Source organism: Rhizobium sp. BK312 (assembly GCF_014193605.1).
Taxonomy (GTDB): domain Bacteria; phylum Pseudomonadota; class Alphaproteobacteria; order Rhizobiales; family Rhizobiaceae; genus Rhizobium.
In genome coordinates this window covers 115,343-173,013 of record NZ_JACHZP010000010.1, presented here as the reverse complement: position 1 = coordinate 173,013, position 57,671 = coordinate 115,343, and the positions used below count along the sequence as shown (strand labels likewise).

45 protein-coding genes, 1 tRNA gene and 1 pseudogene (2 of these 47 running past the window's edge) are annotated in these 57,671 nt (G+C 58.3%); 29 read left to right on the top strand and 18 right to left on the bottom strand.

The features are described from left to right. The 3 genes from FHT85_RS25510 to FHT85_RS25500 form a co-directional block, all read left to right on the top strand. Positions 1-1,621, top strand: partial view of a molecular chaperone HscC gene (locus FHT85_RS25510; RefSeq protein ID WP_112410506.1) — the 3' portion only. It extends 62 nt beyond the left edge of the window; only the last 1,621 of its 1,683 coding nucleotides appear in the window; the start codon falls outside the window, past its left edge; it ends in the stop codon at positions 1,619-1,621. A 4-nt stretch (positions 1,622-1,625) separates the two neighbouring features. Continuing rightward, positions 1,626-4,466, top strand: a complete 2,841-nt coding sequence (locus tag FHT85_RS25505) for a hypothetical protein (protein ID WP_112410505.1) — start codon at positions 1,626-1,628, stop codon at positions 4,464-4,466. A 146-nt stretch (positions 4,467-4,612) separates the two neighbouring features. Next, entirely contained in the window at positions 4,613-6,100 is a 1,488-nt protein-coding gene (locus tag FHT85_RS25500; protein WP_162709627.1) for a tetratricopeptide repeat protein, read from the top strand. A 286-nt stretch (positions 6,101-6,386) separates the two neighbouring features. On the opposite strand, the gene FHT85_RS25495 is transcribed toward FHT85_RS25500, so the two are convergent. From FHT85_RS25495 to FHT85_RS25465, 7 genes are all read right to left on the bottom strand, one after another. Further along, a complete protein-coding gene (locus FHT85_RS25495) occupies positions 6,387-8,162 on the bottom strand; it encodes a rhomboid family intramembrane serine protease (protein ID WP_246780092.1) in 1,776 nt (591 codons plus the stop codon). A 170-nt stretch (positions 8,163-8,332) separates the two neighbouring features. Beyond that, positions 8,333-9,175 (bottom strand): trypsin-like serine peptidase, encoded by an 843-nt coding sequence (locus tag FHT85_RS25490; protein ID WP_162709625.1) that lies wholly within the window; start codon positions 9,173-9,175, stop codon positions 8,333-8,335. Positions 9,176-9,191: 16 nt separating this feature from the next. Then, positions 9,192-10,670: an HlyD family type I secretion periplasmic adaptor subunit gene (locus tag FHT85_RS25485; RefSeq protein WP_112410502.1), complete on the bottom strand. Its 1,479-nt coding sequence runs from the start codon at positions 10,668-10,670 to the stop codon at positions 9,192-9,194. Beyond that, positions 10,667-12,853: a type I secretion system permease/ATPase gene (locus FHT85_RS25480; RefSeq protein ID WP_112410501.1), complete on the bottom strand. Its 2,187-nt coding sequence runs from the start codon at positions 12,851-12,853 to the stop codon at positions 10,667-10,669. Before FHT85_RS25480 ends, FHT85_RS25485 begins: the two co-directional genes overlap by 4 nt. A 33-nt stretch (positions 12,854-12,886) precedes the next feature. After that, positions 12,887-13,477, bottom strand: coding sequence for a hypothetical protein (locus FHT85_RS25475; protein ID WP_162709622.1), 591 nt, complete (start codon positions 13,475-13,477; stop codon positions 12,887-12,889). Between the two features lie 14 nt (positions 13,478-13,491). Further along, entirely contained in the window at positions 13,492-13,896 is a 405-nt protein-coding gene (locus FHT85_RS25470; RefSeq protein ID WP_246780091.1) for a hypothetical protein, read from the bottom strand. A 138-nt stretch (positions 13,897-14,034) separates the two neighbouring features. After that, positions 14,035-21,468 (bottom strand): DUF4214 domain-containing protein, encoded by a 7,434-nt coding sequence (locus FHT85_RS25465; RefSeq protein WP_312861359.1) that lies wholly within the window; start codon positions 21,466-21,468, stop codon positions 14,035-14,037. 1,224 nt (positions 21,469-22,692) lie between these two features. Here FHT85_RS25465 and FHT85_RS25460 point away from each other — a divergent pair. Continuing rightward, on the top strand, positions 22,693-23,562 hold the full coding sequence (locus tag FHT85_RS25460) for a helix-turn-helix domain-containing protein (protein ID WP_162709621.1): 870 nt from the start codon (positions 22,693-22,695) through the stop codon (positions 23,560-23,562). Here the strand turns inward: FHT85_RS25460 and FHT85_RS25455 are convergent. Both FHT85_RS25455 and FHT85_RS25450 read right to left on the bottom strand, forming a co-directional pair. Further along, complete coding sequence (locus FHT85_RS25455; RefSeq protein ID WP_112410496.1) at positions 23,549-25,249, bottom strand: hybrid sensor histidine kinase/response regulator; 1,701 nt, start codon at positions 25,247-25,249, stop codon at positions 23,549-23,551. The genes FHT85_RS25460 and FHT85_RS25455 overlap by 14 nt on opposite strands. Next, the gene (locus FHT85_RS25450) at positions 25,246-25,761 is read right to left on the bottom strand and encodes an oxidoreductase (RefSeq protein WP_162709619.1); all 516 of its coding nucleotides are present in this window, start codon (positions 25,759-25,761) and stop codon (positions 25,246-25,248) included. Before FHT85_RS25450 ends, FHT85_RS25455 begins: the two co-directional genes overlap by 4 nt. A 472-nt stretch (positions 25,762-26,233) precedes the next feature. Here FHT85_RS25450 and FHT85_RS25445 point away from each other — a divergent pair, with 472 nt between their 5' ends. Then, positions 26,234-26,629 carry a hypothetical protein gene (locus FHT85_RS25445; protein ID WP_246699166.1) on the top strand — a complete coding sequence of 132 codons (396 nt, stop codon included), beginning with the start codon at positions 26,234-26,236 and terminating at the stop codon, positions 26,627-26,629. 204 nt (positions 26,630-26,833) lie between these two features. Here the strand turns inward: FHT85_RS25445 and rtcR are convergent, their stop codons facing one another. Next, positions 26,834-28,438: an RNA repair transcriptional activator RtcR gene (rtcR, locus tag FHT85_RS25440; protein ID WP_112410493.1), complete on the bottom strand. Its 1,605-nt coding sequence runs from the start codon at positions 28,436-28,438 to the stop codon at positions 26,834-26,836. 210 nt (positions 28,439-28,648) lie between these two features. Here rtcR and FHT85_RS25435 point away from each other — a divergent pair, with 210 nt between their 5' ends. From FHT85_RS25435 to FHT85_RS25425, 3 genes are all read left to right on the top strand, one after another. Beyond that, entirely contained in the window at positions 28,649-30,205 is a 1,557-nt protein-coding gene (locus FHT85_RS25435) for an RNA-binding protein (RefSeq protein ID WP_112410492.1), read from the top strand. Positions 30,206-30,739: 534 nt separating this feature from the next. Beyond that, a complete protein-coding gene (locus tag FHT85_RS25430; protein WP_112410491.1) occupies positions 30,740-32,146 on the top strand; it encodes an RtcB family protein in 1,407 nt (468 codons plus the stop codon). Positions 32,147-32,254: 108 nt separating this feature from the next. Then, positions 32,255-32,698, top strand: coding sequence for a barstar family protein (locus tag FHT85_RS25425; RefSeq protein WP_246780090.1), 444 nt, complete (start codon positions 32,255-32,257; stop codon positions 32,696-32,698). 819 nt (positions 32,699-33,517) lie between these two features. Here FHT85_RS25425 and FHT85_RS25420 read toward each other — a convergent pair. Together FHT85_RS25420 and FHT85_RS25415 are read right to left on the bottom strand one after the other, a co-directional pair. Then, the gene (locus tag FHT85_RS25420; protein ID WP_112410490.1) at positions 33,518-34,180 is read right to left on the bottom strand and encodes a flavin reductase family protein; all 663 of its coding nucleotides are present in this window, start codon (positions 34,178-34,180) and stop codon (positions 33,518-33,520) included. A gap of 218 nt (positions 34,181-34,398) precedes the next feature. Then, positions 34,399-34,863, bottom strand: a complete 465-nt coding sequence (locus FHT85_RS25415) for a winged helix-turn-helix transcriptional regulator (protein WP_112410489.1) — start codon at positions 34,861-34,863, stop codon at positions 34,399-34,401. A gap of 140 nt (positions 34,864-35,003) precedes the next feature. Between FHT85_RS25415 and FHT85_RS25410 the strand changes: the two genes are divergently transcribed. Both FHT85_RS25410 and FHT85_RS25405 read left to right on the top strand, forming a co-directional pair. Beyond that, positions 35,004-35,924: an alpha/beta fold hydrolase gene (locus tag FHT85_RS25410; RefSeq protein WP_112410488.1), complete on the top strand. Its 921-nt coding sequence runs from the start codon at positions 35,004-35,006 to the stop codon at positions 35,922-35,924. Positions 35,925-36,141: 217 nt separating this feature from the next. Next, complete coding sequence (locus FHT85_RS25405) at positions 36,142-36,537, top strand: cupin domain-containing protein (RefSeq protein ID WP_112400273.1); 396 nt, start codon at positions 36,142-36,144, stop codon at positions 36,535-36,537. A 152-nt stretch (positions 36,538-36,689) separates the two neighbouring features. On the opposite strand, the gene FHT85_RS25400 is transcribed toward FHT85_RS25405, so the two are convergent. Together FHT85_RS25400 and FHT85_RS25395 are read right to left on the bottom strand one after the other, a co-directional pair. Next, positions 36,690-37,730 carry a Fic family protein gene (locus tag FHT85_RS25400; protein ID WP_246780089.1) on the bottom strand — a complete coding sequence of 347 codons (1,041 nt, stop codon included), beginning with the start codon at positions 37,728-37,730 and terminating at the stop codon, positions 36,690-36,692. 287 nt (positions 37,731-38,017) lie between these two features. Then, a tRNA-Ser gene (locus FHT85_RS25395) sits at positions 38,018-38,107 on the bottom strand. 305 nt (positions 38,108-38,412) lie between these two features. Here FHT85_RS25395 and rplU point away from each other — a divergent pair. The 12 genes from rplU to modC all read left to right on the top strand — a co-directional run bounded on the left by rplU (position 38,413) and on the right by modC (position 48,026). Then, positions 38,413-38,730: a 50S ribosomal protein L21 gene (gene rplU / locus FHT85_RS25390; RefSeq protein WP_004127263.1), complete on the top strand. Its 318-nt coding sequence runs from the start codon at positions 38,413-38,415 to the stop codon at positions 38,728-38,730. A gap of 32 nt (positions 38,731-38,762) precedes the next feature. Next, on the top strand, positions 38,763-39,032 hold the full coding sequence (rpmA, locus tag FHT85_RS25385) for a 50S ribosomal protein L27 (protein WP_004127267.1): 270 nt from the start codon (positions 38,763-38,765) through the stop codon (positions 39,030-39,032). Between the two features lie 129 nt (positions 39,033-39,161). After that, the gene (locus FHT85_RS25380) at positions 39,162-39,797 is read left to right on the top strand and encodes a GNAT family N-acetyltransferase (protein ID WP_112338652.1); all 636 of its coding nucleotides are present in this window, start codon (positions 39,162-39,164) and stop codon (positions 39,795-39,797) included. Continuing rightward, positions 39,794-40,381: a GNAT family N-acetyltransferase gene (locus FHT85_RS25375; protein WP_112410486.1), complete on the top strand. Its 588-nt coding sequence runs from the start codon at positions 39,794-39,796 to the stop codon at positions 40,379-40,381. The genes FHT85_RS25380 and FHT85_RS25375 overlap by 4 nt, the downstream gene beginning before the upstream one ends. A gap of 266 nt (positions 40,382-40,647) precedes the next feature. Beyond that, positions 40,648-41,751 carry a GTPase ObgE gene (gene obgE, locus FHT85_RS25370; protein ID WP_112400270.1) on the top strand — a complete coding sequence of 368 codons (1,104 nt, stop codon included), beginning with the start codon at positions 40,648-40,650 and terminating at the stop codon, positions 41,749-41,751. Further along, on the top strand, positions 41,748-42,917 hold the full coding sequence (gene proB, locus FHT85_RS25365) for a glutamate 5-kinase (protein WP_112338648.1): 1,170 nt from the start codon (positions 41,748-41,750) through the stop codon (positions 42,915-42,917). The genes obgE and proB overlap by 4 nt, the downstream gene beginning before the upstream one ends. After that, complete coding sequence (locus tag FHT85_RS25360; RefSeq protein WP_112338665.1) at positions 42,910-44,193, top strand: glutamate-5-semialdehyde dehydrogenase; 1,284 nt, start codon at positions 42,910-42,912, stop codon at positions 44,191-44,193. The genes proB and FHT85_RS25360 overlap by 8 nt, the downstream gene beginning before the upstream one ends. A gap of 37 nt (positions 44,194-44,230) precedes the next feature. Next, entirely contained in the window at positions 44,231-44,812 is a 582-nt protein-coding gene (locus tag FHT85_RS25355) for a nicotinate-nucleotide adenylyltransferase (RefSeq protein ID WP_244441482.1), read from the top strand. An 18-nt stretch (positions 44,813-44,830) separates the two neighbouring features. Beyond that, positions 44,831-45,256: a hypothetical protein gene (locus FHT85_RS25350; RefSeq protein ID WP_112410485.1), complete on the top strand. Its 426-nt coding sequence runs from the start codon at positions 44,831-44,833 to the stop codon at positions 45,254-45,256. A 115-nt stretch (positions 45,257-45,371) separates the two neighbouring features. Continuing rightward, positions 45,372-46,169 (top strand): molybdate ABC transporter substrate-binding protein, encoded by a 798-nt coding sequence (modA, locus tag FHT85_RS25345; protein WP_112410484.1) that lies wholly within the window; start codon positions 45,372-45,374, stop codon positions 46,167-46,169. Between the two features lie 85 nt (positions 46,170-46,254). Continuing rightward, entirely contained in the window at positions 46,255-46,956 is a 702-nt protein-coding gene (modB, locus tag FHT85_RS25340) for a molybdate ABC transporter permease subunit (protein ID WP_112338664.1), read from the top strand. After that, positions 46,953-48,026: a molybdenum ABC transporter ATP-binding protein gene (gene modC, locus FHT85_RS25335; protein WP_112410483.1), complete on the top strand. Its 1,074-nt coding sequence runs from the start codon at positions 46,953-46,955 to the stop codon at positions 48,024-48,026. Before modB ends, modC begins: the two co-directional genes overlap by 4 nt. On the opposite strand, the gene FHT85_RS25330 is transcribed toward modC, so the two are convergent. Further along, positions 48,027-48,410, bottom strand: a complete 384-nt coding sequence (locus tag FHT85_RS25330; protein ID WP_112338644.1) for a winged helix-turn-helix domain-containing protein — start codon at positions 48,408-48,410, stop codon at positions 48,027-48,029. It abuts the gene before it with no gap. Between the two features lie 170 nt (positions 48,411-48,580). On the opposite strand from FHT85_RS25330, the gene FHT85_RS25325 reads away from it, so the two are divergent. From FHT85_RS25325 to FHT85_RS25295, 7 genes and pseudogenes are all read left to right on the top strand, one after another. Beyond that, positions 48,581-48,880: a DUF1330 domain-containing protein gene (locus FHT85_RS25325; protein ID WP_112338643.1), complete on the top strand. Its 300-nt coding sequence runs from the start codon at positions 48,581-48,583 to the stop codon at positions 48,878-48,880. A 162-nt stretch (positions 48,881-49,042) separates the two neighbouring features. Beyond that, positions 49,043-49,485 (top strand): annotated as a pseudogene (rsfS, locus tag FHT85_RS25320) (ribosome silencing factor). 114 nt (positions 49,486-49,599) lie between these two features. Beyond that, entirely contained in the window at positions 49,600-50,082 is a 483-nt protein-coding gene (gene rlmH, locus FHT85_RS25315; protein WP_112410481.1) for a 23S rRNA (pseudouridine(1915)-N(3))-methyltransferase RlmH, read from the top strand. A 187-nt stretch (positions 50,083-50,269) separates the two neighbouring features. After that, positions 50,270-51,700, top strand: coding sequence for a murein hydrolase activator EnvC family protein (locus tag FHT85_RS25310; protein ID WP_246780088.1), 1,431 nt, complete (start codon positions 50,270-50,272; stop codon positions 51,698-51,700). Next, positions 51,690-53,018 carry a S41 family peptidase gene (locus FHT85_RS25305; RefSeq protein ID WP_015341735.1) on the top strand — a complete coding sequence of 443 codons (1,329 nt, stop codon included), beginning with the start codon at positions 51,690-51,692 and terminating at the stop codon, positions 53,016-53,018. Before FHT85_RS25310 ends, FHT85_RS25305 begins: the two co-directional genes overlap by 11 nt. 218 nt (positions 53,019-53,236) lie before the next feature. Further along, the gene (locus tag FHT85_RS25300; protein WP_112338639.1) at positions 53,237-54,430 is read left to right on the top strand and encodes a divergent polysaccharide deacetylase family protein; all 1,194 of its coding nucleotides are present in this window, start codon (positions 53,237-53,239) and stop codon (positions 54,428-54,430) included. A gap of 13 nt (positions 54,431-54,443) precedes the next feature. Beyond that, positions 54,444-54,983: an RNA pyrophosphohydrolase gene (locus FHT85_RS25295; RefSeq protein WP_112410479.1), complete on the top strand. Its 540-nt coding sequence runs from the start codon at positions 54,444-54,446 to the stop codon at positions 54,981-54,983. A 140-nt stretch (positions 54,984-55,123) separates the two neighbouring features. Here the strand turns inward: FHT85_RS25295 and bfr are convergent, their stop codons facing one another. The 3 genes from bfr to FHT85_RS25280 all read right to left on the bottom strand — a co-directional run. After that, the gene (gene bfr / locus FHT85_RS25290; protein WP_041678027.1) at positions 55,124-55,609 is read right to left on the bottom strand and encodes a bacterioferritin; all 486 of its coding nucleotides are present in this window, start codon (positions 55,607-55,609) and stop codon (positions 55,124-55,126) included. Continuing rightward, positions 55,575-55,886 carry a (2Fe-2S)-binding protein gene (locus FHT85_RS25285; protein WP_246699069.1) on the bottom strand — a complete coding sequence of 104 codons (312 nt, stop codon included), beginning with the start codon at positions 55,884-55,886 and terminating at the stop codon, positions 55,575-55,577. Before FHT85_RS25285 ends, bfr begins: the two co-directional genes overlap by 35 nt. Before the next feature lie 139 nt (positions 55,887-56,025). After that, on the bottom strand, positions 56,026-57,671 hold the 3' portion of the coding sequence (locus tag FHT85_RS25280; protein ID WP_112410478.1) for an error-prone DNA polymerase. It continues 1,822 nt past the right edge of the window; only the last 1,646 of its 3,468 coding nucleotides appear in the window; its start codon lies off the right edge, out of view; the stop codon is at positions 56,026-56,028.

Here is a 57,671-nt window from a genome sequence, read left to right as displayed (position 1 = left end):
CAATTCAAAACTCATCACTAACGCACTGGGAGAAACCCTGACGCCATCGGCGATCAGCATCGCCGATGACGGTATGGTCCTGGTGGGGCGCGCGGCCGCCGATCGGCTGATTACACATCCTGACCGCTCCGTGGCTTCCTTTAAGCGCTGGATGGGCAGCTCCAAGGGTGTTCAGTTGGCGGGAAAGACTTGGCGCGCTGAGGAACTGTCTGCGCTCGTGCTAAAGTCACTCAAGGATGATGTTGAGAGCAAGCTCGACGAAGAGATCGTCGAAGCCGTGATTTCCGTTCCGGCCTATTTCAACGATCCACAACGCAAGGCGACACTCCACGCTGCACAACTGGCCGGCTTGAAGGTGGAGCGGTTGATTAACGAGCCCACCGCCGCCGCGCTGGCACATGGGCTGGAATCCGACAGCGATGGACGTTTCCTCATCCTCGATCTTGGCGGTGGAACATTCGACGTATCGCTTCTGCATAAATACGAGAACATTATGGAAATCCGAGCTTCGGCGGGAGATTCCATGCTCGGAGGCAACGACTTCCGCGACCTTATTGTGGGACTACTGATCAAACGGCATGACCTCGACGAGACGAAGCTTGCGCCGTCGGAGCGTGCCCGACTGTTGCGCGAGGCAGAAAACCTCAAGTTTGCCATGACTGACAAACCGGAGGGAACTTATGATTTCTCGCTCGGTGAGACTCAATGCTCGGGCACGCTGACGCGTACTGCATTTGAGGAAGCGGCGGCTCCCCTCATCAGACGGATGCGTACACCAATCGAAAGCGCCATCCGTGACGCTCGCGTCGATCCAACCAGGATAGATCAGATTGTGTTGGTGGGAGGCGCTACCAGAATGCCGCTAGTCCGAGGCCTGGTTACGAAGCTGTTTGGCCGTTTTCCGCTGATTCATGCTCGACCCGATCATGCAATAGCGCTTGGGGCGGCCGTGCAGGCGGGCTTAAAACATCGCCGAGGTGCCCTCGACGAAATTATCATGACGGATGTCTGCCCTTTTACCCTGGGCACCGCCATCGTGGATCATCGGGCGCCGGATGGTGCGATCCTGTCACCAATCATTGAACGTAATGCCATGGTCCCAATCAGCAGGGAAAATAGCTACCGCACGGTCGTGAACGGGCAAACGCGCGTCGATATCGACGTGCTGCAGGGCGAACACATGCGTCCCTCGCAAAACGTTCTGATAGGGACAGTCACGGTTCCGGTTCCAGCCGGACCGGCTGGCAAGGAGTCCATCGGCGTGCGTTTCACCTATGACATCAATGGCGCACTCGAAGTTGAAGTGAAAGTCACGTCGACCGGCCTGCTGGAGCGGAAAGTCTTCCGCAATCAGGCAAATCTAAGCGACGAGGAACTCGACAGGAGCTTCGCGGCACTTGCCTCCATCAAATTGGCACCACGTGATCAGCAGGAAAATCGTTCCTTGATAGCCAGGGCAGAACGGCTTTACGCCGAATCCCTCGGATCTGCGAGAGAGCACATTGCCCAGCTTCTCCTTCAGTTCGAGACGGCATTGAATGACCAAGCGAACCATGATCTGAGCGGCTTGCGACGTAGCTTTGCCGAAACACTGAATCAATTCGAACACACAATCCTGTAATCCGATGCTCGAGACATTCTGGACCCTTCTGCAAATTGCTCCGACGCAGGACGAAGATGAGATTCGACGTGCCTACGCACGGCGCCTTCGCGATTTTCGCCCGGATGAAGATCCGCAGGGATTTCAGCGCCTAGTAGGCGCTCGGGACGCTGCTTTGGCTTGGGCGAGCGCACGGGCCTTGCAGCCGATTATGCTGCATGCTTTCGATGCTCACAATGAGCTGCTTGAAGCGGTCGACCTTCTGTCAGATCGCAACGATTTGGTCGAACGGTCGATGGTAGAGCCAACTGACGTGACAGCGGCGCCCACGGACTTACCGCCTTCCGATGAAGATCCTGTATCCGCTTCCAATAATAGGCCTTCAGAAGAGGCCCCGCGCGAGCAGTCGATTGATATGGCGCCCGAGCTCCGGATTAGCAAACCCGACCTTGATAAGCTTGTCTTCGACCGTTTGAGCGAAATCATCGCACAAGGAGAGCAACGGCCGTGGAGCGTTGATCCGAGTGCTCAAGAGACGCAGCGGTGGGAGGAATTGTTTAATTTGGCATCTGCAAACTTGAGCTTGCAGCGCCACGAAGAATTCTTGGAAGCCGTGGGGCGCCACGTCGCTTCGATGCTTCCACGCAGTACGCTTCAGAGCCCCGATACCGTTAGCGAGTTCGGTCAAGGGCATAGCTTCGCTGCCGTTGTCGAGACGGTTGAGCAACAATGCCGATTTGCCGAACGTCCCGCCACGCTCGTACGTCTTTGCGGTCAAAACGACGCGATGGTTTATTTCTCATGGCTGGCACATGCCCAGGTCGCACGCGGAATTCTGCGACGGCGCGAAGCGGGCCATACAGCTTATTTTGACGAAAAAACCGGCCTTCCGATTTTCCCAACCGAAGATCGCGAAATTGCTTTGCAGACCGTCGAGCTCGCAAAATTCTTTAATAGGGCAGTCGAGCGCAAACGCTGGCCGTTTCACCTCGAATGGAAGAGCTTGATGCTACCGGCGACGCAATTAGCGTCCGCCGGACTGATCTGGCAAAGCGGTATCTTCTTTGGACTTTTGATCTTAAGCACGGCAGGCGGCTTCTCACCAACCAGCAATATCGTCCAATGGATCGGTTTGGTATGTGTTCTAGTCTTGCTGGCAGCGCGTATCGTGTTGCCGGTTTACATGCAGCGCCTAGCCGTGGACGCCGCAGTGCAGCGGGTCATCGACGCGGACCGCCGCGGATTGTGGAACAAAGTCACACGATCAAACTCCTTGCGGAACTTTTGGCGCGATTATGAAAAAGTCACAAGCACGATCGAAGTCCTCCTCTCCGTAATGGCGCTGATTTCCGTATTAAATACGCTCACATTTATGGCCCAAACAAAAGATGATCCGGGCAAACCGGTCGAGGCAGTGGTTTCGGAAATCGTGGGTTCTGCTATCGATGCCGTCGCAAGCGACGATAAATTGGCAGACGGCCAGCTCTTCGACCTGATGAAATTCCTCATTACAGTGGAGCAGACAGGCTTTCGTGATCGGAAAAATGACACCGGCCGGTTACTGGCTGATCTCGAAGATGGGCAATGGCTAAGAGATTTGCATAGTCGGGCCGACCAGCTCATTAGCCCGCGCTGGTTCAAGGAATCGAACCAACCCCTCGTACGTCCGCTTATGGCAACGCCAGCGGCAGCACGTGAAAGCAAACTTCGCACCCTTGCCGCGGCATACCGATCGGGAACGCCCCAACAGCGTATGGAGATTGAGCGGTCACTTCTTGCCTGGGCGCCGCTGCTGCAAGATGCGAATGATCCGCAAGCTATTGCGGCGATCTGGGCCGCAATTCCTCCGCAGACCAGTGGTCCAAATCTGGATGCGTTCCCAGATACAATGCGTGGGCTACTGCTCGACAGTTTTCTGAAACATTCAGTAACCGATTCGCGGTTCAACGACCTCCAACTGATCGTTGAGTTCAATCGGCTGCTTACGGTTCCGGACGAAAAGCTTCGTGACATGAGCCCCGTCGTAGAAGCCGACACTTCTGGCGGTGCGGTGAGCGGAGACGATCCTAGCCGGATTGAGATTAAGACGGATGGCGCCTCCTCCAATGCGATCGAACAGAGCATCACAGACGATGGCGCCGTCGCTCGGTACTTGAGGCAGAACCTTTATCGCTCTCCCACGACGGCCCCCCGGCTATATGAGGCATCTCGGACAGAAGTTGCGATTGCGCGAATGGCGTATTTTAACATTGCTCGCACCTGCCTTGACTTTAATAGCGCTGCGCTCCGCTCGAATATGCGGCGGTTTCTAGCACACTCCTTGGCAGACACCCTCGCTCCAGAACCGTCCACGAACGCCGAACTGTGGCGGACATTGGGGCAACGGGCGCTCGCAGAGCCGATGTGTTACCGAAAGGTATTCGCAAATGGACCGGGGGAAAAACAAATCGATGATCTTTTTAACGCCCCGAACAAACAGCTTGAGGGTTTTTTCAAGGCGGATCTCAGCACCGGCGAACGCGAATATTTGGAGGATTTCCTCGAGTTCATGCCCAAAGACAACAGCATTTATGGCTTTACCAGAAATAAACTAGCTTCGCTTGCTCATGGTCTTCTTGGTAACTGGTACTACCACAACGGGGATAACCGCAACGCGATCTTGGAATTCGATCAGGCGCTCGCCGGCGGAACGCAATGTGGTGAATTTCATATGCGCCGCGGCCAGGCCCTCGAAGCATTGGGAGATCACAAACGAGGTAGAGCGGACCTGCAGCTTGCAGCGCAGCCATCGACCAGGTGGTGCGTAACCGATCCCATGTCGATTGTGGAGTTGCAACTTGCAATCAAGCCTCTCCTTGAAAAGTAGGGAAATTCAGCTTCTGCTCTTGATAGGAGCTGAACCGTCCGACCCACCGTCTAAGCACCTATTAATTTGATAGTGGGCCGAACAGATCTTCTATGGTCTCTCGCGCCACATTTTCTCCAGCGGTATGCAACCCATGGGAATTTTCAATGCTCAACCTAAAGTTCGCATTCATGGGCGCCTGTGCCCTGTTCCTATGCACTGTCGCCGCGCATGCCGAACGTGGCAGTCTCCCAGCGCCGCTGATATGTGCGACCGTTTCCGAGTGCACGAAGCTGATCGATACGATTAAGGATCCGACGAGACTTGCTCAGGCGCTCACCGATCGTTGCCGGGCCTTATTCCTCGCTAATCCGCTCCAGGAGACTACAGAGGATTGCGACAGCGCGATCGGGTTGAATCCAGGCCAAACTTCCGCCTACGAAATACGTGCGCAAATCAAAAAATTTGCCTTCGTTTCAGCTCGTGATCCGCTCAAAAAGCAGCAACTCGCGAATGAAGCAAAAGCTGATTTTGATAAGCTTGTAGAGATCGGATCCGATCAGGCAGGTTCCCACCTGTTGCGCGGCGAGTTCTTTGTCTTCACCAGCCAATATGCGTTGGCACTGCCAGATTTTGATAAAGTCGCTACCCTCGATCCCAAAGAGCCTCTCGTCTATTTGTTCAGAAGCCGAGCATACCACGAACTGGGCAATGATGATCTTGCCCTCAATGACGGCGCTGCATATCTGAATATGGCGCCTCCACACGCCGAGATTCTGACCATGATGGCCGAGATCCATCTCAGCCGAAAGGACCTAAGCCAGGCACTCAGTCTCGCGAGCCGGGCCTTGGACGCTTCCGGCAAAAACGATGGGCTGAATTGGGAGCGAAACAAGGTGCTGAACCTGCGTGGTCGCATCTATCTTGAAATTGGCGACAAGGAGAAAGCAAAACAGGATTATGTGGCGGCGCTATCCAGTTGGCCGAACGACAAGGATGCTCGGGCCGCACTCGAATTGCTTCTCCATAAGCCGATTTACACGGAAGAGGACTGCACACGTGCAGCCATGGTAGAGGGTCAGCGAGGTAATCTGAATGCTATCGAGATTTGTTCGGAGGTTTTGGATAGAACCGAGAGTGGGGTTGCTTTGGAGCAGCGTGCGTCGCTCTATTTCTCAACCGGGCAATACGATCGTGCGGCGACAGACTATAGCAAGCTGATCGAGGCAGAGCCGAACTACATGGGCTATTACGGCCACAGGGCCCTCGTGTATCGCGCCGCCGGAAAGCCGGATTTGGCTTTGGCGGATCTTAATCGGCTCTTATCTGGCCGTCCCCACTCCAAGATTTCCGACCAAATGAATTTGCTCTTGCGGGCGGAAATCAACATTACTTTGCGCAAGGATGACGATGCTCTGCAGGATATCTCCGATATCTTAACAACGAACACCCGAAATCCGAGAGCACTGATGCTCCGAGCCTGGATCGAAACGCGCCGAAACCAATTCGATAAAGCGCAGGGCGATGTGGATGCTGCGCTTGCGATAAATTCTAAACTCTATGAGAAACAAATCGCCAAGATACAAGATGTTGTAGCCCGGCGTGCGCGGGAGGAGGCAGATGTTGCTTTTGCGGAATTGTTTCGCGCAACTTAGCGGTTGCTGGGTGGCTTCGGCACCGGCGGTAATCTGACCGTAACTAACTCCGCCAATTTTCGCAGGAAGGTAAGGGCTCAGGTAATTCATGGAGCTTGGAAGGAACGAATGCCTTCCTGCAAGATCTGAAATGTTCCATACGCACTATGTGTTGGTGTGGACAGCTCAGAGCGTCTCAGGATCTTTGGAGCCTTGCCTGAAAGCTCGTAACCGGATTTTCCGCCTGCGGATGGACTGAGACCCACACCGTCATCCATTTTCACTCTCCCAATTGTTAGCTACGGTTCTAACGGCGATTAAGCTGCACCAATTCACCCTGAGCGCCCTCATACTCCATGAATGTTTTTGGGCATGAGAAGAGGGCTGCATTGAACTTCGCAGTGGCCTCTGTGGTCTGCCCGCGCAATAGGTGCCATTCGCCAACGTAGAATATGGCCTCGCAAAGACTGTCGTTGTTTATGGCTCTCGCCGTGACCTCTGGCGGCGTCAACTCTCCAAGGAACATTTGGTAGACCGGATAGGGCCACTTGCTTTGATCCAGCTTGCCGGCCGCTATTCGCAGATTCGATGCGGCTTGGCTATCGTTGCCTCGTGTTTGCGCGAGGAAGCGCCAGAGATGGTAATACGGTGCAGCATCTGGGTTCAAAGCGGCCCTTGCTTCGAAGTCATCCGCGGCGCGTTGATACTGCCCCTGAAAATATTGAATAAATGGGTCCGCCAGATAGCCAGCGCGTAGCTGGCTGACAGGCCAGATCGATCCTACGGCAATTATTGCAAAGCCCATACTGCCGATGAACGCAGCCACACCGAAGCGCGGATGTGGCTGCTTACTTGGCCAGGCTTTCAGCAAACAGAAAGAGACGATCCCTCCGGCAACCGCTCCGCCAAGATGAGCGGCATAGTCGATGTTCATGCCACCGGCGGTTTGACCGACGAGCGGCAGGATGGAAGGTACGAGGATCTGTATCGCGCCCATCCTTAAAATCTCTGGTAACGGGCCGGAGGGAAAATGAAAGCTGGCCACCATGACGGCCGCGAACAGGCCGATGATCCCGCCGGATGCTCCAACGCCGACGATGTTGTCGGGGTTAATCAGAAGCGAAGCCGCGGAGCCGCCGACCGCGCTCACGCAAAATAGAGCGGCAAACCAGCGCCAGCCGATCAGGCGCTCAAGGAGGATCCCGGCCCGCCACAAGGCAAAACAATTGAAGGCAAGATGGATCAAACTACCGTGCAACAGAGCAGCCGTCACCAACCGCCACCATTCGCCATAGTGCAGGATTCGCAGACGAAAGGTGCCCCCAAACACCAATAAAGTCTGGGTGTCGGGCGTATCGCCCTTTGCTGGAATGACGCCAAATTTAAGCTCTACGATGTAGATGCCGACCAGAATGGCGATCAGAGCATAGGTGAAGACGGGCGGCCCCTTCAGAGTGAAGACCGGTTCTGCGTTATCATCCGTCTGAGAAGCGACAGCGAGGCCTCCACCTGCCAAGGCCTGCTGCTCACGATCCTTTGCAAGAAACTCAACGCTTCGATCGTGTATCCAATCCGGATCGGCTCGCAGCAGCTTCAGCGAAATGACAGCCGGAGTGGCTCGCCCTTGCAAAAATTTGGGCAGCCAGCGAACGAGCCCGCGTCTCGTCAGGGCTCGTGCCGCCGCGGGATCCAGATCGATATAGAGCTGATCGGTACGCTTGCGCTGATACCTGCGGATATTGCGAACAGACTGCCAAGGTATCGTCTCGTCGGAGTGGGATTCGATATAGATGCCGTCCTTTGATAGGACGAGACCGGGCTCGCGCCGTATGGCTCTTGCGAGCAATAGGACTGCGCAAGCGCCGAAAAGGGCAGCACCTGACCAGCAGAAGATTGCGCTCAGGTGTGGACGTCCAGGCCTGTCTGGTAGAAATGATATTTCGGCAATGGCAACGGCCATCCCGAAGGCAATGAGCGATAACCAGAAGACCCTGCCTTTGTCGTAGGCAATTTCCATTGTCCGCGGCAGTTGTGGATCCACGGCGAAGCCGTCCAGCGAGATCAGATCGTGGTCATGCATCATCGATAATATACCCCCTCAAGAGCTCTCCATCGCCACTGCATCGCCTACTAGATCACCCCTACAGCGCGCCGGCAGCAGATATTCGCAGATCCAATCGCTGAGCGACCTCGATCTCGACGGCCGCCCCTCGGACATGACGGCTTTCCATTCGGCTACGACCTTTCGACCGCCTATTCTCCCGCAAGCTTGTGGACGGCTTCGATGATCTCGGGGTCCAGCCCAACGGCAAAATTATAGCAACGCCTGCGATCGAACTTCCGGCATGAACCCGTGCCTGATGTGGTGATGCCAATAGCCTCCAGGCCCTCCGGCCCTTCTCTCAATATCGGGCTGCCGGAGGCTCCTATGTCGGAGGAGCAGTCCGTGCGAAGACCGCTTGCCGGGATCTTCTCAATATTTTCGACCGATCGGATACGGCAGTCTCCAAGAACACGCTCGTTCCAATCGTCGGGAAGGAAGTGCGCCTGACGGATGGAGGCACTTATGATCTTGTCGCCGACAGAAACAGGTTTTGAAGGCAGGCGGTATGGTTCGAACTCTGTCACGGGTTCGGACAGCCGCATCACGACCCAATCATAGGGATCGTCCCAGGATTTAAGACCTTTGCTCGGATGAACGAACGATGCGACATCAACCTTATGCCACGTGGATCCTTTGCCGTCGCTCACTTCGAACCCACAGCGCATGATCGACATTGGCCCTGCATAGATTACCTTGGCGTTTTTGGGATAGAGGGCATGCCGTGCCGTGACAACGATATCGGGCTTATAGAGCAGGAAGGCGCTGGCCTCATTGAAGGGACACATGATCCTGCCGCTTGCGCCAAACTTCTTTCGAGCAGCGTCCGGTGTCATGCCATGCGATGCAGCATAGTCATTGATGGCTTTCCGGTTGTCAGCTCCGATTGTCCCTGCCTCAGCGCTGGCTACTCCTATCGCCAGCGACGCAAGAATGATCAGGACATACGTCAGCAGTCGCTCCAGTTGCGCCACAAATCGCCAGGCTCCAGTCATTCGCATAGTTCCTCCACTATCTCTCCTGCATCGCTTGCGAAGTCACCTCCACAATCGGCGAGAACAGGTATTCGAGAATGCGACGTTTGCCCGTCTTGATCTCGGCAGTGGCGGCCATGCCCGGTGAGAGCGGCACGACATGGCCGTCGATGCTCATGGTGCCGGCGTCCAATTCCACGGTGACGGGAAAGACGAGGTTCTGTACGCGCTGGACATTGGTCGTCGGCACGGTCGCCTGCAATTGCTTCGTCGGGTCGCCTTCCACCTGGTTGGCGTCAGGTTCCGGGATCGCATCTTTTGCAACGGCCGTGACATGACCGCGGATCACGCCATAGCGCGTGAATGGAAATGCCTCGACCTTGACCACGGCCGTCTGCCCGACGGACACGAAACCGATATCGCTATTGGGAAGGTAGGCTTCCACTTCCAGCGTCGAATTGTCGGGTATAATGCGCATGAGTTCGACGCCGGTCGTGACCACCTGCCCCACGGTATTGATCGACGACGACTGGACGGTACCGTCGATCGGGCTTGCGATCGTCATGGATTCCCGCCGCTCGCGCGCCTTGACGAGCTGGCGCTCAAGTTCGTCGGCCTGTCGCGAAGCCTCTCCAGCTTTCTCCACATTGTCGGCAATGAAGGTGCGAAGCGTCTTTTCGCCATCGCTTGATGTCACGGCAAGCGATGCCTTGGCTTCCTCGAGCTGGCCAGTCTCTTCGGCGAGCGTCGCCTCCTCCTTCTGGCTGGTCTCCTTCGCATCAATCACTCCTGCCTTGGAGCCGGCATCCTGACCCACCAGTGTCGCGCGGATCGCGACCCGTTCGTTGAGCGTATCGACCAGCCGTTGCTGTGCCGCCATTGTCTGTTGTAGCCGGGCGACGGTCGCTTGAGCCTGCTGATGCTGGGCGGCGATATTGGTAAGGCTCGCGGCAAGCTGGGAGAGATCGGCCTTGAAGCTCGATTGCTCGCGCTCACGAATGCTTGGCGGGATATCGGACGCAAGATCAAGCGGGACATCCGGGATCGGCTTTTCGCTCGTCCAGATACCCCGCTCCTGCCACTGTTCAACCGTTGCAAGCACGGCCCTGCGCCGGACCATCTCAGCCCGATAGGCCTGCAGATTGACCGCAATCGCCTCTTCGTCTGACCTGAGCTCGGTATCGTCGAGCTGAACGACGATGTCGCCGACCTTCACCTTTGAACCATTGATGACCGGGATGGACCTGACCTTGCCGACCTCGATCGACTGGATGACCTTGACACGGCCGGTCGGCTGGATCTTGCCCTGCGCGGTCGAGACGATGTCGAAGGTGCCCAGATAGCTCCACAGAAGTGTAGATGCGACGACCACGGCGATGAACCAGATGAAGGCGGTGCGGATCGGCGAGGCCGGTGTCTCGAGGATCTCGAGGGCTGCCGGCAGGAATTCGTTTTCGATCCTGCCGCGACGCAGCGGCTTTCCCGGTCGTTTCGGAGGGCGGATGACAGGGTTCATGGCTGGTTCAGCCCTGTCTGCAACTGCCAGAGATGAGCATAAAGTCCGTTCGGCCGGACGATCAGGCTGTCGTGCGTGCCCTCCTCGACAATGCGGCCATCCTTCATGCCGATGATGCGGTCGCAGTGGCGGACGGTCGCCAGGCGATGGGCGATGATGATGACCGTCCTGCCCTTGACGATCTCGCGCATGTTGCCGAGGATGATGCGCTCGCTCTCATAGTCGAGTGCGCTTGTGGCTTCATCGAGGATCAGCATTGGCGGGTTGGTGGCCAGCGCCCGGGCAATCGCCAGGCGCTGCCTCTGGCCGCCGGAAAGGTTGGCGCCGCGTTCCTCGATCAGGGTATCATACCCTTTCGGCAGCTTGGCGATGAACTCGTCGGCACCCGACAGCCGTGCCATCTGCATGGCGGCAGCCCGCGACATCGACGGATTGACCAGGCAGATATTGTCGTGGATCGTCCGGTTGAACAGCATGTTCTCCTGCAGGACGACACCGATATTGGAGCGCAGCCAGGCCGGATCGACCTGGGCGATATCCTGGCCGTCGACGAAGACCTGGCCGCGGGTTGGGATATAGAAGCGCTGCACCAGCTTCGTCAGCGTCGACTTGCCCGATCCGGACGGCCCGACGATGCCGATGACTTCGCCAGGCCTGACGGAGAACGAGATATCCCGCAGCACCTCCGGGCCATCGGGGGTGTAGCGGAAGTTGACTTGCCTGAAGGAGATGGCGCCTCTCGGCTTCGGCAGGCTGACGGAGACTTCCGGCCTTGGCTCCGGCGGTGCGTTGAGGATATCGGCTAGACGTGCCACGGACACTTGCACCTGCTGGAAATCCTGCCAGAGCTGCGACAGGCGCAGGATCGGCTGCGAGACCTGGCCGGCGATCATGTTGAAGGCGACGAGCGCGCCGACCGTCAGCTCGCCATTGATAACGGCCTGGGCACCGAACAGCAGCAGTGCGGCCGAGGTGATCTTGTTGACATACTGAATAGCATTCTGGCCCTTGGCGGCCAGCATGGTGGTGCCAAACGACGACTGCACGTAGCCTGCCAACCGCTCTTCCCACTGGGCAGCCACAACCGGTTCGACGGCCGAGGCCTTCAGCGTCTGGACGCCGACGACTGTCTCAACAAGCAGCTGCTGGCTATAGGCGCCGCGCTCGAACTTCTCGTCGATCTTCTCTTTCAGGAACGGCCGCACCAGGAAGCCGATCGCCAGATAGAAGGGGATCGAGGCAACGACGATCCAGGCGAGCTTCGACGAATAGGAAAACAGCACGAAGATGAAGACGATGGTGAAGATGAGATCGAGGCCGGAGAACAGCCCCTGCCCTGTCAGGAAATTGCGGATCGTCTCCAGCTCGCGCACGCGGGCGATCGTCTGGCCGGTCGCCCGCGTCTCGAAATAGGAAAGCGGCAGGTTGAGCATATGCCGGAACAGCCGTCGTCCGAGTTCGACATCGATGCGGTTGGTCGTATGCGACAGCGCATAGGTGCGAAGATATTGCAGGACCACGTCGAACAGGCCGACGGCCGCGAGGCCGATCACCAGCACGATCAGCGTCGAATAGCTGCGATGGGCCAACACCTTGTCGACCACGACCTGGAAGAACAGCGGCGTCACCAGCGCGAAGATCTGGACAATCAGCGAGGCAAGCAAGACATGAGCGAAGGCATGGCGATAGCGCCAGATCGATGGCAGGAACCAGCGGAAGCCGAAATTGCCGCGCGAGGCTCCTGGCCCGGCCAATCGTCGCTGCAGTAGGATGAAATGCCCCGACGTTTCTGCAAGCAACTCATGGGCGCCGAGATTGCGGCTGGAGAAATCCGTGGGATCGATGACGCGCCAGGTGCCATCAGGCCCAGCTCCCCCAAAGACCGCAAAGCGGCCGTCGGTCAGGCAGGCGATCGCCGGCGTCGGCAAGGTCGCAAGCCGTGCATCGGAATGGATCTCCAGATGTTTGGCTTTCAGTCCCACAAGCTTGGCCGCACGCAGCAGGTCACTGCGTCCTGCGGGCTTCGACAGAGCCAGGTCACGCGCCAGAACGTCCGGGTTGGAGGCGATACGGAAATAGCCGGCAATAGCCGCGATCGCCGCGAGACCGCTGTCAGGGCGTCTCACCTCGTCCACTGGTGTGGCTGAGGGTAAAGGCGGCTCAATGGTGACTGTTTGGTCCATCTTGGTTGGGATCTCGCGGACGTTTCCTTGCAATCAATGTGGCGGATGCCAAAGCGTTCGCTCGTCTACTGTTGGCAGTGGTGGATTTGGGCCGTAGCTGAAATTGTACTTCGTCTTGTGATCGGGAAACGGTCCGAACACGATTTCCGTCTGCAGAAATTTTCCGTCTGCTGCGTCAATCAATGCCCTTACATCCATCGTATGATCGGGGATGAAACGCCTATAGGTATAGGCCATAACGGTAGCTGACCCGATGTGGTCGGTTCCGACGAAACGGCAGTCGTAAATGGCAGGTCTGCCATCAACAATCACAGGCACGATCCTGCGCATCCCGACCTCCCAAGGACCATTACGATTACGTGAGTAGACTTTGCTGCCGGAATACAAAGTATCGTAGTAGTAAGACCTGCCGCTATCGATGTAGGTAACCGCAGCACTCACTTGCATCTGCTGGGCCTCGTTTTGTTGGTCGATAGCATTTCGGATTGGTTGGCAGGCGTCAGTAGAAGCATGCGCGTTACCACAGACCAGTGCCGTCAATGCGATCGCGGGCAGGAAAATGCTTGAAATCTTCATCGCGAGCACATGGCGTTTTGCTCTATTAGTCGCATCCTCGCGTTTCACATCAGCACCATCTATTAGAAACCCGACGATTTATGATGCTGCCGATGGGATTCTACCAGGCGGGAACCAGAAATCCTTAACGCTCTCGCAATGCTCGCGGTCAAAACGCGGCTTCGGGTGAACTGAACATAGTCGTCGTAGGGTATGGCACCCTTGGCGTAGGCGGTGAGGATGCGACGGCAATATTCAAAACGGACGTTGGCGGGAGTCACGTTCATCAGCTTGGAAAGCTTCTCCTGAACCTCCGGCGTAATGCCGGAGTGGCTGCAGTGCTCGATATTCCAGTTGAGAGCCGCGGGATTGCTCAGCATGTTCTTGTCGTATTCATAACCACCCTTGGTCGTTACAGGGTCAGCGTTTGCCGAAACAGAACAAGCGGCCATGGAAATTGCAGCAAGAATCACAAGGTATTTTTTCATTCCGATCTCTTTGGCTTGACGCCGACATGCCGCACCGGCGCTGGATCGGCCTATCGGCATTGATTGCATTCACGGTAGGTTGATCTGGAAACACGCCTGCCGGTTAGGGGCGGCAGGCGTGCTCACATTTGCCGACTATCACGCTGCATTCTGCTTCGGGATCGCCGGCTGATAGGCGAGCGTGGCGTCTCCCACCAGATAATGCGATGTGCCATCGCTCGTCTGGTAGGAGCTCGTGCCAGTGATCGCCGATCCATCTGAGAAGGACTGGCTGCCGTCTGTCGTCGAAAGAAGGTTGATGAGCTTGATCCCAGCTTCCGACATGGTCTGCAGTTCGCCATCGTCGACGACACCATTCTGGTTGGCATCGCGCCAGACGCGGAACTCGCTCCAGCGATCATCGCTGGCATCGAGCACATTGTCGTGGTTGCTATCGAAGGCTAGACGCAGACCATCCAGATCTGAGACAGAACCACCATTGGCCGCGACCTGATCGGGCGTTGCCCATTCCGAGAAAGCAAGCTCCTTCGACTGATCGATCTTGCCGTCCGGACCCGCCTGGCCGTCTTCACCGAGATCGATCGCCAGGAAGCCGTCCTGAGGCCCGACCCAGGCTGTCCCGTCCCGTGCACCGTCACCATTCCAATCGAAGGTGACAGACGAGCCGGTGGCGAGCGCATTGGTGTCGAGAGGCCGCAGGTCGATATGGCCGTCGCCGTTCAGATCCAGCAGAACCGGACCATGTCCATAATGCGGTGCCGGCCATTGATCGACCATCTCATAGCCCGAGCCACCGCCTCCATTCGGGCTTCCGCCGCCGCCAGTGATAGCATAGCGCTGCCATGCAATGTTCTTGCCTGAGCTGTCGTATTGATAATTCGTGTAGCTGCCGTCGTCGTTATAAGACGTCGCGGTGTTGATGACATTGTTGACGAAATTCTGAACGAAACGCGTCCAAGGAACGGTATTGTTGACGTCGTAATCCGTCCTGACGAACTTTCCGGCCGTGTCACTATAGACATTATCCTCGATCAGCTTTCCTTGCGGATTGTAGGAGTCGACGATCTGTGACCAGCTTTGGGTGTTACCCGGATCATATGCATAGAGAATTTTGCTTCCGTCATCATAAATGACGTTCTGATTGGTCATCTGACCCGCAGTGTTGAATGATTGGTCAATCTCCGACCAGGATTGAGCGTTGGTCGGATCCCACATCCAGATACCCTTCGTACCATCGTCGTAGTAGGCGATTTGCGAGACCCGCTGACCGCCGGCATTGTAATATTGCTCAAGCCGGCTCAAGTTGTTGGCATTGGTGACATCGTAGTTGGTTTCAACCCTTGTTCCGTCGTCGTTCTGAACGCGCTGAAATGTCATCTGGCCCGCGATGTTGAACAACTGGTCGATCTCCGACCAGGATTGGGCGTTAGTCGGATCCCAGAGCCAGACGCCCTTTGTACCGTCGTCATAATAGGCCGTCTGAGACGTTCGTTGACCATTTGTGTTAAAACTCTGATCAAGCCGGCTCCAGCCTTGCGCATTGGCAACGTCGAAGTCGACCGTACCGGTTCGCTGGCCCGCCGCATTAAAAAAATCGACATGCTGCTGCGTGCCGGTCGGCGTGTAGAAGGTGATCTCCGTTCGGGTGCCGTCGTCGTTGAACTGCTTCTCTAAGGTCTTCTTGCCGGATACATCGAAGGATTGCTCGACGCGGGTCCACGGATCGCCGTTCAGTGGATCATAATAGACCGCAAACGTTGGTATGCCCGATTTGTTGGCGTTGATGACACTGAGGATCTGCCCACCGGCGGCATTATAGTTTGTCGTCACCGAGCTGCCGTCCGCGGCGATCGCCACCTGCGAGGTTTTCTGACCCTGCCCATTGCTGGTCACGCGCAACGTCAGGCTGCCCATCGCCGAAACTGTGTCGACAACGGTCTGCGTCACCGCGCTGTTGGCGTTGAAATCGACCTGCGTCAGCGTGATCGAGCCGTCATTGTGGATGACGGAGGTTTCCTTGTGATCGATGACACCATCGTTGTTGGAGTCCTTGAGTAGGACGGTGATCAGGCCGTCTGAGCTGGTGCCGCTCTGGCCGGTAGCAACGACCGCGCCGGTGGCATTGGTCTCGGTCTCTGTTGCGACCGTCGAACCGTCAGCTCGAAGCCGCGACTGCATGACCACCTCGAAGGTGCCATTGCCGTCATAGTCATACTTCACCGTCTTCGTGCGGCCATCGGCGGAGCTGTCGGTCTCGACCTTGGCGGCAATCGCCTGCTTCCAGTAGACCTTGCCGGCCTGAAGATAATTCGTCTTCTGCGCGGTGGCGTTGTTGGTGACGATCGAGACGGCCGCACCAGTGGTGTCGGCGGTGAGCGTCTCCACCTGATCGACGGTGCCGTCGCCATCAACGTCCTTGGAGGTCGTGCGCACCATGCCGTCGGACGATTGCTGGATGGTCGTCTTCGAAGCGAGCTTGCCGGTTGTCAAATCCGTATCGGAGATGACGCTCACCTTGCTGCCATCGGCATTGTTGGTATTGACGACAACGCGGCGGCGATCAACCGTACCGTTGCCGTCAAGATCCCACTCGGTGTTGGTCTGCAGGCCATCGGCTGTGGTAATGGTCGTCGAGTTATCGGCCTTGACACCGGCCGCGTTGTAGTCAGTGACCGTCGATGTCACGACACCGGAATCTGCGGTCACCGTCTGCTGGTGCTGGTCGACGACGCCGTCGCCGTTATTATCGCGGTCGATCGTCACTGTGCGCTTGTCGACACTGGTCAGCGTGATGCTCTTGTCGAGCAGTTTCCCGGAGGCATCGGTCGTCATGACGGTCTCGTGGGTGGAGCCGTCGGCAAGGTTTTTGATAGTATCGCTAACCGTCTGAGTCGCCACTCCGGTGCGCTGTTCATTGGTCGAGGCCACCAGGCCATCGGCATTCGTTGTGGTGGTGAGCTTCGAGATCAACGAACCATCGGCGTTGGTGCTCGTCACCGTGCGGGTGCGGGTGCCGTCGGCATTGACGGCCGTCACGTCTGTCGAGGTCTGGGCATAGGTACCGGCGCCCGTTATGTCATACTGGGTCGTAATCGACAGGCCATTGGCGCTGGTCGTGGTCAGATACCGGCTGGTTAGCGTCGTCCCTGTGAAATAGCTGACGGTCTCGGTGTGCGAACCGTCGGCATTCAGCACCGTCGCGTCGGTGCGGCTCTTGGTGAAGGTACCGGAGCCGGTCTGGTCCCATTTCGTCGTCACCGTCAGCCCATCGGCAGAGGTGTCGGTCTGGGTGACGGCGGTCAGCACCAGCGAACCGCTGCCATTGACGGTATAGGTCTTTTCCACCGTCGTCTTGCTTCCATTGGCATTCAGCGTCGTCAGATCCGTGACGGTCTTGTTGGCGGCGCCGTTTCCGTCGGTGTCGTAGCTCACCAATGTGTTGAAGCCGCCGGCACCGGTCGTAATCGTCTTCGAATGCGACACGGCACCCGTGGACGTCAGGTCGGACAGGGCCCGCGTCACGCTGCCATCGGCGTTCTTCGTCGTGACGGACTTCTGGTCGACGACACCATTGCCGTCGATGTCATAAGTCACCGTGACCGTCTTGCCGTCACCGCTGGTCGTGGTCGTCGTCTTATTGGCGATCACACCGGTGCCGGTAACGACTTCCGTTGTCGAACCATCCGCACCGAGCGTGGTCACGTCGGTCGTAGTTCTGACTGTGGAGAGAACAATTAAAGGATTAGCAAGTGCCCATGCTTGCGCGCCCGCGGCAGTGTGGGCCTGCCCCTCGGGCGAATCCGCGCATTGTTGGGCCAAGGACGCGCGAGTGGTTCCGGCGGCGATCGCGCTCGCCCAACCTTCGGCCGCTCCCGGTTCAGGCGCGCGACCAAGAGCGTTTTGGTAAAGTAAGGTGGCAAACTGAATATCCGTAAGTGTGCCGTATTTTTGCGCAAACTCGGTGGACCCGATCATAACAGCAGCGATCTGAACCGCAGTCGTGCCGGTACTTAATGCCTTGGCGAAATCGGCGAAGCCGCCGGCGTCCGGATCACGGCCTAAAATCGCGCGATAAAGACGATAGAGCTCATTTCTGGTTGTCGCGCCGATCAGATCGTCGGATATGACGGTCGTCTTGCTCAACCCACTGGCGGACGTCGTAACCTTCGTCAGTTCTACCGGGGCCGTATTGGTCGAGCGGGTAAAAGCCTCCGTGCGTGAGCCATCGGGGTTCAACGTCGTGACATCGCCGAGCACCTGCTCGTAAGTCCCATCGCCATCCAGATCGGATTTTGTCGTAACCGAGAGGCCGTTGGCGGCCATCGTCGTGACGGCGCGGCTGCGGAGCGTCGTGGTGCCGGCCTTGTAGGTCTCGACCGTCTTCGTGGTCTGGCCCGTGGCATCAATGACGGATGTCGTTTTCACATCCAGCATACCGTCGCCGTCAAGATCCATCTGGCTCGTGAGGGTCTTGCCGTCTGAGGTCGCGGTGTTGGTCGTCTTCGACAGAAGCGTCCCGCTGGCCGTGGTGACAGGATCGACCAGCGACGTCGAACCGTCGGCATTCAACGTCTTCGTGGCAGTTTCCGTCCGATCGACCGTGCCGTTGCCGTCATAATCGTAGGAGATCGTCGTCACCAAGCCATTGGCGCTGGCCGTTACCTTCGTCTGGTCGGTGAGAGAGGTCCCGGCGTAATCCGATGTCGTGGTCGTCTTCGATCCGTCATTGTTAAGGACAGTCGCCTTCACCGTCTTGGCGTCGACTACGCCATCGCCGTTGATATCCTTCTGGACGGTGATAGTCAGGCCATTGCCCGAGGTGATGGTCGTGACTTTGTCAAGCAGAACGCCGGTGTTGCTCTTGTCCGCCACCGTTTCGATGCGGCTGCCATCGGCATTGATGACGGTCTGGTCGACGGTGGTCACATCGACTGTGCCATCGCCATTCAGATCATCGGCGGTGGTCGTCGTCAGCTTGTCGGCACTGATCGTCAGTACAGTCTTGCGATGGAGCGAACCATCGGCACTGCTCTGTACAGTGGTCGTCCTCTGGCTGCCGTCCGCGGCGATGATTTGTGCCGAGGCGGTGTCGATATGACCGTCGCCATCGACGTCCTTGGTCACCGAAGTCGTCTTGCGGTCGGCGCTGATCGTCGTTACCGTCTGGCTCAGCAACGCGCCGTTGCCACTCTTCGCCGTTACCGTTTCCGTGCGCGCGCCAGCATTCAGGACAATTACGTCGCTGACCGTCTGATCGAACGCGCCGTCGCCGTTGAGATCGGACTGTACCGTCTGCGTCAGGCTGTCGGCCGAAGCCGTCGTCAGCGTCTGGCCGATCAAGGTGCCGTTGCCGCTTTTCTTCGTCACGGTTTCGACCCGTGCCCCGCCCGTGCCGGCCGCGATGACGTCCGCAGTCACGGCGTCAAAGGCGCCATCACCATTGGCATCGGTGCTGACGGTCTTGGAGAGACCATCGGCACTGGTCGTCGTCAGCATCTTGGCGATAAGCGACCCGTTGGGGTTGAGACTGCTGTCAGTCTCGGTGATCGTTCCGTCGCCCGCAGCCGCAATCACGGTCTGGCTATCGACCGAGCCGTCGCCATTGGCGTCGACGGAAATGTTCTTGCTCTTACCGTCGGCGCTGGTGACCGTGACGCTCTTCGACAAAAGCACGCCACTAGCGCTGGTGTCCTGAACCGTCTCTGTTCGCGAGCCGTCGGCAGCGACCGTCGTCACGTCGGAATGGGCGAGATCGGCAACGCCGTCGCCCGTCACGTCAGACGAAGTCGTCGTAGACAGGCCATTCGCAGCTGCAACCGTCGTCACCTTGCTTCTGGCCGAATTATCGCCATTCGTGACGGTCACTACCGTCGTCACGTCGCCGTTGGCGGCAATCGTCGTCTGGGTCAGATCGCGCTCGTCGATCGTGCCATTGCCGTCGAGATCGCTGGTGACGGTCTTCGTATGGCGGTCGGCGCTGGTCGCGGTCGTAACGCTCGACAGCAAGGTGCCGTTCGAACTGCTGTCCGTCACCGTGCGAGTGCGCGAGCCGTCGCCAGCAACAACCGTAGCGTCGGAAACAACCTCCTCATAGACACCGTCGCCGTTGATATCGGTCTTCGTCGTCTTGGTCAGGCCGTCGGCGCTGGACAGAACCTGGACTTGGCTCAACACTGCTCCGGAGGCGCTCAGCGTCCTGGTCGTCGTGCTCGTCGAGCCATCGGCATTGGTGACGAAGGTCTGGCTCTGATCGGCCTTACCATCGCCGTCCTGATCGACGGACGTGGTAATCGTGCTGTTGTCGGCGCTGGTGACCGTCGTCGTGCTGTTGAGAACGGAACCATCGGCATTGAAGTTCGTGACAACCCGCGTGCGGACGCCGGAGACAACCGTGGTGATATCCGTCTGCGAACGGTCATAGGTGCCGTTGCCATCGTCGTCGAATTTGGTCGACACGCTGTTGCCGTCGGCGCTGGTGGTCACCAGATCCTGGAACGCCAGGCTGCCGTCGGCATTGTAGGCCTGGATCGTGTTCGTCTTCGATTGATCGGCATTGGTGACTAGGTTCGACTTGACGATATAGCCGTTGGAATCGCTGGCGAGAACGGCGTCACCCACCGCTCCGGTCGAACCGTCGGACTTCGTATAGGTCGTCGTTCCAGTAATGGCCGAGCCGTCGCTAAAACTCTGGCCGCTGCCCTTTGGCGTCAAATCGATCGAGGTGATCCCGAGCGAATCCAGCGACACCAGTTGGCCGTCAACCATGACCTTGAATTTTGACCATTGCGCATCGCCGGCATCGAGCTTGCCATTACCGTTGGTGTCGAAGACGTCCTTGAGCGCCTCGAGATCGCCGGTGGCCGTCGGGTCCCACTGCGTAAATTCGAATTCCTTCGAGTTGCTGATCTTGCCGTCGCCATCGGCGTCAAACACCAGAACGCCAGTACCGTTGCCCGCCCATGCCATGCGGTGCTGGTAGCCGTCGCCATTAATGTTCACAAACTGCGATGACGTCCCAAGCGTATTGAGGTTCAGGCCATTGCCCGAAAGGTCAAGCAATACAGGTTCATCATCATCGCCACCCGGCCCCGGGCCATGTTCAGAGGGGGAGTCATCGCTCCCGTCACCGTAGTATCCACCCGTGGCTCTACCGCCTGGCCCCACGCCATTGTGTTCGGACGGAGCGTCCTGTCCCCAGTCATTGCGAGCATAGCTTCCGCCATTGCTCGCTCCACCATAAGCACCGCCGCCTGGCCCCACGCCATTGTGCTCGGATGGCGCATCCTGTCCCCAGTCGTTGCGGGCGTAGCTTCCCCCATTGCCCGCCCCACCATAAGCACCGCCGCCCGGTCCCACGCCATTGTGTTCGGATGGCGCATCCTGTCCCCAATCGTTGCGGGCGTAGCCTCCCTTTGGTGTACCGTCATATCCGAGATCACCAAGAAGCCCGCCCCAATAAGGCTCAAAGTTCATCGATGGCGGCGTCGGAGCTACCGGAGCATCCGGCGTGTTGGGCGTGAAACCGAAGTTCCACGACGGATTGTCTACAGGCGTGACCGGCGTCGGCGCCACCGGATCAATAGGTGTATAGGCTGGGGTTGCATACGGCAGCGAACCAATCTCGTCAGGTGTCAGTGGATGAAGTGCTAAGTCGACTCTTAAGCTCTGCCCAGCAGCGGCATTTTGTTCCGATGGAGCATCAAAAAAACTATTCGGACCTGTATATCCAGTCCAATCTCTACCCTGAATCCCATTGAAGGGATCGGGTCGAGAGTACGGATTCTTATCGTTTGAATCTATTGGTTGCCCAGCCTGATAGTCCGGGGCCGACCATCGCCCGGTGTCAGGGTCAAACGTCTCGGGATCATAAATCGGCGCGTTTTTCGCGGAATCGAAGATTGCCCCGCTGATTTTGATCCCTGCATATGTGCCCGCGGCCGTTCCAGCTCCTATACCAAGGGGTCCGCCCGGCGTTCCTATCATCCCGCCGAGGGTACCGCCAATATATCCTCCAGAAACTTCAAAAGCCTGTTTAGCTGCCTCATCAATTGCGGCGGACTGCTCGTCACTGGTTGCGTCCATATACGCATCCGCTATCGCGCCAATTGCAGTCAATCCGGTAACGAGCATATTAGTATGATCTAGCGTGTCCGCTATTTCTAATGCGCCTTGAACCTCGACGTTTTTTGTCAGACCACTCAAGAGGGAACCTGGAGCATCCCAGAACGACTCCCAGTCGCGGCTAATTTTCTGGTTACTTTCACTATTATTACTGCCCATTGCCGACCCCCATTTACTTCCTTAAAAATTGCGGAAACCGTTCCAAATAAATAGGACCAACTCGAATGCCCAGAAAAATCGTTTGTTTTTTGAAGATTTATACTCATCTTGCCGACCAAAATAGATTATATACTTTGCAAACGCTCCAGGGAGGCAAAGTATAATAAGGATTTCAGCGATAAAGTGAGACTTATCGAAATAAATATACACTACAACCAATAGTATAGAAATAATAAATCTATACAGGTATAGATAGGCGTTCGCTTTTACTTGTGCCATCAGATTGAACATATCACTTTCCTGCAGCGCAGATTCCCACCACCCACACCCTAGGCACAAATGCCCGCTGGGTTTCGCTATCGACAGTGCACCTCACTTCTTGTCGCTCTGCACCAGCCGCATATATTTGCAGGGAGCTGGGACAAAAAGGCTTCACTGCGTTGCAACCTCCCTATGATGCGCGCTATATCGCTATGTATACGCGCATTTATCATATTTACAACACGGACTTCAGGAATGACGAGCGAAATAAGCGAAAATGACCACGATCTATCCGAATTACGCTCAGATCATCCAGAAGGCGAACCGGCCCTTGCGGCACGATGCATCGCGGCGCTACTGACACGGCACGATATTCCCAAGTACCGTTTTGCCGTCACCGTCTCCGAAATCCTCGGCCTTTCTTACTCGGCTGGAAACCGTCGCCTGACGACCAATGCCTCCTGGTCGCTTGAGGAATTGAAGCGTGTCGCCGAGCATTTTGGCGAGACGTTGCAGGAACTCGTCACTTCAGAAAATGCAGATGCCCTTGTCGACGCCTCCATCGTCATCAACAACCACATCGTGCCCTGCCGCATCCGCCTGGGTACTATCGTTGGTCAGGTGTCGCCGGGCACGCTGATAGCCGCCGAGATCGATGGATCGTGGCGGGTCATGCCGGCAGACGCCAGATCGATCATACCGGCCCATATCGTTACCCGTCTGCTGATCGAACCGACTGCCTCACGGCGCCGGGTTGCCATTCTGGACGATCACGCCGATACCGCCAAGACAATCGTACAGTATATGGAGACGGCGGGGTTTGAGGCGGTTGCCTTTAGCGACCCTCAAGCTCTTCACGATCAGACCGATTTCGACGCTTATGTGTTGGACTGGATCATCGAGCGCGATGCACGGCGCCAGACCGCGCTGGAGCTGGTCGAGAATATCCGCGCGCGCAACGCGCTTTGCCCAATCATCATCCTCACTGGGCAGATCAGAACCGGTAATGTCGACGAGGAGAACATTGCCGCGGCATTGGCACAACACAATCTGAAGTTCTTTACCAAGCCGGCGAGCATGCCGATCCTGATTGCCGCATTAAACGCCAGTTTCAAAACTGCATGATCGTCCGCAATTGCTGCTGCCGTATCGGCTTGCCCAGCATGGCATCGAAGAGTGACAGGTCCTGCCTGGAGCTAGCATTGGCGGCTGAAATGGCAACGAGCTTAGGCTTGTAGCCCAAATTCGTTTTCCGGATCTGGGCGGCAAGCTCGGGTCCGGTCATGACCGGCATGTCGAGATCGATGAAGATCACCGAATAGGCGTGCGCGGCGGCATAGTTCAGCGCCGCCATGCCGGAGGGTGCGACGTCGGTTGCAAAACCAAGCTCTTCGAGCACCGCCGAAAAGCCTTTCAGGAGGTCAGGATGGTCGTCAACGACCAGCACCCGTTTCTGATCGCCATTCGCCCCCTGCGACCGTCCCTCCGCGAGGACTGCGGGAATTGACAGGTCAAACAGGCTGCCGCCCTCGGGCGGGCGGCTGACCGTCATTCGCGCCCCAAGCTGGCGCAACAGGGTTTGGACCACCGATAGACCGATGCCGCGGCCGGCGCCGAGGCTGAAAGGTCCCCTCGCATCCACGTCGCTCTCAAGCATCCTCGACGGCAGGCCTGGTCCGCTATCGGTAACGCGCAAGGAAAGTTCGCCGGCTTTCTCATCAAATGGTGCAAGATCGACCTGGATGAAACCGGATGATGTATATTTCACTGCATTCGAAACGAGATTGTGTAACAGCTGCGCAATGCGCTCACTGTCCGCCACCACGAAAATCGGTTCATTCGGACTTATCTGCCGCAGCTGCAAATGCTTTGCCTGCGCCATCTCCCGGTAATTTTCCAGCACCTCGCGGACGAGCTCTCCAGCTTCGAATACGCCGGGCTGCAGTTCTATATATCCCGTTTGCGCTCGAGCCAGCGTCAGCATGTCGCGAAGCTGGACCGCCAGGCTATTTGCCGCCCGGCGAATTCGCGCCGTCAATTCGCTCCGCGCCTTTATATCCTGAGGACGCTCCAGGATATCCAGCGCCGAAACGATGACCTGAAGCGGCGTTCTGAGTTCATGGCTGACCATGGCGAGGAATGAGATCTTGTCTTCGACAGCCGCCTCGGCAGCCGCTATTGCACGTGTCCTTGCGGCAATCGCCAGCCAATAAAAGATTGAAATGATAATGAAGGACAGGATTGCACAAAACAGCAGGCCGGCAATTACCAGGATGATGACATGCCCTGCCTGAATCGTCTGGAAAGCCTTTTCCTTCAACTGGCTATCTCGATCCATGGCCGCCTTGGAGACTCTGTCCACGACAAAGGCCATTTCCTCCAGCTTCGGCAACAATGCCTGGGCATCGCTTGACGAAATATCGGGCTTAATTGCGGGCAGGACCTCTGTCGCGAATTTTTCCAACGCGGCTCCATCCTCGGAAAAGCCGGGAAGCGTCTTAAAACTATCATTCAGCTGCGAAGGCCGGACGATAATATTGATGCCGGAAATCAGGACATCGATGTGAAACGAGAGCACGTCCGATTCGACGGCAGATCCATCGGCAATTGCTTTCAGATCCAATCTGACGTCTTCGAGCTCCCTGAGCACCTGCGCCGTCGGCCAATAAGAGAAAGACGGATTTCTGCTGCTCGCGGAATCCCAGAGATCATAGGCAGCTCGAATGGCAGCCCAGTTGTAGCCGATTACTCCAAGGCATAGGACTACGATTAATGCGGGAATGCTAAACCATGCAACATGGAAAAACTTCATTCCACTTCGATCCCGCAGAGTTGCCACACCAGATATGATGCCGCGGCCGGCGTATCCAATTGCTCCTTGAAACTGTCACGGGGGAACATGACGAAGACCGGTCCAAAATCTCTGATAGTCAACCGGGTGCCGTTCTTGCTCACGGCAAGGATGGTGCCGTACCTCTCCAGATAATCGGCATCCACTTCCACGCTGAAATTATCAAGCGCAATGAGCCGCAGCTTCGTCCCTTTCGCATCAACCTCGCTCAGCACTTTACTGAGTAAGGGCCCCGCGAAATCGCTTTTGGGGGTCCACGCCGTTGACGTTGTCACCGTCGATTGCGGTAGACCGAGGAATTCGCGTTCCGACATCTCATAGGCATTACCCGCGGCGCCCGTTGTCTTTCCAATCTTGCCGGAGATCGTCAGGAAAACGTTCTGCGTGCATCCCTCCGGAATATGCGGACCTGCATTCGCCAATCCGGTACCCAACCAAAGCCCAATTACAATCAATGCGAATGCGCGAAACATCTTCCCAGACCTACCCAACCATTCCTGCAACCCCCACGCAGTCTGGCACAACTCCGGTCAATTTCGAAGGGTACCTCATCGCGATTGCGGTAGAATCTCATAAACACAAGCGCTCGCGAGCACTGTGCTTTTCCCGGCCCCAACACCAAAAATTTGCGGGGCGCCCCATGACAGTTGGAGCACCGGCCCATATGCTATCGCGGATTCTACATCTTAAAGACGATATTTGCAGTGAGGCGCACTTAACGTGATCTCAGTTTATTGTGTTCTACGGTCGGGCGGCGAGTATAGGGCCGAGCACGTGGTGCGCCTGCAGGCGCAGGTGATGAAACATCTTCCGGGCGCCGATTTTCGCTGTCTCTGCGATATCGAAGTCGGCGGCGTCAAAACAATTCCGCTGGCATATGATTGGCCCGGCTGGTGGTCGAAGATGGAGCTGTTTCGGCAGGAGATATCTGGTGACATTCTCTTCATGGATCTCGACACCTCGATTGTCGGAGATCTTGCCGAGATAGCTTCAATCGGTCGGCTTGCCCTGATGCGCGATATTTATCGCCCGGAAGGTTTGCAGTCATCGATCATGTATCTGCCGGAGGCGGAACGCGTACCGATTTGGACCGAATGGGCCGATCGACCAAAGCATTGGATGGACCTTTATCGACAGGGCGGCGACCAGGCCTTTCTCGAGCGCTTCTGGCTCGATCACGCCGATAGATGGCAGGATGTGCTGCCCGGCCAGATCGTCTCGTGGAAATCGCATGTGCGCAAAGCGCACTACGATGACGAAAGCGGGGATGGCTCAATCCCAACCAACGCGCGCGTGGTGATTTTTCATGGCAAACCCCGCCCCTGGGATATTGGATGGTAGGTGGCTACTACCCGCTGTGGCGGGCCAAGCCCATTTATTGCAAACACAATAAATGCTTTTGAAGGAAAACGAACCGGCTACCGGGCGTTTTAAACGGCTCGTAATCCCCTAAGCCTCCGAGAATATTATATTTTATATCAAGCTGACCTATAAAGCTCGCCTATCGGCATTGCGGAGGGAAAACATCGCCGAGCCTGCCGCCGGTCATCGCTGTTTGACGTCCTCAAATTTGATGCCAAAGCGCGTGAGGTATTTCGTCAAACGATCTGCGTCATTGCTGCTTTTCTTTTCCAATCGCGAGATCGCGAATAAGGCTCTGCCGGCAGAGCTTGCTGTCGTATGCTCCCGGCAAGCTTGAAGAACGGTTGCAAGCTGCACCGCATCAAAACGATCGAGGCGGGCGGCAGCCTCTGCGCCCAGCACATCTTCAATGATCGCATCCGTCCTATCCTTATCGGTCGCGCGTCGCCAAAACGCATTGAGGCGCTTGATTTCGTCGTCGACGACCTCGATCGTGATACGCCCATGTGGCGCGAGTGTCGCCATGCGTGTCACGGAGGCCGACAGGTCGCGGAAATTGGCACTCCAGACAGCTTGCGGGCTGGTTGCGAACGTCAGATAGCGTTCCCGCGCCTCTTTGTTGAAGGTCACGTTTTCGCCTTCGCGCTCCAGATAGCGCCTGAGCTCGAAGTCGAGATTTGGTTCTATATCCTCCTTGCGCTCGCGAAGAGCCGGCAACTGAAAAGTCCAGAGATTGAGCCGGGCATAAAGATCTTCACGAAACCTTCCCCTACGGACATCCTCGCCGAGATCGCGATTGGTTCCAGCGAGCAGTTGGAAATCCGCCGATACCTCGCGATCGGCACCCACCGGCAAGAATCTCTTTTCCTCGATCGCGCGCAGGCACATAGCCTGCTCGTCGAGGCCGAGCTCGCCAATCTCATCGAGGAACAGGACGCCCTTGTCGGCAGACTTGAGCAGACCGGCGCGCTCGCCGGCGGCACCTGTAAAGGCACCCTTCACATGGCCGAACAGGGTGGACATGGCCTGGTCACCACGCAGTGTCGCGCAGTTGACCTCGATGAACGAGCCGCTGATTTTCCGCTGGCTCTTCTTAAGCTCGTAAATCCGACGGGCAAGTTGCGACTTGCCGGCACCAGTCGGCCCTGTCAGGAGGACCGGTGCTGTGGAGCGGATGACCACTTTCTCGATCTCATCGATCATCCTGTTAAAGTTTGCATTACGCGTCGATATGCCGGACTTGAGGAAGGAAGCGGCATCCTCCCGCTCAGAGGCGAAACGTTTGGCGATCTCGTCATAACGGGAAAGGTCCAGATCGATAATCCGGTGGGTGCCAACGACATCCTGTTCCCCCTCCCGATCGCGCGGCGGCGAAAGCTGCAATAACCGGGCGGGAATGATGCGAGCCTCGGTCAGCAGGAACCAGCAGATCTGCGCCACATGCGTACCTGTGGTTATGTTGACGAGATAGTCTTCCGTGTCGGGGTCGAAGCTGTAGCCGCGGGCAAAGTCCCTGAGGCTGGTATAGACCTCGGAAAAATCCCAGGGATCGCGGAAGTTGATGACATTGCTGCGCACCTCAGTCGCCGGCGAAACCGTCCCTATATCGCCGATGATCCGCTGGCTGAGAGCATGCGCGTGATTGTCGTGGATCAGTTCCAACCGATCGACGAAGAGGCCTGGCTGTTGACAAAGCGCGATGGTGGGGCGCCAGCGGCTCCAGCGATTGTCCCATTTCCCCGCATCCAGGGTGGTTCCCAATATGCTGATGGCAACGCGCCGCTTCATGGCTTATCCAAAATTATAAATCCCTATATAAATGGATATTATCTTTCAGGCCGCAGATTTGGCAACCGCCGACTTCTCAAATGAAGTCAAAAGATTTTATTCCATCAAAACAGATAGATATCGGAAATATTCTCGTTGCCCCCGCTCGTTTCTCCAAACTGGCACGCTACTTGAAATGTATCTGGCACGAACGAAACAAGAGGTGCCATCATGGTGAACAAGGCAATCTTCAAAACCTATCTCGGGAAACTGCTCCCGGGAACGGATACAACAAATCATGAAGCCGCGCCGGCCTATCGCCTGACGCCGCGCGAGGCGCTGGCGCAATATGCCGTCACCGGCACCTTCAACAGCACTTTCTATGCGGATGGAGCCGAGCAGCTCGAGGCTGTGAAGGCGCTTGCCCTCGAGGTGGAGCCGGAGTTCCTCGCCAAGGTGGCTGTCTATGCGGCCGAAAAAGGTCACATGAAGGATATGCCGGTGACGCTGCTCGCAATGCTCTCCAGCCTTCAGAGCGATGCTTTTGCGCGTGCATTCCCGCGGGTGGTGAAGAACGGCAAGATGCTGCGCGGCTTTGTGCAGGTCATGCGCTCCGGGGCTACGGGCCGGAAGTCGCTTGGCACACGGCCGAAGAAGGCGGTGCAGGCGTGGCTCGAACGGGCCAGCACGGAACAAATCCTGCGTGCAATGGTCGGCAACGACCCTTCGCTCGCGGATGTCATCCGCATGGTGCATCCGAAGCCGGCGACGGAGGAACGCAAGGCGCTCTATGCCTGGGCGATCGGCAAGCCGCATGACTATGCGGCGTTGCCGGAGATCGTCAGGGCATTGGAGACTTTCCGACGGGATCAGACCGGCACAGTTCCGGATGTCCCGTTCCAGATGCTGACTTCGCTGCCGCTGACACAGAAGCATTGGATCGAGATCGCCCGTAAGGGCGGCTGGCAGATGGTGCGGCAGAGCCTCAATACCTTTGCGCGCAACGGCGTGTTCGAGGTCAAGGGTTTTGCCGAGGCGCTGGCGGCGCGGCTTGCCGATCCGGATGAAATCCGAAAGGCCAAAGTCTTCCCCTATCAGCTCATGATGGCGTGGAAGATGGTCGATGGCCAGGTTCCGGAGGTCGTGCGGGATGCGCTGCAGGATGCGATGGATATCGCCATCTCCAACGTTCCGCCGCTGATGGGCCATGTCGTGCTCTGCCCCGACGTTTCCGGCTCCATGGGTTCGCCCGTGACCGGTTACCGGAAGGGCGCTACATCTTCGGTCCGCTGCATCGACGTCGCCGGCTTGATGACTGCGGCGTTCCTGCAGCGCAACCCGAAAGCAAGGGTGCTGCCGTTCGAGAACGACGTGGTGCATGTCAGCCTCAACAAGCGGGATTCGGTCATGGCCAATGCCGACAAACTCGCGAAGATCGGCGGCGGCGGGACCAACTGCTCCGCACCGCTGCGGAAGCTGGCAAACGATAAGGCCAAGGTCGACCTCGTCGTGTTCATGTCGGACAACGAATCCTGGGTGGATGCGCGTGGGAACGGTCGGCCCACCACCGTGATGACGGAATGGGCAAGGATCAAGCGAAACAACCCGGCCGCAAAGCTGGTTTGCCTCGACATCCAGCCCCATGCCACGACGCAGGCGCCGACCCGGGACGATGTGCTCAACATCGGCGGCTTCTCCGATGCCGTCTATGGCGTGATCGCCGCTTTTGCGGCCGACGGCCAAGGAGCGGATGGCTGGGTGAAAGCCATTGAGGCGATCGAGCTCTGACGAGCTCGCCAATAGCAATACCTTCGCGTCGCAAATGGCGCGAAGACCGTGACGAATGCCGGATGAAACTACAGATCGTTAATCTCCATGTCGCGGGTTCGAATCCCGTCGGGTCCTCCAAAGTTCATGTGGGCTCGTAGCTCAGCGGTAGAGCAGGACGTTTCACCACACCTCGTCGTCGCGGACGAATGAAATGACATGGCGAATGCAAAAGGGAACTACATGGCCGCGGCAGGTTCGAACCCTGCAAGGGGATCGCGAATCCTCACTGGTAGCGGGAAGTTTCCTTGTCCACTGGTCGCCATGACCGAATGCAGCGGCGAATGCCGGACGGAACTACAGCCGCCAACACTGGATGGTCTGGCAGGTTCGACTCCTCCTGGGCATACGCTCTCTGGCACGAGCGGGGCCATCCGGTTTCGTCCACCCTCGTCGCCGCTGCATCGATCGCATACACATCCTCGCTCTGCGGGGGGCAAAGAAACACAACTGAACAGAAGGACTGCAGACGCAGAAAAGACAATGACAACGGTAATGAGCGGACAGGATTTGATCGATGCCGGCATGAGCCAGGGAAAATGGTTCCGCCCAGCCCTCGACGCCGCCAATGCGGTTTTGAGCAATGGCGGCTCGATGGCGGATGCAATGGAAGCGGCAAAGGCTTTCGAGCCCGGGCCGACGCTCGCCTTGCGGGCCGATAACGATATGGAGATCTATTCGAATATCCGCGCAGAGAATGCTTTTGAGCAAGACAATGTCGAGAAGGTCAACGCGACGATGCGCGCATTGGTGCGTACGCCTGTCGTCCGGTCCGCGGCTATCATGCCGGACGCGTGCCCCGCAGGTCCGGTCGGCACGATCCCGGTCGGCGGCGTGGTGGCTTCCGAAGCAATCCATCCCGGCATGCACTCGTCAGACATCTGCTGCTCGATGGCGGTATCGATCTTTCCAGGCGTCGATCCGAAGTCGTTGCTGGACGCCGTGCATGCCGTGACGCATTTCGGTCCGGGCGGACGTCCGCGCGCCGCCCAGCTCAAGCCTTCCGAAGCGACGCTATCGGCTTTCGATCAGAACCCGTATCTGCAGAGTGCCACGCTTAATATCGGCATCGAACACTTCGCGACCCAGGGCGACGGCAATCATTTCGCCTATGTCGGAACCATGAAGTCGACCGGCGAAACCGCGCTCGTTACCCATCATGGATCGCGAGCTCCGGGCGCACGTCTCTACGAGAAGGGCATGAAGATCGCCAACCGGTTTCGCGAGCAGATCTCACCCGAGACCCACCGCGAGAATGCCTGGATCCCGGCGGATACCGAGGAAGGCGACCTCTACTGGTCCGCCTTGCAGACGATCCGCCAGTGGACGAAGGAAAACCACTATGTTCTTCACGACATGGCGGCAGAAAAACTCTCGGCCAAGGTCGCCGATCGCTTCTGGAACGAGCATAACTTCGTCTTCCGGAAGTCTGATGGGCTGTTCTACCATGGAAAGGGCGCGACGCCTGCGTTTGACAACTGGGCACATGATGCGACCGATCTGACCATCATTCCGCTCAACATGGCGGAACCGGTGCTAATCGTTCGCGGAACGAATGCCGCCCATGGTCTCGGCTTCTCGCCACATGGCGCCGGCCGCAACATCTCGCGCAGCGCCCATATGCGGCAGTTGTCGGCGGAGTACGGAGCGGATTCACGTGGGCTCAGCCCGAACAACATTGCGGCAATCCTGGAGAAGGAGACCAGTGGTCTCGACGTTCGCTTCTTCTCGGGCTTTGCCGACGTCTCGGAGCTGCCAAGTGCCTACAAGAGCGCCGCCAATGTGCGGGCACAGATCGAGCATTACGGCCTAGCCGAAGTGGTCGACGAGGTGATCCCATACGGCAGCATCATGGCGGGTGATTGGCAGAAGAATGCGCCTTGGCGCAAAAAACGGCGGTAAACATCGGAAAAGGCGGCGAGTTCGCCTTTCCCGCATACAGCACGATTATAATAACGCGGCGGGGCGGACCTCGATCAAACGCAGGACGTCCAATGACGGCGAAGGGCAATGTTCCGCAATGCGTCTGGCAATTATGAGAAAGTTTACATGACAACCGAATACGTGATCGACGGTTCTCAGATAACATCGCTGGAGTCGTTTTACGACGAGATCAGCCGAGTGCTGATGCCTGACGCTTACTGGGGAAGAAATCTTGATGCCTTTAACGACATTCTACGAGGTGGCTTTGGAACGCCTGATGAAGGTTTCACGATCAGATGGTCTCGCTCAGATGTATCGAAGGAAAGACTGGGTTATCCCGAGACCGTGAGGCAACTCGAGCGCCGTCTGCAACGATGCCATCCCGATAATCGAGACCATATTCGCCGGGAACTCGCTGACGCCCGTGCCGGCATCGGTCCGACAGTGTTTGATTGGCTTCTCTGGATCATTCAAATCCATGGCCCTGGTGGTGAGGAGGAGGCCGACAATGTTCGGCTGGTGTTGGAATAGTTGGATTGAGTGGGAAAGTGTCGCTTGGTAGGTCAATTGATCACGGATTGGCATGCCGCTGGAGACGAGCCGGTGACACCAGGGAAACCTCCAGGGCACCCACTCCCTAATTCTGGCCACTTACCAACACAACAATGAGGCAGATATTGCTTTTGGCATGCAAAAGTATCGACTTCTTATTAGGCGCGCGCCTGCGCAAGAGAAGTAAAACACTCTTCGACATCATCCCGAGCGACGCACCTATAGCCAAGGCGTTTCCCTAGTTGCTATTTTCTGCACGCTAAGCGACACTGTTATTCCAATTGCGGCGCAGCAATGTTTTCTGAGCAGTTATTTTTCGAAGCGAGAAGAACGTGACGGACATAGAAAAGCGAAAGCTTGCGCAGCTCATCATGACGAAACTGCTGCTGATTTTTGCAGGATTAACGGCCTTCGCGGCAGTCGCTCTTTCGTCAATCAACTGAGAGTCAAAGAAAGCGTGTTTTTGCGGAGAGCTGGATCGCTCATTGCCTATGCAAGGCATCGATCTTCATTGACTATCCCCCATTCGCTGAAGGTTTGATGCCGTCGCCGGTCAGCGTCTTCGGCGCTTTCAGGAAAATTGCGCTCGCGGGGTTGTGGTGGGACGCCCAGAAGGCGGCACACGACCCGCAAAGGTTGGCTGAATTTCAGACGCTACGTGCGTGGAAATCGAGGGCGTTGTGTACACGCCCGCTCTGTGAGGCGCGGACCGAACGACATGAATGACTCGCGCGGTTGCAGACAGCTTCAAGCGCGACCTGCAATGTCTCATATAGGCGTCGTCTGAAATTGCATGCATCATCTCTCGGCCTTGAAAGTGCGGCCGAGATCCGGCCCGGTGCTGAAATAATGTCGAAACACGTAAAACAGCGGGCTCCATCTGCCGGTATCGATGTGATTGGTGTCGCCGATGACAATGTTCTTGTGTGCGTGGACGCGAAGTACCTTTGCTTCGATGATGGAGAAGGCTTCGGCCCGCTCCGGAGGCCATTCCGCACCGGGAGGGTGCGCCGCCACCACCTCCGCCTCGAACTGGATCGGACATTCGGCAATACGCAGAGGCCGCACGAGATCGGCCGGCTGCGGCGTGAAGCCGGCCACATCGAATTTATCGGCCTCGAAACGATAGCCGATTTTTTGCTTATGCGGTGGAACGGGATCGCGACCCGTCGTCGGTGCGATCGCCTCGACCTTCGGCCATAGCTCCGGCGACGGGAAATTCAGCACCAGCTGACGCTCGCGCAGGAGATTTTCCCGGCCCTTGCTGGTCGACGTCAGACCCAGAACGACTCGCTCATATAAAGCCCAAAACGAGGACATCGGCGAGATATTCGTCGTGCCGTCAGGATTGAGGCTTGTAATCAGCACGACGGGAGTGCCGACATAAAGCACGCTGGGCTTGATTTCGATATGTTCGCGATCGCTCTCGGCTGCGTTGAATTCGGCTGTGTTCGTCAACATTGCAAACTCTCCTTTGAGAGTTCCAGTGTAGCCGATGCGGCGCTTGAAATAGTTCGGTCGCGACCGAACTGTTGCCTCAAGGCCGGTACGCCGGCCCGCATTCACTCAGGTAATCACCTGACGGCGCCAATCCGCTTTTCTTTCCGTCGTTTCTGCGCCGAACGCCTGGCCGCCGAGTAAACTCTCCTCAAGGGCAAGCAAAAATTTTGACGGCCAACTTATTCGCGCTCACCCTCAGCTGGCGGCAACACGATCACGGTATCCTCTGCCATAAGCATCCGCCCATCCTGTGCTCGCAATTCCAGCCGCCGCACCGGCAACTTTGTCGCTCTGTCGACCAGCGTCACATGTCGCTCATTGGGCTCGAAGAAGAAATCCTCGCCCCATTGGCGAAGCGCAACCAGCAGCGGAAACAGACCCTGCCCCTTCTGCGTCAGCACATATTCCTGATAGGGGCCGCCATCGGAGGCGGGTATGGTGTCGAGAATACCGTGGGCAACGAGATTGCGCAGGCGGGCCGAGAGGATGTTCTTAGCAAGCCCGAGGCTCTTCTGAAACTCGCCGAACCGGCGAAGCCCGTCAAAAGCGTCGCGGACGATCAGCAGCGACCACCAGTCACCGATCGCATCGAGCGGCCGCGCCACTCCGCACATGGAATCCTTGTGGCTTATTCTCTTGGCCATCCGAGCCTTCCTTCGTTGCTTCCGCTTCGAGAGCGCAAATGCGCGCCTTGAACCTCAGCTCAATATATCGGTTGCAAACTAAAACCACAAGAGATATTGGAATCATGGTTTCAAACTAAAACCACGCTAGGAGAACAACCGTGATTCCTGCCAATGAAACATTTGCCGGCACATTCCCCTTCGCTCCGCGCTTCACCGATGCTGCGGGTTTCCGGATGCATTACGTCGACGAAGGACCGCGTGATGGAGAGGTTATCCTCTGCCTGCACGGGGAGCCGACCTGGGGCTATCTGTTTCGCCATCTGATCTCGACGCTGAGCCACACCCACCGTGTCGTCGTTCCCGACCACATGGGTTTTGGCAAGAGCGAGACGCCGGCCGGCCGTAGTTACTGGCTGCAGGATCATATTGCCAATTTGGAGGCCTTCGTGCTCGCCCTCGGCCTCACAGATATCACCCTCGTCATGCATGATTTCGGCGGCCCCGTGGGCATGGGCCTTGCCGCCCGTCATCCTGAGCGTATCCACCGCATCATCTCGACAAACGGCCCGACGCCCTTTGGCCAGCCTGATAGCGTGGAGCGAGGTGTGGCAAATGCTGCCGTCTCCCCGTGGTTTCAATGGATCATGAAGGCCGAGGCCGACGGCACGCTGGAGCCGGTGCTCAACAATCTCGGCTACAATATTCTCAGCACGCTCAAGCTCAACGGCTTCGAAAACAACGCGATCATCGACGACGTATGGCTCGATGCATATGGCGCTCCTTTTGCCACCGCAGCCGAATGCCTCGGCGCGCTCGGCTGGGCCAAAGGTTTTGCGACCGGCGCCCATCAATTCGAGGTACCCGATGCGGCCGCCGAGCGCATCATCAGTGGCAAGCCGGCGCTCGCCATTTGGGGCGAGGCGGACAGGACGCTGTATGCGGAGCATTTCCTGCCGCTCTTTTCCGCCCGCTTCCCGTCGGCGCCCATCGTGCGCCTCCCAGGCGTCGGCCATTATTGCTTCGAAGATGCGCCGAAGACGATCTCAGGCCTGATCGCGGATTTCCTGCAACGGAGTTAGGCGGCATGATCCAAAAACCAAAGTAAATCGAAACGAAGGAGCGGGAAGGCCTCCCGCTCCGGCGGCCGGCGATATCGCACCGGCGCCGTCTCTTTCATCATAACAGATCTCGCCAAACCACAAGCCGGCCGACACGAAACCAGCAGCTGGCCGATTGACATTCGTTATCGTTGTGACACCGTTCCACCTGGTCGCTTACCCAGCGTTTTGAGGCGAAATGACAGAACAATCGCAAGCCGTTATCACCACAGCCGAAGAGCGCCCGCGCGACGGATGGAACGATCCCGTTCATGGCTCGATCTCCTGGCACACACTGCTCAGCAGCAATATCACCCCCACCGACAGCATGAGCGCCGGCATCGCCGAACTGGCACCCGGCGGCGAATTGAAGCCGCATCGCCACGACCCATCGGAAATCTACTTCATTTTTGAAGGAACCGGCATCGTTCGGATCGACGGCCAGGAAACCACGGTCAAACCAGGCACCGCAATCTTCATCCCCGGCAACGCCGAACACGGCATCCGCAACGAATCATCCGCCAACCTTAAATTCTTCTACGTGTTCCCGACAGGATCTTTCACGGATGTGGTCTATCAGTTTCCGGAGGGTTGAGGCTTTTTTGAGCTGATTGCCAGCGAATCGGCTTGCCGCACCGCGGCCTGTAATAGGGGGAAAAATGGCGGACGGGGGTCAGATCGTACGGTTCTTCTATCTCTGGAAGCGGAAGGCGGATGCGGGTGAGGAATCGCTGTGAACTAGCTTCGCTATTCGGAAACCTTCATAAACAGAGCAACGAGCGGTTCGTTGATGTAGTAATTGTTTCTGCCGCTCTGGTGTTTTGTCAGAAAGTCATGCTCAGCGAGCGTGTCGAGATATTTGGCGGCCGTCTGTCTCGTGATACCGAGCTCATTCTGAACATAATCGATTCGCGTGTATGGGTGCCGAAACAGGTTGTTCAGCAAGTCCTGTGAGTAAAACTTGGGAAGTTCGCCCCTCAGCCTTTTCTTCATCAGGGCCATTTGCACACGAATATTTTCCACAAGATCAAGCGTCGTTCTGGCTGTCTCATCAACCGCCTTGAGCATGTAGATAAGCCAGCCTTCCCATTCACTGGTATCGCGAACATGCTGCAAAAGCCGGTAGTATTCACTCTTTGAATTGTTGATGGCTCTACTGAGATAAAGAATTGGGATCTCGAGCAAGTCCACACGGGTGAGATAAAGCACATTGAGAATTCGCCCTATTCGCCCATTCCCGTCCGGAAACGGATGGATGCTTTCGAACTGATGATGGATCAATGCCATTTTAATCAGCGGATCGAGCGTTGAGAGTTGATCGTCGTTTATGAAACGCTCAAGCCCGCTCATTGCTGAATTGATATCGTGTTGGTCCTGAGGAGGCACGTAAACGATTTCACCCGAGCGGTCATTTCTGAGCGCCGTCCCTGGCGTCTGGCGGAATCCATCTGTGCGTCGCTTGAGGAGCTGGAACATGCCGACAATGGTTGCATTCGTAATCAGGCCATCGGTCCGACGGAGCTTGTCGAAGCCGAATTTTAGGGCATCGCGATATAGCGCGACTTCTTTTGCCGTCGGAGACTCCAGCCCCTCTGGAAACAGATCGGCTTGAAACAACTCGTCCTGGGTGGTGACGATGTTTTCGATCTCCGAGCTCGCTTTTGCCTCTTGCAATGCAAGCGTGTCGATCAGAATTCCCTGATTGGGTATTGCTGCAGCTCGCCCCTTCAATTCAGCGAGGGATCTGCTAGCGGCAGCGAGCGCCTTGAAAACTTCGATGGTCTCCAAGCCATGAAGCGGTGTCAGATCGGGAAGCTATAGGACGGATTTAACATGAGCGACTCGATAAGTTAAAAAAACTCGATTTCTTTAACATGTCCGTCGCAACATGTTAAATCCACGTCCATGGTTGTCAGTGCGGGGTAATCCAAAATTTGAGTTGAATTCCAAGAAAGAGATTCGCCGGACAGCGCCTTCAGCGTGGCCCTGCGATCAATTGTGATCGCAGCCAGCCAAAATAGGCGACGTCTGTCGCAGGCATCAACGTCGTAACTTTATGATAATAAACATGTTTATGGCGGAGAGGGTGGGATTTGAACCCACGATACCCTTGCAGGTATGCCGCATTTCGAGTGCGGTGCATTCGACCACTCTGCCACCTCTCCGGTTATGCTGGTCGGCGCTTGTTCGGCGCGGGCTGTCTCATAGCGACAGACGAGGGGGATGGCAAGGGCGAATATGAAAGCTTTTCATCCTTTTGCCTTGACAGATCAGGGACGCTTATATATCCCGTGCGACGCAATAGGTGTGGATAAGTCCGCGCCTTGCCCGCCCTGCTTCCCGCAGGGTTTCACCGGCAGAACTTTTTGAAGGCTCAAGCCTTTGGAATCCCTGCTAAGTTTCGACTGATAAAAAGACGGCCGCTCGCCCCCATGGCGAGAGAGCCGGAACGAACATGAAAGGATAAAAAATGTTCGCAGTCATCAAGACCGGCGGTAAGCAGTACCGTGTGGCAGCCAACGACGTGCTGACCATCGAGAAGCTCGAAGTCACCGCCGGCGGCACTGTAGAATTCACCGAAGTCCTCGTTATCGGCGAAGGCGCCGACGCTGCGATTGGTGCTCCCTTCGTCAAGGGCGCTTCCGTCAAGGCCGAAGTGGTCGAGCACAACCGCGGCAAGAAGGTCATCGCCTTCAAGAAGCGCCGTCGTCAGAACTCGAAGCGTTCGCGCGGCCATCGCCAGCATCACACGGTCGTCCGCATCACGGACATCGTGGCTGCCAAGTAAGTAACGGGATCAAGGTTTAAAGGAGAACTCCAATGGCACACAAAAAAGCTGGCGGTTCCTCGCGCAACGGTCGCGATTCCGAATCCAAGCGCCTTGGCGTGAAGAAGTTCGGCGGCGAAGCCGTCATCGCAGGCAACATTATCGTGCGTCAGCGCGGCACGCAGTGGCACCCGGGTTCCAACGTTGGCCTCGGCAAGGATCACACGATTTTTGCGCTTACGGCGGGCAACGTGAATTACCGTACGAAGGCCAATGGCCGCGTGTACGTGTCTGTAATGCCGAAAGCGGAAGCAGCGGAATAAGCCGGTAGCGCTCTAAAACAGCCGGCGTCTCATCGACCCGGCTGAGCGCATCAGGTTCAGTCCAGAAAACAGGGGAGATGGGGCGCCATCTCCCCTTTTTCTTTACCCTCAACCAAGGAGGACTGAACCATGCAAGGCGAATTGTTAAGGGAAGACCAATCAAGGTCTCCCGAAGAACGGCTGAGGCCGGACAGGTTAAGGACCGATTGCCCCGTCTTATTGTCGGAAAGGCTCGTTCTGCGCGCCCCCCACGAAGAAGACATCGACGCCCTTGCCCATCTCGCCAACAACGCCAACGTCGCCACTATGGTATCGCGTATGCCGCACCCGTATACGACCAATGATGCCGCCGATTTCGTGCGACGCACGAAGCTTGGCGAGATTGGCAAGTGCGTCTATGCGATTACCAAAGCCGACAACGGCGCCTTTCTCGGTTGCTGCGGGGTGGAACCCACGGGCGATCCGAACACGGTCGAGATCGGTTACTGGCTGGGCGAGCCCCACTGGAACCAGGGCTATACCACGGAAGCGGCCCATGCCCTCATCGACATGGTCTTCCGCACGCGTGAGAACGTGGCGCAGATCGACGCCCGTTGCCGGGTGACGAACGTCGCATCGAGGCGGGTCGTCCAGAAGTGCGGCTTCCAGTTCCAAGGATCAGGCCTTGCCGCATCTCTGGCACTCGGCAGCACAGTTCCGGTCGAATGGTACAGGCTTGACCGCAAGACCTGGATCTCGCTGCGCAGCTGGGGAGGTATGAGATGAACGCTCTCGCCCTCACCCGCCGCGATGCCCGCATCCTGATGCCGGGACCGACGCCGGTCATCCAGACCGGCCGACTGACGCTGCGCCCGCACCGGCTCAGCGATGCCGATATGATTGCGGAATCGCTTTCGGATTTCGCCGTCACCCGCATGCTGGCCCGCGTCCCCGCGCCCTATGACCGGCAGGATGCGCTCGACTGGTTGATCGAGCACACCTCCGGCCTCGGTGTCGATTGGGAGCTCGCCATCACCGAGCAGGATGATGCCCATATCGGCTGCCTCGGCATCGAGCTTCGCCACGGCCGCTGGCACCTCGGTTATTGGCTGAACCGCTTCTACTGGCGGCAAGGCATCATGACCGAAGCGGTCAAGGCTGCGCTCGAACGTTTTGCCCGCCGCATGCCCGAAGTCGCCGTTTATTCCGGCGCCTTCGCCGACAACCCGGCATCCTTGAAGCTGCAGCAGAAGCTCGGCTTCGAGATCACCGGTTGCTCGGAGATCTACAGCTTCGCCCGCAACACCATGGTTCCGCATATCGAAACCGTGCTGAAGCCGGGCGCGCTGCGGCTCTCGCAGGCGGCTTAAGACCCCGAAATTGGCCATCGCCGGCCCGTTCGGCGATGGCCGTCATACCAATCATGCGGTTCCGCCTCTTTATGGCACTGGAACCGCACGATATTCTTTGACCTCAGCCCGAAGCGCCTATATCGAAGGCGACATGACGGGCAAACGCCGCCGGACGTGTCTTTTGGATGCAGAAGGAGCGGCAGACATTGAAAAGAGCGCATAGGCTTTTGTGAATCCCATTCGATCCAAAGGGATGTGCGCCGACACCGGGTGACGGACGTAAGATGAAATTTCTCGACGAAGCAAAGGTCTATATCAAGTCAGGCGACGGCGGCGCGGGGAGCGTCTCCTTCCGCCGCGAGAAATTCATCGAATTCGGCGGCCCGGATGGCGGCGACGGCGGTCGCGGCGGCGATGTCTGGGTCGAGGCCGTCAACGGCCTCAATACGCTGATCGACTTCCGCTACCAGCAGCATTTCAAAGCCACCATCGGCACGCACGGCATGGGCAAGAACCGCGCCGGCGCGAAGGGCGAAGACGTGACGCTGAGGGTGCCTGTCGGCACGCAGATCTTCGAGGAAGATGGCGAAACCCTGATCTGCGACATCACGCAGGAAGGCCAGCGTTTCCGCCTTGCCGCTGGCGGCAATGGCGGCTTCGGCAACGCCTATTTCAAATCCTCGGTCAATCAGGCGCCCGATTGGGCCAATCCCGGCCTGCCGGGCGAAGAAAAGACCATCTGGTTGCGGCTGAAGCTAATCGCCGACGCCGGTCTCGTCGGCCTGCCGAATGCAGGTAAGTCGACCTTTCTTGCAGCCGTCAGCCGCGCCCGGCCGAAGATCGCCAACTATCCGTTCACGACGCTGCACCCCAATCTCGGCGTCGCCACCATCGATGGGCAGGAATTCATTCTCGCCGACATTCCCGGCCTGATCGAGGGCGCCCATGAAGGCGTCGGCATCGGCGACCGCTTCCTCGGCCATGTCGAGCGCACCCGCGTGCTGCTGCATCTGGTTTCCGCACAGGAAGAGAAAGTCGGCAAGGCCTACAAGACCGTGAAGCACGAGCTCGAAGCTTACGGCAACAGCATCCCCGACAAGCCTGAAATCGTCGCTCTCTCGCAGATCGACGTGGTGGACGAAGAAACGCTGAAGAAGAAGACGCGCGAACTGGCGCGGGCCTGTGGCAGAACACCCTTCCAGATTTCCGCCGTCACCGGCCGCGGCATGACGGAAGTGCTGCGCGCGCTGCGCGACGTGATCGTCGAAGCCAATGCCGGCGAAGCGGACAAGCCGGCAAAGACCCCCAAAGTGCGGCATCGCGACATGCAGCTTTCCGACGATGAGGACGCCGACGAGCGTAGCGAAGACGGGGATCATCAGGGATGACTGCCCGCAAGCCGCTCGACCGCTACCGCCGCATCGTCATCAAGATCGGCTCCGCTCTCCTGGTCGATCGCAAGACCGGCTTGAAGAAATCCTGGCTCGACGGCATGTGCGCCGATATCGCCGCACTGAAGGCCAAGGGCATCGATATCCTGGTCGTCTCCTCGGGCGCAATCGCGCTTGGGCGCTCCGTGCTCGACCTGCCCTCCGGTGCGCTGAAGCTGGAAGAAAGCCAGGCGGCGGCGGCCGTCGGCCAGATCTCGCTGGCCCGCGCCTGGTCGGAAAGCCTGTCGCATGACAATATCGTCGCCGGCCAGATCCTGCTGACGCTCGGCGATACCGAAGAGCGCCGCCGTTACCTCAACGCCCGCGCCACCATCAACCAGCTCCTGAAGATCGGCGCTGTGCCGATCATCAACGAGAACGATACGGTCGCGACCAGCGAAATCCGCTATGGCGACAATGACCGCCTCGCGGCCCGCGTCGCAACCATGACCGGCGCCGATCTGCTGGTGCTGCTGTCGGATATCGACGGGCTCTATACAGCCCCGCCGCATCTCGACCCCCAAGCGAAATTCCTCGATACGATCGCCGAAATCACGCCCGAGATCGAAGCCATGGCCGGCGGTGCCGCTTCCGAGCTGTCGCGTGGCGGCATGCGCACCAAGATCGATGCCGGCAAGATCGCAACCGGCGCCGGCTGCGCCATGATTATTGCATCGGGTAAGACGGACCGGCCGCTGAAATCAATCGAAAGCGGCGCCCGCTCCTCCTGGTTTGCGCCATCGGGTACGCCCGTTACCGCCCGCAAGACCTGGATTGCCGGGCAGCTGCAGCCGGCCGGCGAATTGCATGTCGACGATGGCGCCGTGACCGCCCTTGGCGCCGGCAAGAGCCTGCTGCCCGCCGGTGTGCGCCGCGTCGTCGGCCATTTCGGCCGCGGTGACACAGTCGCTGTCATCGGCCCCTCCGGCCGGGAGATCGCCCGCGGCCTTGTCAGCTACGATGCCGAAGAGGCCCGCCAGATCACCGGTCGCAAATCGGCTGAGATCGAGGCGATCCTCGGCTATGCCGGCCGCGCCGCCATGGTGCATCGCGACGACCTTGTCATGACGTCATCCGTCAAGACGAAGGCCGAGAAATCGAAGAAGGATGAAGCTCATGCTTGATACAGTCGCACAAAGCCCCGACATCGACGCGCTGATGAACGATATCGGCCGCAAGGCTCGGGCTGCGTCGCGACCTCTGGCCTTTGCTTCGACCGAGAGCAAGAACAAGGCGTTGAATGCCATGGCGGATGCCATTCTGGCCCGCAAGGATCATATCCTCGCTGAAAACGCCAAAGACCTGAAAGACGTCGAAGGCACCGATATGCTTGCCTCCTTCGTCGATCGCCTGACGCTGAACGACAAGCGCGTCGCCGAGATGGCCGAAGGCATTCGCGCCATCGCTGCCCTCGCCGATCCCGTCGGCGAAGTCATCGCTGCCTGGGACCGCCCGAACGGCCTGAAGATCGAGCGCGTCCGCACGCCGCTTGGCGTCATCGGCGTTATCTTCGAAAGCAGACCGAACGTGACGGCCGACGCCGGCGCGCTGTGCCTCAAGGCCGGCAATGCCGTGATCCTGCGTTGCGGCAGTGATTCGCGCCGCTCCTCGCAGGCGATTCATGAATGCCTGGTCGAAGGGTTGAAGGCGGCAGGCCTGCCGGAACATGCCATCCAGCTCGTGCCTGTCAGCGATCGCGCCGCCGTCGGCGCCATGCTGCGCGGCCTCGAAGGCAATATCGACGTTATCGTGCCGCGCGGCGGCAAGAGCCTCGTTGCCCGCGTCCAGACCGAAGCGCGCGTGCCGGTCTTTGCCCATCTTGAAGGCCTTTGCCACATCTATATCGATGCCTCGGCCGATCTGGACATGGCGGAATCCATCGTCGTCAATGCCAAAATGCGCCGCACGGGCATCTGTGGCGCTGCCGAAACGCTGCTCGTCGACAAGAAGGTCGCCTCCACCCATCTGAAGCCACTGCTCGACGGACTTGCCGCGGCAGGCTGCGAAATTCGCGCTTCGGCCGATGTGCTGAAGCTCGCACCCGGCCTAAAGGCAGCAACGGAAGAAGACTGGACAACGGAATATCTGGCCGCGATCATCTCGGTGGCCTTGGTCGATGGGATTTCCGGCGCAATCGAGCATATCGGTAAATATTCGTCGAACCACACCGAAGCCGTGATTGCCGAGGACCCCGCTATCGTCGAGCGCTTCTTCACGGAGATCGACTCGGCGATCCTGCTGCACAATGCCTCGACGCAATTTGCCGATGGCGGCGAATTCGGCATGGGCGCGGAAATCGGCATCGCTACCGGCAAGATGCATGCGCGCGGGCCTGTTGGCGTCGAGCAGCTCACCTCCTTCAAATATCGCGTTCGCGGCACCGGACAGATACGGCCCTGACGTGCTGAAAGAAGAGGTTGATCAACGCTATCTGCGCATGCCCCATGCCGAGCGCGGCATGGTGGTCGGTCTTTTCGGCGGCTCATTCAACCCGCCGCATGAAGGCCATGCACTCGTCGCCGAGATCGCCATCCGCCGGCTGGGCCTTGATCAGCTCTGGTGGATGGTAACGCCGGGCAACCCGTTGAAGAGCCGCAATCATCTGGCGCCGCTTGCCGAGCGCATCGCGCTTAGCGAGCAGATCCTCCACAATCCGCGTATCAAGGTGACAGCCTTCGAACAGACGCTGGGCATGAGCTACACGGCCAATACGCTGGCGCATGTGAAGGCGCGCAACCGCCATGTTCACTTCATCTGGATCATGGGCGCCGACAGCCTGAATACGTTCCATCGCTGGCAGAAGTGGCAGGAAATCGCGCAAACCTTCCCGATCGCCGTTATCGACCGGCCGGGATCGACGCTCTCCTACCTCTCGGCCAAGATGGCAAAGACTTTCCACTACGCACGCGTCGACGAAGATGATGCTCGCGTACTCTGGAAGAAGCGGGCGCCGGCCTGGACCTTCATCCACGGACCACGCTCAACGCTCAGCTCGACAGCGTTGCGAGCCGCACAATAATCCCATCGATCTTCTGGAATGGTCTGGAAAATAAAAAGCCCGACGCGGGAGGAGGTGCGTCGGGCTTTTGAACCTGATCAGCAACTGGGAGGAGGAGAGTTGCTGATCCATATCGGACGGCATTGGGAGGAGGAGATCGCCGTCTCGATGATTATGTTTTACCAGATTTCGCCGATTGATAAATGGGCGATTGCGCAATGCAGCAATGCATATAACGCATGGCTACGGAAATTTTCTGCCCAAAAAACGCTTCTTTTACAAATTGAGCGCCGCTTGTTTTTCAGTGTCCGGACTGAATTCGGCGAAAGAATGACGCGAGACCCCACGGTTCGTAACGTTATGTCTCGCTTCGTGAGCGTTCGCCAATCCACTGGGCAAAGTCAGTCATGCATTTTTGTAATGCCCAAAGCCGTTCACATGCGCCGCGCCACGGAAAATCCATAGAATTCGTAGGGTTACGCGGCCTTATCGCGATATATTTTTGCGAACACATCCCTAGCCAAGCTTCGTCCGTCGTTATATCTCTCGAAATATGTCGACATCTTTGGGGAGAATTGAAATGACCACCAGCCGACGCCAATGGATCAAGCTTGCAACCGCCGCAGCATCAGCTGCATGGCTCGGCCTTTCGGTCATTCCAACACCGGTGTTCGCCGCCGACAAAATCGTCGTCTTTGCCGCCGCCAGCATGAAGAACGCGCTCGACAACGCCGATGCCGCCTTCACGAAGGAAACCGGCAAAGAGGTTACCGTCTCCTATGCTGCGAGCGGTCCGCTTGCAAAACAGCTTGAAAACGGCGCGCCGGCCGATGTTTTCATCTCCGCCGACACCAACTGGATGGATTATGTCGCTGGCAAGAAGCTGATCAAGGACGACAGCCGCGTCAACCTGCTGGGTAACAAGCTCGTTCTCGTCGCCGCCAAGGACAAGGCGAAGCCGGTCGAGATCAAGCAGGGCTTCGATCTGGCTAGCCTGCTCGGCGACGGTCGCCTGGCGATGGGCCAGCCGGAATCGGTTCCGGCGGGCAAATACGGCAAAACGGCGCTGGAAAAGCTCGGCGTCTGGTCGTCGGTTGAAAAGAAGGTCGCTGGCGCCGAAAGCGTGCGCGCGGCCCTTGCCTTGGTTTCGCGTGGCGAAGCGCCCTATGGTATCGTCTATCAGACCGATGTCTCCGCCGATCCGGGCGTTGCCGTCGTCGGCACCTTCCCCGCCGACAGCCATTCACCGATCGTCTACCCGATCGCCATCACCAGCGGCAGCAAGAACCCGGATGTACAAGCCTATTTCAATTTTCTGAAATCGGCTAAGGCTGTTCCCTTCTTCGAGCATGAGGGCTTCACCATCCTGAAGCCATGAGCGTCATTGCCGCTGATCGGGCAAGGAAGGTTCAATCATCAGGCTCGCCGGTCGTGGCGGGCCCGAGATGTTTAAGGGACGGGATTTGGACGCGTTGGGTTTAAGCAGCGACGAATGGACGGCCATAGAGCTGAGCCTGCGCGTTTCCATTGTCGCCATGCTGGTCAGTCTGCCCTTCGGCATCGGCGCAGCACTTCTGCTTGCGCGTGGCCGCTTTTGGGGCAAGTCAATCCTCAATGGCCTCATTCACCTGCCGCTGATCCTGCCGCCCGTCGTCACCGGCTTCATCCTTCTCATTCTCTTCGGCCGCAAAGGGCCGATCGGATCTTTGCTCGAGCAATATCTCGGCCTCGTCTTCTCCTTTCGCTGGACGGGTGCCGCACTTGCCTGCGGCGTCATGGGCTTTCCGCTGATGGTCCGAAGCATTCGCCTGTCGGTCGAAGCCGTCGACCGCAAGCTGGAGGAAGCCGCCGGCACATTGGGCGCCAGCCCCATCTGGACCTTCGTGACCGTGACGCTGCCGCTGATCCTGCCCGGCGTCATCGCCGGCATGATCCTCTCCTTCGCCAAGGCCATGGGTGAATTCGGCGCCACCATCACCTTCGTCTCCAACATTCCCGGCGAGACACAAACGCTGTCTTCGGCGATCTACACCTTCACGCAGGTTCCAGGCGGCGATGCCGGCGCCATGCGCCTCACCATCGTCGCCATCGTCATTTCCATGGCGGCGCTGCTTGCCTCGGAATTCCTTGCCTATCTCGCCGGCCGCAGGGTGGATTTCGAATGACGCTCTCGGTCGATATCCGCCACCGCCTCGACACCTTTTCGCTGGAGGCTGCATTCACCTCCGATGGCGGCGTGACAGCTCTTTTCGGCCGCTCCGGCTCGGGCAAGACGTCGATCGTCCGCATCATTGCCGGCCTGACGCGCCCTGATCACGGCCATGTCAGCCTTGACGATACCGTGCTCGCCGATACGACCAAGCAGATCTTCGTGCCGCGTCACCGCCGCCGCTTCGGCTATGTCTTTCAAGAGGCACGCCTGTTCCCGCATCTATCCGTGCGGCAGAACCTGAATTACAGCCGCTGGTTCGCACCCAAGAGCGAGCGCGGTGAAAGCTTTGACCGGGTCGTCGATCTGCTCGGCATCGGCGCGTTGCTCGATCGCAGGCCGACCAAACTTTCCGGCGGCGAGAAACAGCGCGTCGCGATCGGCCGTGCCCTGCTCTCTTCGCCGCGGCTCCTGCTGATGGACGAGCCGCTTGCGGCGCTCGATGAAGCCCGCAAGGCGGAAATCCTTCCCTATCTCGAACGGCTGCGCGACGAGACGAAGATCCCGATCATCTATGTCAGCCACTCCATCGCCGAGGTGGCACGCCTTGCCAACCGCGTCGTCGTCATGCGCGACGGCAAGGTCGAGACGATCGGCGCTGCCGTCGACGTCTTTAGCCAGCTCTCCGGCCCGCTTGCGGCGGACCGCCGCGAAGCCGGTGTGCTGCTGGAAGGCCGCGTCGAGGCGATCGACGATCGCCATCATCTGACAGTGGTTGCTCTGAAGACTGCAAAGCTCTTTGTGCCGGGCCAGGCGGCGGCTGTCGGCAAGACCGTGCGCGTCCATATTCCTGCCCGTGACGTCATGCTGGCAACGACGCGGCCGGAGGGCCTGAGCGCCTTGAATATTCTCGATGGCAAAGTGCTGGGAATCGGCACGGCGGCTGACGGGGCGACTGAGATCAAGGTCGATTGCGGCGGCGACATCGTCACTGCCCGCATCACGCAATTCTCGGCCGAAAGACTGGGGCTGCGGATCGGGCTGCCGATCCATGCGGTCATCAAAACCGTGGCGCTCGAACATTAGTCAGGATTTTTTCGCAGAAGCGTCCGCCGAGCTCCGATTGGCTTCGAGCCAGTTCAGGTCGTCGGCTATTGCCGCTCGCAGCGTCATTTCCATACCGCGAAAGCGCCTCAACAACTCCTCGCCGAAGGGCGTCAGGGCAGCGCCGCCACCCTTTTGACCACCACGCTGCGATTCCACGACCGGTTCGCGGAACATGTGATTGAGTTCGCTGATGAGCAGCCAGGCTCGGCGGTAGGACATATCCATGGCACGGCCGGCGGCCGAGATCGAGCCGGTCTCCTGAATATGCTCGAGAAGCTCCATCTTGCCGCGCCCAAGCCGATCCTGCCCCGAAAAGCTGATGCGGAGAATGGGCTTCAACGGTGGCTGCGGAGCATCTGTCATGGTGTCTGTAAGCAGTTGATATCTGCATAATCTATACGTGGCCTTCGTCCGGCTGTACATGCCGACGGAAATGGACAAGCGGTTGAACCGGCCTATCTAATCTTCAAGAAAAACGCATTGGCGCGCGAGTACGGACCGCGCCAGCCTTGAGGTTTGAGAGGAGGAAACCGATGCCGGCCTATATCATTTCCGATGTCACCGTCAGGGATAGCGAAGCCTTCCAGACCTACCGGACGCGCGCGGCTGCCTCTATCGCCCGGTATGGCGGCCACTATCTGGTCCGTGGCGGCCCGATCGAACGACTGGAGGGCGATTGGTCGCCGAATGCGATCGTGATCGTGGAATTTCCGGATGTGGAACGAGCAAGAGCCTGGTACGGGTCGTCGGAATATGCGCATGCTCTCGAGGTCCGCGACCAAGCCCTCAGCCGCAACCTTATTCTTGTCGACGGAGTGCACCAGGCGGGCTGATTTTCGTCTTCGGCATGAATATTCGCCCATATCTGGTGCGAAAGCGCACTATTCAGACACAAATCCTTGTCCCGAATGGCCGAAGTTGCCGGCCTGCGTCTTGAAACCTTAATGCTTTGATGCCTATCTTTGTAACGTGATCGACTCAGATCATTCACGTGCATGTTCTGTTACTCAAGGAAGGAAGAGCACTGACAACAGTACACGCCAAGGGAAGAACGCCTCTCGTTATCCCGAAGAGCTCGGAACGTGGCGCCGATGCCGCTGCCCGCGCCCTGCAAGCCGTCCTCGCAAGCCTCGAGGACTCCAAGGCCGAAAATATCGTCACCATCGACATTGCTGGCAAGTCTGCGCTTGGAGACTACATGGTCGTCGTCTCCGGCCGATCGAGCCGCCATGTCCTGGCGATTGCCGACCATCTCATGACCGATCTCAAGGACGAGGGCTTCGGCAATGCCCGCGTCGAGGGTCTTGATGGCGGCGACTGGGTGTTGATCGACACCGGCGACATCATCGTTCATGTCTTCAGACCCGAGATCCGCGAGTTCTACAACATCGAAAAGATGTGGGCAGCACCCGATCTCGACGAAGGCACGCTGCACTAACGACGCCAGGAACGCTTTCCCGGCTCGGTACGCAGCCTTACATCGCCGGAGATGAGCCTCCGGCAAGAGTTTCGTTTTGTGCCGCCATGACGGCGGATGTGCGTGGGAGCGGGAATGCGGATAGGTCTTTTTGCGGTGGGACGGCTGAAAGCCGGCCCTGAAAAGGATCTTGCGGCCCGCTATCTCGACCGTTTCGCCAAGGCCGGGCCCGCCATCGGCCTGGAAATGGCGCGCATGACCGAGGTTGCAGAAAGCCGCGCCTCCAATAGCGAGACCCGCAAGCGCGAAGAGGCGGGCCTGCTGCAGAAGGCACATCCCGAAGGCGGCGTCCTCATCCTTCTCGACGAACGCGGCAAGGCGCTCGACAGCGGAGCCTTCGCCGCCATGCTCGGGGCATACCGCGATCAGGGCAAGCGCGACCTGACGATCGCCATCGGCGGCGCCGACGGCCTTGACCCCGCCCTCTACGACAAGGCCGACCTGACCATTTGCCTGGGCAAGCTGACTTGGCCGCACCAGCTTGTGCGCATCCTGATTGCCGAACAGCTCTACCGCGCCGTGACAATCCTTTCCGGGCACCCCTACCACCGGGTATGATTGCTCCATCCGTTTTGAAAACAGTTTGGCTTTCGCCGTTTTTGCGTTAACGAAACGCTCACACAGGCGTGTTTTGATTCCCGCCCTAAAAATGACGATGCTTCCTGGATGATCGCGGCAAATCAGCTTATTTTTGCGCGATCCGAAGGGACCAGGCCGAACCGACTGGATGAGAAAAGCCCCGCCCATGCTTTCGCGTATCGTGCTGCCAGCTTTGGCGGCAACGCTCGGCATGGGCGTCTATATGGCAGGCCCTTTTTCCCAAGAAAACGTCGCCCTCGCCCAGGAAGCCGATGCCATCGCGGCGCAAGCACCCGACGATCGCTCTTCTACACCGCCGTCCGCGCAGGAGGCACCTGACCCGGCGGCGGACCTTGCCCGTAAGCGTGACGAAACCCGCGCGCAGCTCGATGCGCTTTCTAAGACGATCGGTCTTTCGTCCGGCAAGACGAAGGAATTGGAAGACGGCATCGCCTCTCTCGACAAGAGCACTGCCAGCCTGCGCCAGGCGCTGATCGACAGCGCCGCCCGCCGCAAGGAGCTGGATCGCAAGATCCAGCAGAGTGAGAAGACGCTGACGAATCTTGCCGTCAAGGAGGATAAGATCCGCGCTTCCCTGCATGATCGACGCGCCCTGCTGGCCGAAGTGCTGGGTGCTCTCGAGCGCATGGGACGCAACCCACCGCCGGCATTGCTGGTAACGCCCGACGATGCGCTCGCCTCGGTGCGCAGCGCCATTCTTCTCGGCGCCGTCGTACCCGGAATGCGTAAGGAGACGGACAAGCTCATCGCCGATCTGACCGATCTCAGCAAGTTGCAGGCCGATACCGCCGCCGAAAAGGCCAGCTTCACCGCCACCGTGACCAACAGTCTGGAGGAGGAGCGGCGCATGGATCTGCTGATTGCGGAGAACGACAAGCACAGCAAGGAAAATACGGCCCAGCTCGAGGCGGAGCGCAAGCGCGCGGAAGAGCTGGCGGGCCAGGCAACCAGCCTGGAAGGGCTCGTCGCCTCGTTAGAAAGCCAGATCGGCTCCGTACGCGACGCTGCCGCTGCTGCCCGCGCGGAAGAGGCGCGCCGGGCACAGATGAGCGAACAGCAGCGCGAACAGGCGAAGGCCCTTGCCGAGAACGGCGTGCCCGATAAAAACCGCATTACGCCCGCATATCCCTTCTCAGACCTGAAGAAAAAGTTGGAGTTGCCCGTGGCGGGCGATATTCTCCGCCAATTCGGCGACGACGATGGAACCGGCCACACCGCGATGGGACTGACCGTTGCGACCGGCCCGGAAGCACTCGTCACGGCTCCCGCCGACGGCACGGTCGTCTATGCCGGCGCGTTTCGCAGCTACGGACAGATGATCATCCTGGATACGGGCGACGGCTATCACATGGTGCTGTCCGGCATGGACGCGATCAAGACGCGCCCGGGCAGATTCGTCTTCGCTGGCGAGCCGCTTGCCACCATGGGCCAAAAAAGAGTCGCGAGCGCGACCGCATTGGCGCTGGAAACGGATCGGCCAACGCTTTACATTGAATTCCGAAAAGATGGAAAACCAGTCGATTCTCGGCCCTGGTGGACCTCCAAAGACACTGGAAAGGCACGCAATGATACGTAGGGCTTCTCTTGTTCTCGTCGGCGCATTGATGGGTGCGACCGCGATGGGCGTTATCTACTCGGCGGTAGCGCCGGCGGAAGCCGCTGGCACTTCCACTTACAAGGAGTTGTCGATTTTCGGCGACGTCTTTGAGCGCGTCCGCGCGCAGTATGTGACTCCTCCCCAGGAAGACAAGCTCGTCGAAGCCGCCATCAACGGCATGCTGTCTTCGCTGGACCCGCATTCGAGCTACATGAACGCCAAGGATGCGGAAGACATGCGCACCCAGACCAAGGGTGAGTTCGGCGGTCTCGGCATCGAAGTGACGATGGACAACGATCTCGTCAAGGTCATCACCCCGATCGACGATACGCCTGCCGCCAAGGCCGGCGTCCTTGCCGGCGACTATATCACCGCCATCGACGGCCAGTCCGTCCGCGGCCTGAAGCTGGAAGACGCCGTCGAAAAGATGCGCGGCCCGGTCAAGACGCCGATCAAGCTGACGCTGCTGCGTAAGGGCGCCGACAAGCCGATCGAGCTCACCGTCATCCGTGACGTGATTGCCGTTGCCGCCGTCAAGTCGCGCGAGGAAGGCGGCGATGTCGGCTATATCCGCATCATCTCCTTCACCGAAAAGACGACCCCGGATCTCGAAGCCGCGATCGCCAAGATCAAGAAGGATATCCCGGCCGACAAGCTGAAGGGCTACGTCCTCGACCTACGTCTCAACCCGGGCGGCCTGCTCGATCAGGCGATCAACGTTGCCGACGACGTGCTCGAGCGCGGCGAGATCGTTTCGACACGCGGCCGCAACCCGGATGAAACCCGGCGCTTCAACGCCACCCCAGGCGACCTGACCGACGGCAAGCCGATCATCGTGCTCACCAACGGCGGCTCGGCCTCGGCTTCGGAAATCGTCGCAGGCGCCTTGCAGGATCTGCGGCGCGCCACCGTGCTCGGCACACAGTCGTTCGGCAAGGGCTCTGTCCAGACGATCATCCCGCTCGGCGACGGCAACGGCGCGCTGCGCCTGACGACGGCCCTCTACTACACGCCGTCGGGCCGCTCGATCCAGGGCACCGGCATCACGCCTGACATCAAGGTCGACCAGCCGCTTCCCGACGATCTGAAGGGCAAGCTGACGACGGAAGGCGAATCCAGCCTGCCGGGCCACATCAAGGGCCAGAGCGAGACCGACAAGGGCTCCGGCTCTTCGGCCTATGTGCCGCCGGATCCGAAGGACGATATCCAGCTCAACTACGCGCTCGACCTGCTGCGTGGCGCAAAGACGGATCCAGCCTTCCCGCCGAACCCCGAAAAGGCGGTTTCCTCCAAGTAAGGATTGGCGCCGGGCTGGAAACAGACCCGGCGCTTTCATGATGAGGAAGCGGGGCGAGGGGTATTGTCCCGCTCTTCTCGGTCAGCCTTCGAATCCGACGTCGCTCGGAACAGTCTTGTTCATGTTTTAGCACTTTGAGTGCCGCGGGCATTTTTCCGCTTCGCCGTGAGCGATATGCTCGAGGCCAATAGAGTTTTCCGCTTGGGGTGGATTGAAGCTTGGGAACGGATTTGCATGCACCGTTGGGACAAAATCGCGGCCCCGGCCGCCAACGGCGCTCCATCCCCTTTGGACGCATTCTCGGCGGCTTCTGTCTGATCGCGATCGCCGGCTTTTCACTCTATTCGGCGCTGATGCGCGATCCCCTGCAAAAGACTCAGCCTGTCGAAACGGCAAAGAAGGAAAATCCGGCACCTGCAGCCGAAACCAAGCCGGGGAGCACCGAACAAACCGGTCAAGCTGGATTGACCCAAGTCGACCCGCAATCCGGCGCCAATACCACGCGCGTGGTGACCGGCGACGGTTCGGTCGTCACCATGTTCAGCCCCAGCAATCGCGATGGCAGCGGCCCGGTCTTGATTAACGCCAATCAGGTGGGGCAGGATCCGCGCATGGCGGCAACGCCGAATGACAGCCTGCTCGAAGATTCGCCCTACGGCAAGCTGCCAATCACCTCGCCAAGCGGTCTGCGGCCGCTGGAGCAATATGCGCGACCCTGGTCCGGCGCGCGGGGCACCCGTATCGCTATCGTCGTCAGCGGCCTTGGGCTGAGCCAGACCGGCACGCAACGCGCCATCGAGAAGCTGCCGGAGGAAATCACCCTTGCCTTTGCCGCCAGCGGCAACAGTCTGCAGCGCTGGATGCAGGAGGCAAGGCGCGGCGGCCACGAGATCCTCATCCAGGTGCCGTTCGAGCCCTTCGACTATCCCGGCAACAATCCCGGACCGGATACTCTGCTGACCTCGCTGTCATCAGCCAAGAATATTGAAAATTTGCATAAAGCGATGGGCAAGATCACCAATTATACCGGCGTCATGAACTATCTCGGCGGCCGCTTCCTTGCCAATCCCAGCGCCATGGAACCCGTGCTGCGCGACATCGGCAAGCGCGGCCTGCTATTCCTAGACGACGGCTCATCCGCTCAATCGAAGTCCGGAATGCTTTCGAAAACGCTGGAAGTGCCGCACGCTTCTGCCGATATCCAGCTGGATGGAGAGCTGCAGCAGGACGCGATCCTCAGGAAACTCGACGAACTCGAGCGCATCGCCCGCCGTAACGGCTCTGCGATCGGCGTCGCTTCCGCCTTCGATGAAAGCGTCGACGCCATCAGCAAATGGAGCGAGGAGGCCGCCATGCGCGGTATCGAAGTCGTCGCGGTCTCGGCGCTTGCCGAGGATCCCAAACACCCCTGACCTGGAGAAAAAGATGAGCACGCCACACGCCTCCGTGAGAGCCGAAGACCTGCCCTACCGGCCCTGTGTCGGCATCATGATCCTGAACCGGGAAGGCCTGGTCTGGGCCGGACACCGCATTCCGGTCGGCAATTCCGAATATGACGGCTCGCCGCAGCTGTGGCAGATGCCGCAGGGCGGCATAGACGAGGGCGAAGACCCGCTGAAAGCGGCCTATCGCGAATTATACGAAGAAACGGGCATGAAAACCGTGACCTTGCTCGCGGAAGCCAGGGACTGGATCAATTACGATCTTCCGCCGCAACTGATCGGTATCGGCCTCAAGGGGAAATTCCGCGGCCAGACGCAGCGCTGGTTCGCCTTCCGCTTCGACGGCGATGAGGGCGAGATCGCCATCAATCCGCCACCGGGCGGCCACGAACCGGAATTCGATGCATGGGAATGGAAGCCCATGGCGGTACTTCCCGACCTGATCGTTCCCTTCAAACGCTCGGTCTACGAGCAGGTGGTTTCGGAATTCAGTGACCTGGCCAATCTGAAAGCCGAAGACTGAAAAGAAGGCCAGCCGCGGAAGGGCCGATTCATAAAGCAATTCCAGGAAAAGCTTTCGCGCTCTTCCTGGAATTGGGTGAAAACAAAGAAATGGAGCGGTTCAGAGATTTCCTGAAAAACTGAACCGCTGCAGCATGTCGCTTATTCCGCGGAATCGGCGGAGTCGGCATTAAGCTGGCCGTATTTGGCTTCGCCGATCTTGTCGAGCAGTTCGAGCTGGGTTTCGAGGAAGTCGATATGGCCTTCCTCATCCGCCAGAAGCTCTTCGAACAGCTTCATGGACACATAGTCGCCGGCATCGTGACAGATGTCGCGGGATTTTTTGTAGGCCGTGCGTGCGTCGTATTCGCCGGCGAGATCGGCTTCCAGCACTTCCTTGACGTTCTGACCGATGCGCAGCGGCGCGAGCGTCTGCAGGTTCGGATGACCTTCGAGGAAGATGATGCGGGCAACGAGGCGATCGGCGTGCTGCATCTCCTCGATGGATTCTGCGCGCTCTTTCTTGGCAAGCTTGGTGTAGCCCCAGTCTTCGAGGAGTCTGTAGTGAACCCAATATTGGTTGACTGCGCCAAGCTCGAGGAAGAGTGCCTCGTTAAGCCGCTCGATGACCTTTTTGTCGCCTTTCAATGTCCGCTCTCCTGTTGTCTTCATGGAATTTTTTCAGGCGGGACATGAAATCAAATATTTCCGCTTCCGTCGAGTGGCGACGGGCATGATAATCCTGGGTTGTCTGTATAATGATATCAACGACATTCGGGAAGCAGCCGCAGCAACGACCGCGCTTTTCCATCGCGTGATAAACCTTGGCGGGAACAATGAGCTGCCAACAGTCCTGATCAAGGAACTCGTTGATAACGTCCCGGATTTCTTTGTCGGTGATGTAATTACAACTGCAAACCAGCATTCTTCGCTCAGCCCGTCAAACATGACATCCGCTGTCTTGTTATCTGCTAAAGAAGACGCTCTTTGTCAAGAAAGAAACGATTCGAATCTCGTCCGCGGGCCGAGTTCCGAAGCTTTTGCCCGATACGAAGGTCGCAATCTCAATGGAAATTGCGGCCTCGCGGCATAACTTTCGCCGTTTCGGCGCCATGGCTGCGACCCTCCGCCGCTGCCCCCTCACCGGAAGAGGGCGCCGGAAAGACAGACTTCCGCTTCTCCCTGTGATCCATGGTCGGCCGCAAGGTCTCATCCGCCCGATCGCTGACGCCGAAACGCCTCGCCTCCCGCTGCAGGATCCCGAGCGCCGGTGTCATATCCTCAATATGATCGACCACCACATGGATAACGCCGCTTTCGCTCTGCAGCCGGCCGCGGATCTTAACCAGCCGCGCGCCCATGACGATGGCCCGGTACTTCTCGAACTTCTTCGGCCAGACGATTGCATTGGCGACACCGGTTTCGTCCTCCAGCGTCATGAAGATCACCCCCTTGGCCGAACCCGGCCGCTGGCGCACCAGCACCAGCCCGGCGATCGTCACCATGCGGCCGCTGGCGATACCGGGCAAATCCCGGCTTTGCACGATCCCTTGCCGGGCGAAATCGGTACGCAGGAAGGAAACCGGATGCGCCTTCAGGGATAGCGACAGATAGCGATAATCCTCGATGACCTGCTCGCCAGGCAGCATTTCCGGCAGCGTAACCGCCGGCTCGACCTGCAGCTCCGCATGGTCGCCGAGATCGAAGAGGGGAAGCGTTTCGGCGGCACTGCCGGCATCGAGCGCCCGCACAGCCCAAAGCGCCTCACGACGGCTGAGGCCGATGGAACCGAACGCATCCGCATCCGCCAGGCGCTCGATCTGCGCCTTGGCAAGCCGGGAACGCAGCCAGAGATCGCGCACGGATCGATAGCCATCGCCCCGGCGCTCGACGAGCTGGTTCATCTCCTCCTCGGACAGACCCTTGACTTGCCGGAAGCCGAGACGGACGGCACATTGCGTCTTGATATCATCGCGCATCGACGCATGGCGCCGCTCGATCGCGCCCGGATCGAAACGCGCCTTCTCCAGCAGGCAATCCCAGCTGGAGCGATTGATATCCACCGGCCGCACCTTGACGCCATGCTCGCGCGCATCGCGCACCAGCTGCGCCGGCGCATAGAAGCCCATCGGCTGGGCATTGAGGATCGCCGCACAGAAGACATCCGGATAGTAGGTCTTGAGCCAGGACGAGGCATAGACGAGCAGAGCGAAGGACGCCGCATGGCTTTCAGGGAAACCATATTCGCCGAAGCCCTCGATCTGGCTGAAACAGCGTTCGGCAAAGTCCTGAGGATAGCCATTCGCGACCATGCCCGAAACCAGATCCTTTTTGAATTCATCGACCCTCCCCGTTCGCTTGAACGTCGCCATGGATCGGCGCAGCCGATCGGCCTTGGCGGGCGAAAATCCGGCCGCGGTAATGGCGATCTGCATCGCCTGTTCCTGAAACAGCGGAACCCCCAAAGTTCGCTCCAAAACAGCCTTCAACTCCGGACGATGATATTCGATCGGCCGCTTGTGAAGATCGTCATCCCGCCGCTTAAGGTAAGGGTGAACCATGTCTCCTTGAATGGGGCCGGGGCGAACGATCGCCACCTCAATGACCAGATCATAGAACTTGCGGGGCCGAAGACGCGGCAGCATGCTCATCTGCGCCCGGCTTTCGATCTGAAAGACGCCGATCGTATCGGCACGGCAGATCATGTCAT

Bases quoted from the DNA above. Each gene is read 5' to 3' on its own strand.
- FHT85_RS25490 (WP_162709625.1), bottom strand. From the start codon at position 9,175: ATGACTGGAGCCTGGCGATTTGTGGCGCAACTGGAGCGACTGCTGACG.
- FHT85_RS25350 (WP_112410485.1), top strand. From the start codon at position 44,831: ATGGTCTGGAAAATAAAAAGCCCGACGCGGGAGGAGGTGCGTCGGGCT.
- modC (WP_112410483.1), top strand. From the start codon at position 46,953: ATGACGCTCTCGGTCGATATCCGCCACCGCCTCGACACCTTTTCGCTG.
- FHT85_RS25360 (WP_112338665.1), top strand. From the start codon at position 42,910: ATGCTTGATACAGTCGCACAAAGCCCCGACATCGACGCGCTGATGAAC.
- FHT85_RS25445 (WP_246699166.1), top strand. From the start codon at position 26,234: ATGGATCTCGACACCTCGATTGTCGGAGATCTTGCCGAGATAGCTTCA.
- FHT85_RS25450 (WP_162709619.1), bottom strand. From the start codon at position 25,761: ATGTTTCGCGCATTCGCATTGATTGTAATTGGGCTTTGGTTGGGTACC.
- FHT85_RS25325 (WP_112338643.1), top strand. From the start codon at position 48,581: ATGCCGGCCTATATCATTTCCGATGTCACCGTCAGGGATAGCGAAGCC.
- obgE (WP_112400270.1), top strand. From the start codon at position 40,648: ATGAAATTTCTCGACGAAGCAAAGGTCTATATCAAGTCAGGCGACGGC.
- FHT85_RS25330 (WP_112338644.1), bottom strand. From the start codon at position 48,410: ATGACAGATGCTCCGCAGCCACCGTTGAAGCCCATTCTCCGCATCAGC.
- rtcR (WP_112410493.1), bottom strand. From the start codon at position 28,438: ATGAAGCGGCGCGTTGCCATCAGCATATTGGGAACCACCCTGGATGCG.
- FHT85_RS25285 (WP_246699069.1), bottom strand. From the start codon at position 55,886: ATGCTGGTTTGCAGTTGTAATTACATCACCGACAAAGAAATCCGGGAC.
- FHT85_RS25375 (WP_112410486.1), top strand. From the start codon at position 39,794: ATGAACGCTCTCGCCCTCACCCGCCGCGATGCCCGCATCCTGATGCCG.
- modA (WP_112410484.1), top strand. From the start codon at position 45,372: ATGACCACCAGCCGACGCCAATGGATCAAGCTTGCAACCGCCGCAGCA.
- FHT85_RS25470 (WP_246780091.1), bottom strand. From the start codon at position 13,896: ATGAAAAAATACCTTGTGATTCTTGCTGCAATTTCCATGGCCGCTTGT.
- FHT85_RS25310 (WP_246780088.1), top strand. From the start codon at position 50,270: ATGCTTTCGCGTATCGTGCTGCCAGCTTTGGCGGCAACGCTCGGCATG.
- FHT85_RS25480 (WP_112410501.1), bottom strand. From the start codon at position 12,853: ATGGACCAAACAGTCACCATTGAGCCGCCTTTACCCTCAGCCACACCA.
- FHT85_RS25405 (WP_112400273.1), top strand. From the start codon at position 36,142: ATGACAGAACAATCGCAAGCCGTTATCACCACAGCCGAAGAGCGCCCG.
- FHT85_RS25455 (WP_112410496.1), bottom strand. From the start codon at position 25,249: ATGAAGTTTTTCCATGTTGCATGGTTTAGCATTCCCGCATTAATCGTA.
- rplU (WP_004127263.1), top strand. From the start codon at position 38,413: ATGTTCGCAGTCATCAAGACCGGCGGTAAGCAGTACCGTGTGGCAGCC.
- FHT85_RS25380 (WP_112338652.1), top strand. From the start codon at position 39,162: ATGCAAGGCGAATTGTTAAGGGAAGACCAATCAAGGTCTCCCGAAGAA.
- FHT85_RS25305 (WP_015341735.1), top strand. From the start codon at position 51,690: ATGATACGTAGGGCTTCTCTTGTTCTCGTCGGCGCATTGATGGGTGCG.
- rpmA (WP_004127267.1), top strand. From the start codon at position 38,763: ATGGCACACAAAAAAGCTGGCGGTTCCTCGCGCAACGGTCGCGATTCC.
- FHT85_RS25415 (WP_112410489.1), bottom strand. From the start codon at position 34,863: ATGGCCAAGAGAATAAGCCACAAGGATTCCATGTGCGGAGTGGCGCGG.
- proB (WP_112338648.1), top strand. From the start codon at position 41,748: ATGACTGCCCGCAAGCCGCTCGACCGCTACCGCCGCATCGTCATCAAG.
- FHT85_RS25495 (WP_246780092.1), bottom strand. From the start codon at position 8,162: ATGATGCATGACCACGATCTGATCTCGCTGGACGGCTTCGCCGTGGAT.
- FHT85_RS25500 (WP_162709627.1), top strand. From the start codon at position 4,613: ATGCTCAACCTAAAGTTCGCATTCATGGGCGCCTGTGCCCTGTTCCTA.
- FHT85_RS25420 (WP_112410490.1), bottom strand. From the start codon at position 34,180: ATGTTGACGAACACAGCCGAATTCAACGCAGCCGAGAGCGATCGCGAA.
- FHT85_RS25430 (WP_112410491.1), top strand. From the start codon at position 30,740: ATGAGCGGACAGGATTTGATCGATGCCGGCATGAGCCAGGGAAAATGG.
- FHT85_RS25425 (WP_246780090.1), top strand. From the start codon at position 32,255: ATGTTCCGCAATGCGTCTGGCAATTATGAGAAAGTTTACATGACAACC.
- FHT85_RS25355 (WP_244441482.1), top strand. From the start codon at position 44,231: ATGCCCCATGCCGAGCGCGGCATGGTGGTCGGTCTTTTCGGCGGCTCA.
- FHT85_RS25460 (WP_162709621.1), top strand. From the start codon at position 22,693: ATGACGAGCGAAATAAGCGAAAATGACCACGATCTATCCGAATTACGC.
- rlmH (WP_112410481.1), top strand. From the start codon at position 49,600: ATGCGGATAGGTCTTTTTGCGGTGGGACGGCTGAAAGCCGGCCCTGAA.
- FHT85_RS25295 (WP_112410479.1), top strand. From the start codon at position 54,444: ATGAGCACGCCACACGCCTCCGTGAGAGCCGAAGACCTGCCCTACCGG.
- FHT85_RS25485 (WP_112410502.1), bottom strand. From the start codon at position 10,670: ATGAACCCTGTCATCCGCCCTCCGAAACGACCGGGAAAGCCGCTGCGT.
- FHT85_RS25505 (WP_112410505.1), top strand. From the start codon at position 1,626: ATGCTCGAGACATTCTGGACCCTTCTGCAAATTGCTCCGACGCAGGAC.
- FHT85_RS25435 (WP_112410492.1), top strand. From the start codon at position 28,649: ATGGTGAACAAGGCAATCTTCAAAACCTATCTCGGGAAACTGCTCCCG.